Annotated in this window: 57 protein-coding genes and 1 tRNA gene; 42 read left to right on the top strand and 16 right to left on the bottom strand. The window is 55.8% G+C overall.

The features are described from left to right. Positions 1-340 precede the first annotated feature (340 nt). Complete coding sequence (alaC, locus tag ACOTW6_RS12140; RefSeq protein WP_017383460.1) at positions 341-1,576, top strand: alanine transaminase; 1,236 nt, start codon at positions 341-343, stop codon at positions 1,574-1,576. Positions 1,577-1,634: 58 nt separating this feature from the next. Here the strand turns inward: alaC and ypdK are convergent, their stop codons facing one another. Both ypdK and lpxP read right to left on the bottom strand, forming a co-directional pair. Continuing rightward, positions 1,635-1,706 carry a membrane protein YpdK gene (gene ypdK, locus ACOTW6_RS12135; RefSeq protein ID WP_099458937.1) on the bottom strand — a complete coding sequence of 24 codons (72 nt, stop codon included), beginning with the start codon at positions 1,704-1,706 and terminating at the stop codon, positions 1,635-1,637. Between the two features lie 359 nt (positions 1,707-2,065). Beyond that, positions 2,066-2,986, bottom strand: a complete 921-nt coding sequence (gene lpxP, locus ACOTW6_RS12130) for a kdo(2)-lipid IV(A) palmitoleoyltransferase (protein ID WP_086527955.1) — start codon at positions 2,984-2,986, stop codon at positions 2,066-2,068. A gap of 268 nt (positions 2,987-3,254) precedes the next feature. On the opposite strand from lpxP, the gene ACOTW6_RS12125 reads away from it, so the two are divergent. Further along, entirely contained in the window at positions 3,255-4,634 is a 1,380-nt protein-coding gene (locus ACOTW6_RS12125) for a diguanylate cyclase (protein WP_062933255.1), read from the top strand. A gap of 13 nt (positions 4,635-4,647) precedes the next feature. Here ACOTW6_RS12125 and ACOTW6_RS12120 read toward each other — a convergent pair. Together ACOTW6_RS12120 and ACOTW6_RS12115 are read right to left on the bottom strand one after the other, a co-directional pair. Beyond that, positions 4,648-4,719 (bottom strand) — tRNA-Arg (locus tag ACOTW6_RS12120). A 75-nt stretch (positions 4,720-4,794) separates the two neighbouring features. Beyond that, positions 4,795-5,724, bottom strand: a complete 930-nt coding sequence (locus ACOTW6_RS12115) for a formate/nitrite transporter family protein (protein ID WP_047053250.1) — start codon at positions 5,722-5,724, stop codon at positions 4,795-4,797. A 314-nt stretch (positions 5,725-6,038) separates the two neighbouring features. On the opposite strand from ACOTW6_RS12115, the gene mlaA reads away from it, so the two are divergent. After that, positions 6,039-6,791 (top strand): phospholipid-binding lipoprotein MlaA, encoded by a 753-nt coding sequence (mlaA, locus tag ACOTW6_RS12110; RefSeq protein ID WP_003861365.1) that lies wholly within the window; start codon positions 6,039-6,041, stop codon positions 6,789-6,791. Positions 6,792-6,835: 44 nt separating this feature from the next. On the opposite strand, the gene fadL is transcribed toward mlaA, so the two are convergent. Continuing rightward, complete coding sequence (gene fadL / locus ACOTW6_RS12105; RefSeq protein WP_003861367.1) at positions 6,836-8,119, bottom strand: long-chain fatty acid transporter FadL; 1,284 nt, start codon at positions 8,117-8,119, stop codon at positions 6,836-6,838. Positions 8,120-8,491: 372 nt separating this feature from the next. Here fadL and ACOTW6_RS12100 point away from each other — a divergent pair, with 372 nt between their 5' ends. The 4 genes from ACOTW6_RS12100 (at position 8,492) to sixA (ending at position 13,156) form a co-directional block, all read left to right on the top strand. Next, positions 8,492-8,776: a YfcZ/YiiS family protein gene (locus ACOTW6_RS12100; RefSeq protein ID WP_003861368.1), complete on the top strand. Its 285-nt coding sequence runs from the start codon at positions 8,492-8,494 to the stop codon at positions 8,774-8,776. A gap of 227 nt (positions 8,777-9,003) precedes the next feature. Next, positions 9,004-10,314: an acetyl-CoA C-acyltransferase FadI gene (gene fadI, locus ACOTW6_RS12095; RefSeq protein ID WP_062933254.1), complete on the top strand. Its 1,311-nt coding sequence runs from the start codon at positions 9,004-9,006 to the stop codon at positions 10,312-10,314. After that, a complete protein-coding gene (gene fadJ / locus ACOTW6_RS12090) occupies positions 10,314-12,461 on the top strand; it encodes a fatty acid oxidation complex subunit alpha FadJ (RefSeq protein WP_062933253.1) in 2,148 nt (715 codons plus the stop codon). The genes fadI and fadJ overlap by 1 nt, the downstream gene beginning before the upstream one ends. Positions 12,462-12,670: 209 nt before the next feature. Beyond that, on the top strand, positions 12,671-13,156 hold the full coding sequence (gene sixA / locus ACOTW6_RS12085) for a phosphohistidine phosphatase SixA (RefSeq protein ID WP_003861375.1): 486 nt from the start codon (positions 12,671-12,673) through the stop codon (positions 13,154-13,156). A 46-nt stretch (positions 13,157-13,202) separates the two neighbouring features. Here the strand turns inward: sixA and smrB are convergent, their stop codons facing one another. After that, positions 13,203-13,754 (bottom strand): endonuclease SmrB, encoded by a 552-nt coding sequence (gene smrB / locus ACOTW6_RS12080; RefSeq protein WP_015572246.1) that lies wholly within the window; start codon positions 13,752-13,754, stop codon positions 13,203-13,205. Between the two features lie 145 nt (positions 13,755-13,899). Here smrB and prmB point away from each other — a divergent pair, with 145 nt between their 5' ends. From prmB to ACOTW6_RS12050, 6 genes are read left to right on the top strand one after another with little or no spacing between them, the layout of a single operon-like run. After that, on the top strand, positions 13,900-14,832 hold the full coding sequence (gene prmB / locus ACOTW6_RS12075) for a 50S ribosomal protein L3 N(5)-glutamine methyltransferase (protein ID WP_003861381.1): 933 nt from the start codon (positions 13,900-13,902) through the stop codon (positions 14,830-14,832). 60 nt (positions 14,833-14,892) lie between these two features. Further along, entirely contained in the window at positions 14,893-15,978 is a 1,086-nt protein-coding gene (gene aroC, locus ACOTW6_RS12070) for a chorismate synthase (protein ID WP_023306656.1), read from the top strand. 2 nt (positions 15,979-15,980) lie between these two features. Beyond that, entirely contained in the window at positions 15,981-16,805 is an 825-nt protein-coding gene (mepA, locus tag ACOTW6_RS12065; RefSeq protein WP_003861385.1) for a penicillin-insensitive murein endopeptidase, read from the top strand. Further along, positions 16,805-17,614 (top strand): sulfite exporter TauE/SafE family protein, encoded by an 810-nt coding sequence (locus ACOTW6_RS12060; protein ID WP_062933252.1) that lies wholly within the window; start codon positions 16,805-16,807, stop codon positions 17,612-17,614. The genes mepA and ACOTW6_RS12060 overlap by 1 nt, the downstream gene beginning before the upstream one ends. Continuing rightward, positions 17,614-18,159: an elongation factor P hydroxylase gene (locus ACOTW6_RS12055; RefSeq protein ID WP_047729277.1), complete on the top strand. Its 546-nt coding sequence runs from the start codon at positions 17,614-17,616 to the stop codon at positions 18,157-18,159. The genes ACOTW6_RS12060 and ACOTW6_RS12055 overlap by 1 nt, the downstream gene beginning before the upstream one ends. 13 nt (positions 18,160-18,172) lie before the next feature. Beyond that, positions 18,173-18,448 carry a YfcL family protein gene (locus ACOTW6_RS12050; RefSeq protein ID WP_006811417.1) on the top strand — a complete coding sequence of 92 codons (276 nt, stop codon included), beginning with the start codon at positions 18,173-18,175 and terminating at the stop codon, positions 18,446-18,448. Positions 18,449-18,513: 65 nt separating this feature from the next. Here the strand turns inward: ACOTW6_RS12050 and mnmC are convergent, their stop codons facing one another. Beyond that, entirely contained in the window at positions 18,514-20,511 is a 1,998-nt protein-coding gene (gene mnmC / locus ACOTW6_RS12045; protein WP_213789184.1) for a bifunctional tRNA (5-methylaminomethyl-2-thiouridine)(34)-methyltransferase MnmD/FAD-dependent 5-carboxymethylaminomethyl-2-thiouridine(34) oxidoreductase MnmC, read from the bottom strand. Between the two features lie 158 nt (positions 20,512-20,669). Here mnmC and fabB point away from each other — a divergent pair, with 158 nt between their 5' ends. Together fabB and ACOTW6_RS12035 are read left to right on the top strand one after the other, a co-directional pair. Further along, positions 20,670-21,887, top strand: a complete 1,218-nt coding sequence (fabB, locus tag ACOTW6_RS12040; protein ID WP_003861395.1) for a beta-ketoacyl-ACP synthase I — start codon at positions 20,670-20,672, stop codon at positions 21,885-21,887. A gap of 68 nt (positions 21,888-21,955) precedes the next feature. Continuing rightward, positions 21,956-23,134 (top strand): MFS transporter, encoded by a 1,179-nt coding sequence (locus ACOTW6_RS12035; protein ID WP_121478738.1) that lies wholly within the window; start codon positions 21,956-21,958, stop codon positions 23,132-23,134. Positions 23,135-23,221: 87 nt separating this feature from the next. Here the strand turns inward: ACOTW6_RS12035 and flk are convergent, their stop codons facing one another. Then, positions 23,222-24,226, bottom strand: a complete 1,005-nt coding sequence (gene flk, locus ACOTW6_RS12030; RefSeq protein ID WP_062933249.1) for a flagella biosynthesis regulator Flk — start codon at positions 24,224-24,226, stop codon at positions 23,222-23,224. A 111-nt stretch (positions 24,227-24,337) separates the two neighbouring features. Between flk and pdxB the strand changes: the two genes are divergently transcribed. The 15 genes from pdxB (at position 24,338) to hisP (ending at position 38,433) form a co-directional block, all read left to right on the top strand. After that, entirely contained in the window at positions 24,338-25,474 is a 1,137-nt protein-coding gene (gene pdxB, locus ACOTW6_RS12025; protein WP_062933248.1) for a 4-phosphoerythronate dehydrogenase PdxB, read from the top strand. Positions 25,475-25,541: 67 nt separating this feature from the next. Next, entirely contained in the window at positions 25,542-26,555 is a 1,014-nt protein-coding gene (locus ACOTW6_RS12020) for an aspartate-semialdehyde dehydrogenase (protein WP_023304157.1), read from the top strand. Then, positions 26,555-27,367 (top strand): tRNA pseudouridine(38-40) synthase TruA, encoded by an 813-nt coding sequence (gene truA, locus ACOTW6_RS12015; protein ID WP_001286071.1) that lies wholly within the window; start codon positions 26,555-26,557, stop codon positions 27,365-27,367. The genes ACOTW6_RS12020 and truA overlap by 1 nt, the downstream gene beginning before the upstream one ends. A gap of 28 nt (positions 27,368-27,395) precedes the next feature. Next, positions 27,396-28,055 carry a DedA family protein gene (locus ACOTW6_RS12010; RefSeq protein WP_003861406.1) on the top strand — a complete coding sequence of 220 codons (660 nt, stop codon included), beginning with the start codon at positions 27,396-27,398 and terminating at the stop codon, positions 28,053-28,055. 154 nt (positions 28,056-28,209) lie between these two features. Further along, positions 28,210-29,115, top strand: a complete 906-nt coding sequence (gene accD, locus ACOTW6_RS12005; RefSeq protein ID WP_047053266.1) for an acetyl-CoA carboxylase, carboxyltransferase subunit beta — start codon at positions 28,210-28,212, stop codon at positions 29,113-29,115. Positions 29,116-29,185: 70 nt separating this feature from the next. Further along, positions 29,186-30,454 carry a bifunctional tetrahydrofolate synthase/dihydrofolate synthase gene (gene folC / locus ACOTW6_RS12000; protein WP_017383445.1) on the top strand — a complete coding sequence of 423 codons (1,269 nt, stop codon included), beginning with the start codon at positions 29,186-29,188 and terminating at the stop codon, positions 30,452-30,454. Then, positions 30,444-31,130, top strand: a complete 687-nt coding sequence (gene dedD / locus ACOTW6_RS11995) for a cell division protein DedD (protein ID WP_023300639.1) — start codon at positions 30,444-30,446, stop codon at positions 31,128-31,130. Before folC ends, dedD begins: the two co-directional genes overlap by 11 nt. A gap of 254 nt (positions 31,131-31,384) precedes the next feature. Continuing rightward, the gene (gene cvpA / locus ACOTW6_RS11990; RefSeq protein WP_000262116.1) at positions 31,385-31,873 is read left to right on the top strand and encodes a colicin V production protein; all 489 of its coding nucleotides are present in this window, start codon (positions 31,385-31,387) and stop codon (positions 31,871-31,873) included. A gap of 33 nt (positions 31,874-31,906) precedes the next feature. Continuing rightward, positions 31,907-33,424 (top strand): amidophosphoribosyltransferase, encoded by a 1,518-nt coding sequence (gene purF / locus ACOTW6_RS11985; RefSeq protein ID WP_008502595.1) that lies wholly within the window; start codon positions 31,907-31,909, stop codon positions 33,422-33,424. Positions 33,425-33,513: 89 nt separating this feature from the next. Then, complete coding sequence (locus tag ACOTW6_RS11980) at positions 33,514-34,083, top strand: UbiX family flavin prenyltransferase (RefSeq protein WP_015572254.1); 570 nt, start codon at positions 33,514-33,516, stop codon at positions 34,081-34,083. Positions 34,084-34,373: 290 nt separating this feature from the next. Next, positions 34,374-35,156, top strand: coding sequence for a lysine/arginine/ornithine ABC transporter substrate-binding protein ArgT (gene argT / locus ACOTW6_RS11975; RefSeq protein WP_015572255.1), 783 nt, complete (start codon positions 34,374-34,376; stop codon positions 35,154-35,156). A gap of 226 nt (positions 35,157-35,382) precedes the next feature. Next, the gene (gene hisJ / locus ACOTW6_RS11970) at positions 35,383-36,165 is read left to right on the top strand and encodes a histidine ABC transporter substrate-binding protein HisJ (RefSeq protein ID WP_047732655.1); all 783 of its coding nucleotides are present in this window, start codon (positions 35,383-35,385) and stop codon (positions 36,163-36,165) included. An 88-nt stretch (positions 36,166-36,253) separates the two neighbouring features. Beyond that, the gene (locus tag ACOTW6_RS11965; RefSeq protein WP_015572256.1) at positions 36,254-36,940 is read left to right on the top strand and encodes a histidine ABC transporter permease HisQ; all 687 of its coding nucleotides are present in this window, start codon (positions 36,254-36,256) and stop codon (positions 36,938-36,940) included. Beyond that, positions 36,937-37,650 carry an ABC transporter permease gene (locus ACOTW6_RS11960; protein ID WP_003861424.1) on the top strand — a complete coding sequence of 238 codons (714 nt, stop codon included), beginning with the start codon at positions 36,937-36,939 and terminating at the stop codon, positions 37,648-37,650. The genes ACOTW6_RS11965 and ACOTW6_RS11960 overlap by 4 nt, the downstream gene beginning before the upstream one ends. 9 nt (positions 37,651-37,659) lie before the next feature. After that, a complete protein-coding gene (hisP, locus tag ACOTW6_RS11955) occupies positions 37,660-38,433 on the top strand; it encodes a histidine ABC transporter ATP-binding protein HisP (RefSeq protein ID WP_003861426.1) in 774 nt (257 codons plus the stop codon). A 140-nt stretch (positions 38,434-38,573) separates the two neighbouring features. On the opposite strand, the gene ACOTW6_RS11950 is transcribed toward hisP, so the two are convergent. From ACOTW6_RS11950 to yfcG, 4 genes are all read right to left on the bottom strand, one after another. Continuing rightward, positions 38,574-39,074: a GNAT family N-acetyltransferase gene (locus tag ACOTW6_RS11950; protein WP_121478740.1), complete on the bottom strand. Its 501-nt coding sequence runs from the start codon at positions 39,072-39,074 to the stop codon at positions 38,574-38,576. 44 nt (positions 39,075-39,118) lie between these two features. Beyond that, the gene (locus ACOTW6_RS11945; protein WP_121478741.1) at positions 39,119-40,012 is read right to left on the bottom strand and encodes a TIGR01777 family oxidoreductase; all 894 of its coding nucleotides are present in this window, start codon (positions 40,010-40,012) and stop codon (positions 39,119-39,121) included. Positions 40,013-40,025: 13 nt separating this feature from the next. Next, positions 40,026-40,394 (bottom strand): dihydroneopterin triphosphate 2'-epimerase, encoded by a 369-nt coding sequence (gene folX, locus ACOTW6_RS11940; protein WP_003861432.1) that lies wholly within the window; start codon positions 40,392-40,394, stop codon positions 40,026-40,028. Between the two features lie 75 nt (positions 40,395-40,469). Further along, complete coding sequence (gene yfcG, locus ACOTW6_RS11935; protein WP_003861434.1) at positions 40,470-41,099, bottom strand: GSH-dependent disulfide bond oxidoreductase; 630 nt, start codon at positions 41,097-41,099, stop codon at positions 40,470-40,472. A gap of 140 nt (positions 41,100-41,239) precedes the next feature. On the opposite strand from yfcG, the gene yfcF reads away from it, so the two are divergent. From yfcF to yfcD, 3 genes are read left to right on the top strand one after another with little or no spacing between them, the layout of a single operon-like run. Continuing rightward, positions 41,240-41,884: a glutathione transferase gene (gene yfcF, locus ACOTW6_RS11930; RefSeq protein WP_040117904.1), complete on the top strand. Its 645-nt coding sequence runs from the start codon at positions 41,240-41,242 to the stop codon at positions 41,882-41,884. Between the two features lie 56 nt (positions 41,885-41,940). Next, positions 41,941-42,492 carry a phosphodiesterase gene (gene yfcE / locus ACOTW6_RS11925; RefSeq protein WP_047734978.1) on the top strand — a complete coding sequence of 184 codons (552 nt, stop codon included), beginning with the start codon at positions 41,941-41,943 and terminating at the stop codon, positions 42,490-42,492. Positions 42,493-42,547: 55 nt separating this feature from the next. Then, complete coding sequence (yfcD, locus tag ACOTW6_RS11920; RefSeq protein ID WP_006811396.1) at positions 42,548-43,114, top strand: NUDIX hydrolase YfcD; 567 nt, start codon at positions 42,548-42,550, stop codon at positions 43,112-43,114. A 3-nt stretch (positions 43,115-43,117) separates the two neighbouring features. Here the strand turns inward: yfcD and ACOTW6_RS11915 are convergent, their stop codons facing one another. Then, positions 43,118-44,137 carry a LacI family DNA-binding transcriptional regulator gene (locus tag ACOTW6_RS11915; protein WP_017383439.1) on the bottom strand — a complete coding sequence of 340 codons (1,020 nt, stop codon included), beginning with the start codon at positions 44,135-44,137 and terminating at the stop codon, positions 43,118-43,120. 236 nt (positions 44,138-44,373) lie between these two features. Between ACOTW6_RS11915 and ACOTW6_RS11910 the strand changes: the two genes are divergently transcribed. From ACOTW6_RS11910 to ACOTW6_RS11890, 5 genes are all read left to right on the top strand, one after another. Continuing rightward, positions 44,374-44,817 carry a PTS sugar transporter subunit IIA gene (locus ACOTW6_RS11910; protein WP_022651541.1) on the top strand — a complete coding sequence of 148 codons (444 nt, stop codon included), beginning with the start codon at positions 44,374-44,376 and terminating at the stop codon, positions 44,815-44,817. Between the two features lie 79 nt (positions 44,818-44,896). Next, a complete protein-coding gene (locus ACOTW6_RS11905) occupies positions 44,897-45,169 on the top strand; it encodes a PTS sugar transporter subunit IIB (RefSeq protein ID WP_003861447.1) in 273 nt (90 codons plus the stop codon). Between the two features lie 21 nt (positions 45,170-45,190). Next, entirely contained in the window at positions 45,191-46,582 is a 1,392-nt protein-coding gene (locus ACOTW6_RS11900) for a PTS ascorbate transporter subunit IIC (protein ID WP_017383437.1), read from the top strand. After that, on the top strand, positions 46,579-47,409 hold the full coding sequence (locus tag ACOTW6_RS11895; protein ID WP_045308694.1) for a transketolase: 831 nt from the start codon (positions 46,579-46,581) through the stop codon (positions 47,407-47,409). The genes ACOTW6_RS11900 and ACOTW6_RS11895 overlap by 4 nt, the downstream gene beginning before the upstream one ends. Then, positions 47,402-48,355 carry a transketolase family protein gene (locus ACOTW6_RS11890; RefSeq protein WP_003861452.1) on the top strand — a complete coding sequence of 318 codons (954 nt, stop codon included), beginning with the start codon at positions 47,402-47,404 and terminating at the stop codon, positions 48,353-48,355. Before ACOTW6_RS11895 ends, ACOTW6_RS11890 begins: the two co-directional genes overlap by 8 nt. A gap of 114 nt (positions 48,356-48,469) precedes the next feature. Here ACOTW6_RS11890 and pta read toward each other — a convergent pair whose 3' ends face one another. Next, positions 48,470-50,611, bottom strand: a complete 2,142-nt coding sequence (gene pta, locus ACOTW6_RS11885) for a phosphate acetyltransferase (protein ID WP_047636877.1) — start codon at positions 50,609-50,611, stop codon at positions 48,470-48,472. A gap of 75 nt (positions 50,612-50,686) precedes the next feature. Beyond that, positions 50,687-51,889 (bottom strand): acetate kinase, encoded by a 1,203-nt coding sequence (gene ackA / locus ACOTW6_RS11880; RefSeq protein ID WP_015572267.1) that lies wholly within the window; start codon positions 51,887-51,889, stop codon positions 50,687-50,689. 337 nt (positions 51,890-52,226) lie between these two features. On the opposite strand from ackA, the gene yfbV reads away from it, so the two are divergent. The 4 genes from yfbV (at position 52,227) to ACOTW6_RS11860 (ending at position 55,848) form a co-directional block, all read left to right on the top strand. Next, entirely contained in the window at positions 52,227-52,682 is a 456-nt protein-coding gene (yfbV, locus tag ACOTW6_RS11875; protein WP_003861459.1) for a terminus macrodomain insulation protein YfbV, read from the top strand. A 92-nt stretch (positions 52,683-52,774) separates the two neighbouring features. Further along, complete coding sequence (locus tag ACOTW6_RS11870; RefSeq protein WP_008502874.1) at positions 52,775-53,269, top strand: YfbU family protein; 495 nt, start codon at positions 52,775-52,777, stop codon at positions 53,267-53,269. 11 nt (positions 53,270-53,280) lie between these two features. Continuing rightward, positions 53,281-53,940: a sugar phosphatase gene (locus ACOTW6_RS11865; protein ID WP_003861463.1), complete on the top strand. Its 660-nt coding sequence runs from the start codon at positions 53,281-53,283 to the stop codon at positions 53,938-53,940. A 75-nt stretch (positions 53,941-54,015) separates the two neighbouring features. Beyond that, the gene (locus ACOTW6_RS11860; protein ID WP_045350222.1) at positions 54,016-55,848 is read left to right on the top strand and encodes an SLC13 family permease; all 1,833 of its coding nucleotides are present in this window, start codon (positions 54,016-54,018) and stop codon (positions 55,846-55,848) included. Between the two features lie 80 nt (positions 55,849-55,928). Here ACOTW6_RS11860 and yfbR read toward each other — a convergent pair whose 3' ends face one another. Then, positions 55,929-56,528, bottom strand: coding sequence for a 5'-deoxynucleotidase (gene yfbR, locus ACOTW6_RS11855; RefSeq protein ID WP_047053290.1), 600 nt, complete (start codon positions 56,526-56,528; stop codon positions 55,929-55,931). Positions 56,529-56,712 lie beyond the last annotated feature (184 nt).

The following is a 56,712-nucleotide window of genomic DNA, read 5'->3' as shown; positions in this document are numbered from 1 at the left end:
GCCTGATGACCAGCTATCCATCAGATTTATCAAATGAGGAAAAACCATAATTCTCAAAGGGGATTGCTGGCTTTTGACTGAAAGCCGGTGCTTTTCCGTTTGGGGAGAAACGTCAGGTAACGATACTGAAAACATTGTGTTAAATCGTAGCGCTTAAAACTGCCTGTTCACGATAAGAGTTCCGCTTTTCACTGCAATCGCATTCCCGTTTTAGCGCAAAATATTGTTTTGCCGTTCTCCTCTCGACAGCGTCTTTTTCTTCAGGTTATTTTCTAAGCACGCCACACAGGTGGCAGCGTCGCTCGGACGGTCCGGGCGCTAACGTGACTCTGAGGAATCTATGGCTGAATTCAGTCCTGAACGCCGTTTTACGCGTATCGATCGTCTCCCCCCTTATGTTTTCAATATCACTGCTGAACTGAAAATGGCTGCGCGTCGGCGCGGCGAAGACATTATCGATTTTAGTATGGGTAACCCTGACGGCCCAACGCCGCCGCACATTGTGGAGAAACTCTGCACGGTTGCCCAGCGTCCCGATACCCATGGGTATTCCACCTCACGCGGCATTCCACGCTTACGTCGGGCGATCTCCCGCTGGTATCAGGATCGTTATCAGGTCGATATCGATCCTGAAAGTGAAGCGATTGTGACCATTGGCTCCAAAGAGGGGCTGGCCCACCTGATGCTGGCGACGCTGGATCACGGCGATACCGTACTGGTGCCGAATCCGAGCTACCCGATTCACATCTATGGGGCGGTGATTGCCGGCGCGCAGGTGCGTTCTGTCCCGCTGGTGGAAGGTGTCGACTTCTTTAACGAGCTGGAACGGGCGATTCGTGAAAGCTATCCGAAGCCGAAAATGATGATCCTCGGTTTCCCGTCAAACCCAACGGCACAATGCGTTGAACTCGAATTCTTCGAGAAAGTGGTCGCGCTGGCCAAGCGTTACGATGTGCTGGTGGTACACGATCTCGCCTACGCCGATATCGTTTATGATGGCTGGAAAGCGCCGTCAATTATGCAGGTGCCGGGTGCCCGTGATGTGGCGGTTGAGTTTTTCACCCTGTCGAAAAGCTACAACATGGCGGGCTGGCGAATTGGTTTTATGGTGGGAAACAAAACGCTGGTGAGCGCTCTGGCGCGTATTAAAAGCTACCATGACTATGGCACCTTCACGCCGTTACAGGTCGCGGCTATCGCGGCGCTGGAAGGGGATCAGCAGTGCGTGCTCGATATTGCCGCTCAGTACAAACGCCGCCGTGATGTGCTGGTAAAAGGGCTTCATGAAGCAGGCTGGATGGTGGAAATGCCTAAAGCCTCCATGTACGTCTGGGCGAAAATCCCCGAGCCGTATGCGGCGATGGGTTCTCTTGAATTTGCCAAAAAACTGCTTCAGGACGCCAAGGTTTGCGTCTCTCCAGGCATTGGCTTTGGTGACTACGGTGACACGCACGTGCGTTTCGCGCTGATTGAAAACAGCGACCGTATCCGTCAGGCAGTGCGGGGCATTAAAAGCATGTTCCGCGCGGATGGCCTGCTTGCAGCGAAGAGTGTTGCGGAACAACCCGAGTCGTAACGGACACCAAAAAAAACAGGCGCCAACGGCGCCTGTTTTTTTGACTGCATTTTCTTAACTAGATCATCAGAGCAAACGTTCCGGCCCAAACTAAAACAATAACCGAAATGCCCATAAAGAAATATTTCACGTTTCATCGCTCCGCGTATCTTCCGGTACGCATTAAAAAAACAGAGTCCAACTGAGTATAGAGAGTTGAAATCATGCGAAAGGGGAAATCGGAATTATCCCGTGACGTCGCTAACTTCAGCTCTGAATTCTGTGCTTTCCTGTCGCCAGACGGCGCTAATGTACGCCTAAATTTCAGGAGTGACAAGAGGCATTTTTTTAAATAATTTCCTACACTTACGGGTGTCGTGGAACGGAGACAGTTTGATTTCGGTACGCAATAAATGCCTGTTGAGCGACGGTCGAAAAAAGCCGTTACGCACTGCGATTACAGGTGTTTGAAAAGGTTAGTTTCTTAGCGAAACTAACCTTCGAAAGGGGTCAGATATAGAGTGAGGCTTCGCCCAGGGGACGGGTTTTAAAGCGGCGGTGCATCCACAGATACTGCTCAGGCGCACGCATAATCTCAAACTCAATCACCTTATTGATAAAGGTCGCGGCTTCACTCTCATCTTCGGGATAGTTTGCCATCTCTGGAGAGATATGCAGACGATAGCCTGACTTATCCGCTTTTCTGACCATGGTCACTGTTAACATCGCGGCGCCTGAGAGACGTGAAATCACAAAAGTACCGTTCGTCGTAGCGACATCTTTAACCGCAAAGAAAGGGGCAAAGCTGCTCCCTTTAGGACCGTAGTCCTGATCCGGGGCAAACCAGACGGCTTCCCCTTTTTTGAGGGCGCCAACCATACCGCGCAAATTGTTACGGCTGATCATCGCCTTATTTGAACGCATGCGGCCCCGCGTTTGTACCCATTCCATCAGCGCGCTGTTATGCGGGCGATAGGTTGCCATCATCGGCTGACAAAGGCCCATAACGCGGCCGCCCAGCTCAAGCGACATAAAATGCACACCCACAACCATCACGCCGCGGTTTTGCATCTGGGCACGTTTCAGGTTATCCAGGCCTTCCACGTCAAACCATTTACGGACACGCTCGTCTGGCCAGAACCAGGCCATACCGGTTTCAAGCAGCGCCATACCGATAGATTTAAAGTTTTCCGCAATCAGCGTTTCGCGCTGCTGCGCATTGTAATGCGGAAAGCAAAGTTCGAGATTTTTTCGGGCAATGGACTCACGACGCTTAAGGAAGTGACGCGATGCGCTGCCGAGCTTCGAACCCAGGAAACGGATCACGGGATAAGGAAGTTGAACCAGCAGCCAAAGAACGCCAAGGCCAAACCACGTAAACCAGTAGCGCGGGTGCAGAAACGCCCGCTGAAATTTGGATTGAGACAAAATAGTGGAACCTATGTGAAGCCTGTGAAGGTAGCGCAGACTTCGCGATACCATGTGCCATTAAGACCGTAGGACGAGGTCATGGTTGCAGGCTTTACCGTTCTTTACGACGTTGCCTGGCCATTGCTGACTTGGGTGGGCGGCATAATGTAGCACCGTTATACATTATGAGCTATCACTCGTTTTTGTTTAAAAAAGCGGCAATTGCGGAGTGGTTTGATTTTGCTATTGTTAAATCTGCGTTCCCGCATGACTCCTGAAGGTGCAGACGATGGAAACCTACCTGCAAACGGTGAAAGAAGAGTGGGTGAAGCTGATTAATGAAACCGATCCCGATGTGCATCGGCTTGCGACTGAGCTTGCGAGGGACAATGCAACGCCCCTGGTAGCTGAATTTTATCGGGTTGTACTGGCAGATCCGTCGGTCGCGGAATTCCTGACCACCGAACAGGTGGAAAGGCAGCTTCAGGAGGCACTTCGTCGCTGGCTTATTGATGTACTCTCATGCCGGGTGGAGCAGGTTGAAGAGCAGATGCGGGCGCAACAGCGCGCTGCGGATGTTCATGCCCGTATTGGTATTTCGGTTGATTTAGTTGAAATGGGCTTCCGCGTTCTGAAAAAGCTGCTGTTGCCTGTCATTACTACCAGCGCCCATTCGCCTGAGGTGAAGCTGCATATTTATCACTACGCGATAAACAGTATCGATCTGGCCATGGAAGTGATGTCGCGGGCCTATGTCTTTAGCGAGAACAATGCGGCGAAAGAGGACGAAAATTACCGCATCTTTTCCTTAATGGAGAACGCAGAAGAGGAGAAGGAGCGACAGACCGCGGCGTTGCTGTCATGGGAAATGGTGCTTCTGTATAAGATCACGCTTAATTCCAGTATCGGCAACAGTCTGCCGCTGGGGCAGTCTGAATTTGGACTGTGGTTTAGCCATAAAGGTCGGCACTACTTCAGCGGGATCGCTGAGGCTGGACATATCTCTCGTCTGATTCAGGAATTCGATGACCTTTTTAACGAGATCCGTCTTTCAGGGCAGGGTCTGAGTGATAAAGCGCAGCGGGATAAATTCTTGCAGCGAATGCGTAATACGCTCTCGCAAATCATCACGCTTTTGCGCGAACTGTTTGACGAAGTGTCGCGACACGAGGTGGGGGTTGATGTCCTGACCCGTCTGTTGAACCGCCGTTTCCTGCCAACCATCTTCAAACGCGAAATCCTGCACGCTACCCGGGCGGGAACAACGCTCTCGACGCTGCTGATTGATGTCGACAAATTTAAACAAATCAACGATACCTGGGGGCACAACACCGGGGACGAGATCTTGCGAAAAGTCTCCGGCGCGTTCTACGACAACGTGCGAACCTGTGATTACGTTTTTCGCTACGGCGGCGATGAATTTCTGATTGTGCTAACGGAAATCTCAGAGGTGGACACGCTGCGAATCGCCGAGCGTATCCGCAGGCGGGTGGAAAAAATCAAGGTCAACTCCCCAACCGGCGATATTATCCCGCTCTCCCTCTCGATAGGCGTGGCGATGTTCAACGGACATCCCGATTACGAGCGATTGATTCAGGCAGCGGATGAAGCTTTATACGGCGCGAAACGACGTGGCCGGAACTGCGTGGAGCTTTGGAAGGGGGCGTAAGGAAAGACGGAAGTGTCCCCTGCAGGAATCGAACCTGCAACTAGCCCTTAGGAGGGGCTCGTTATATCCATTTAACTAAGGGGACGAAGCGGCAAGAGTATAGCGTTATTTACACTTTTCGTTAAGCGCATTGCCGCCTGACTGGTCAAAGAGTCACCGTTCACGCCGATTTTTCGGCAGTTTTATCCTTTTTTTCCTGAGCCTTAAGCTCGGCCTTACGCTTGTTGGACATGTCGTTACGGATTTGCGCATGGCTCAGCAGCGCAAAGATAAAGGTCCCGCCACAAATGTTGCCTGCGAGGGTAGGCAGGGCGAACGGCCAGAAAAAGTCGCTCCAGTGGAGTGTGCCGTTAAATACCAGATAAAGGATCTCAACGGTTCCGACAACAATGTGCGTGGTATCGGCGAGTGCGATAAGCCAGGTCATCAGGATAATTACCACGATCTTCGCGCTACCCGCTGAGGGGAACATCCAGACCATCGTGGCGATGATCCAGCCGGAAATTATGGCATTAGAGAACATTTCAACCGGCGTGTTTTTCATCACATCCATGCCAATCTTCACAAATGCGTCGCGGGTCGGTTCATCAAATATTGGCATATACTCGAACGCCCAGGCGGCTATGCCCGTACCGATCAGGTTCCCCAGCAGCACGACGCTCCACAGGCGCATCAGTAAACCGAAATTACCGAGGGTCGGATTTTGCATGACGGGCAGTACGGCAGTGACGGTGTTCTCCGTAAAAAGCTGCTGTCGCGCCATAATGACAATAATAAAGCCGAACGTGTAGCCTAAATTTTCCAGCAAAAACCCGCCCGGTACGCCTTCCAGCTGAACGTGAAATATCCCTTTGGCGAGCAGAGAGGCGCCCATCGACAGACCGGCTGCAATGGCTGACCACAGCAGGGCCATCGCGTCGCGCTCCATCTCTTTTTCCCCGTCCTGGCGAATATGCTCATGAATAGCCATGGCGCGTGACGGCAGGCGATCTTCATCGACTTCTATCTCTTCTCCCCGGTCTTTCTCCTCACTTTCAATCTCAAGCTCCTCTTTGCTTTCGCCAATTTTGTCTTCGCTAATGTCTTTCATAACAGCTCCTTCGGGGTAATTGCTCATTTAAGCGTAGCGGCTTTTAGCGCCTTGCCCGTGGGGATGCTCTTAAATTGCTGTAAATGGCAATAAAGGTGAGACATCTCTTTCAAAGCCAATATAAAATTGCCAGCGAAACGAATTCTGAAAGACAGGCTATGCTGAAATTAGCGTGATGACGCGAGCGGGTCGTCATTGTCCTCGTAGACATCGGTAAGCGTGCTGTTACAATCACTTGCACGTTTCAGGCGGAGCATCACCGGCTCCGTCACAGATGGCATTCAACGATAGCCATATTGAACAGGGAGAAATTTATGAAGCTTCGGCTGTCGGCGCTTGCGCTGGGCGTAACAATGCTTGTGGGCTGCGCCAGCTCTGGCGAGCAAACGGGACGCTCCGATCCTCTCGAAGGATTTAACCGTTCAATGTACAGCTTTAACTATAATGTGCTGGATCCATATCTGGTTCGTCCGGTTGCCGTGGCATGGCGTGACTACGTTCCGCAGCCGGCGCGTAACGGGCTGAGCAACTTTACCAGTAACCTGGAAGAGCCAGCGGTTATGGTGAACTACTTCCTCCAGGGCGACCCGTATCAGGGGATGGTGCATTTCACCCGCTTCTTCCTGAACTCCCTGCTGGGTATGGGCGGCTTAATTGATGTCGCAGGCATGGCGAACCCGAAATTACAGCGTGAACAGCCGCACCGTTTCGGCAGCACGCTGGGGCACTATGGCGTAGGTTATGGTCCGTATGTGCACCTGCCATTCTACGGCAGCTTTACCGTGCGTGATGATGGCGGTGACATGGTGGATACGCTGTATCCGGTGCTGTCATGGCTCACCTGGCCGCTGTCGATTGGTAAATGGACCGTGGAAGGAATTGAAACACGTGCGCAACTGCTGGACTCTGACGGTCTGCTGCGCCAGTCTTCCGATCCGTACATCATGGTGCGCGAGGCCTACTTCCAGAACCATGACTTTATTGCCAACGGCGGTAAGCTGAAGCCGGAAGATAATCCGAACGCGAAAGCCATCGAGAACGAATTAAAAGATATCGATTCGGAATAAATAAAAAAGGTGAGCGATGCTCACCTTTTTTAATTGTGTTGGGATTAGAACGCGTAGTTGAAGTTGGTACCAAACAGCCAGGCTTTACCTTCAGAGGTAAACTCGTACGGGCCTTCCTGGAAGGTCACTTTCTGTCCATGCATGTACGACACGCCCGCGTCGATAGAAGCATTCTCGTTGAACGCATAGGTTGCACCCGCACTCACCCAGAAACGGTCCTGATCCGGAATGGAGATAGAACGCTTATCAGCCGGTACCGGGCTGTCATCAAATGCCACGCCGGTACGGAACGTCCAGTTGTCATCCATATAATAGGTCGTACCGAGCGCGATACGGTAAGCATCGTGGAAGCTTTCGTCTTTATAGAACAGCGTCTGGCCGTTGCTGCCGGTAGCTTTCAGCTCCTGGAACTGGCTCCAGCTGGTATACGCGAGGCTGTAGTGAATGGCCCACTGCGGCGCAACGCGGTTATAACCTGACACTTCCCACATTTCAGGCAGATGCAGCGACAGCGAACCCGGTACGGTTTGATTCGAGGTACCCCATGGAATGGTGGTGCCCGCGCCTGGGACCATACCGTTGACTGGGCTCAGGATGCCGCTTTTGTAATCGCCATCGAAATCAATTTTCACTTCTGAGCGATAGGTCAGACCCCAGCGGTTGTTTTTATCCAGTTCATACAGGATACCGGCGTTCCAGCCGTAGCCCCATTCATCACCTTTCAGGCTGGCAATTTTATTACTGTTTTTCGGCAGCGCAGCAGTTTGCTCCCCGGAGTAACGCTCGATTTTTGCATCGGCGTAGACAGCATCAAAGCCCAGACCAAAGCTCCAGTTATCGTTCAGACGATATGCGCCGCTCAGGTTAAGGTTCAGGGTCGTCAGGTCGGTTTTACCGCCGTATTCCCCGGCCGGATAGTTGTTATTGAACTCCGTTGCCAGGCCATAGTTAGAGGTGACAGAGGCACCCCAACCAAACTGTTCATTAATTGGCGCAACAAAGTGCAGGTTAGGCACCCACGCGGTCGGCGCAATGTTATCCGCCTTCAGATCTGCGCCGGTGAACTGAGATTTGCCAGAAATGTTGACATCAGGATCGATGTAAACCGCACCGGCAGAGAAGGTAGGGCGATCAAACATCATGATCAGCGCCGGGTTACGGCTCGCGTTGCCTGCGTCATCGGCAATCGCACCTTCCCCGGAATACGCACGGCCAAGGCCAGAGGAAGAAAATTCGTTTAACTGGAAGCCCGCTGACCAGGCGGACGTTGAGACGATTGCCACTGCAACTGCTAAAGCAGTTTGTTTGAACAGGGTTTTCTGGCTCATGACCATAACCTCATTGAGTTATTTTTATTCAATAATTGTTACATACCGTAACAGGAGCGCGAAGTGTAGGGTCTGAGGTATGACTTACAAATCAGACCAGTGGCGAGAGTATAGGTCTGACCAGCTGGGATGTTGCAAGTTTGTTTATTAATATTTTCAGATATGTTTCTTGAAACGAGATCTGGTTGGCAAAATTGTGACCAGTGCGATTCCTCTGAAAAGGGGATTTTTGTTTTAGATCATTTTTTAGTGTGATATTGCTCACTTATCCGAATTTGCGCCATTAACGGCTGGAGGGGGCTCGTCCGGGGGCGTAAAATAGACGCATCGTGTTTATCTCGCGCCCTGCGCGAATACAGAGGAAATTGAGCTATGAGTAAATGCAGTGCTGATGAAACCCCGGTTTGCTGCTGTATGGATGTTGGCACCATTATGGACAACACCGATTGCACCGCCTCTTACAGCCGCGTATTCCCTAACCGCGCTGAAGCGGAAGAGACGCTGGCCGCGCTGAGCCAGCGCGCGCGTGAAGTCGAATCCGATCCGTGTGAAATCAAATCCACCTTCACGGAAGTGGAAGGCGGCGTGCAGCTGGATATCGACTTTGTGTTCGCCTGCGAAGCAGAAACGCTGATCTTCCAGCTGGGCCTGCGTTAATACTTTCGCACGGGCCTACGACCGTGTAGGCCGGGTAAGGCAACGCCGCCACCCGGCGACAAACCGCACAAATGCCTCTGCCATGCAGGGGCATTTTCTTTTTCTTCTCTGTGCCTTAGCTCGCAATTTTTCGCTTCCCCGATTGGCTCAATGTAAAAAAATAGTTAAGACTATTATCAGGTCAGACCACTTAATGTGCGCGCAAAATTTTTTTACAGGGGAGTATTATGAGTCAGGCATTACCGCTTATCACCCGACAGGGTGACCGCATTGCCATTGTCAGCGGGTTACGTACGCCGTTTGCGCGTCAGGCAACCGCGTTTCACGGTATACCGGCTGTCGATCTGGGAAAAATGGTGGTGGGGGAGATGCTGGCTCGCAGCGAGATCCCGCCAGAGGTTATTGAGCAACTGGTTTTCGGCCAGGTGGTGCAAATGCCGGAAGCGCCCAATATCGCGCGTGAAATCGTGCTGGGCACCGGCATGAATGTTCATACCGACGCCTACAGCGTCAGCCGCGCCTGCGCCACCAGTTTCCAGGCGGTGGCAAACGTGGCGGAAAGCCTGATGGCGGGGACCATTCGCGCGGGGATCGCCGGCGGCGCGGATTCCTCCTCCGTGCTGCCCATCGGCGTCAGCAAACAGCTGGCCCGCATCCTCGTGGATGCCAACAAAGCTCGCACTACCGGTGCAAAGCTCAAACTCTTCTCGCGTTTACGCCTGCGTGACCTCATGCCCGTGCCACCTGCCGTTGCTGAATACTCCACCGGCCTGCGCATGGGCGACACTGCCGAGCAGATGGCAAAAACCTACGGTATTACCCGCGAACAGCAGGATGCACTGGCGCATCGCTCGCATCAGCTGGCAGCGAAAGCCTGGTCGGAGGGCAAACTGACCAACGAAGTGATGACCGCCTATGTGCCGCCTTACCGCGAACCGCTCGCGGAAGATAACAACATTCGTGGCACCTCGACGCTGGCGGATTATGCGAAGCTGCGCCCGGCCTTTGACCGTAAACACGGTACGGTAACCGCAGCTAACAGTACGCCGCTGACGGACGGTGCCGCCGCCGTGATCCTGATGACCGAATCCCGGGCAAAAGAGCTTGGCATCACACCGCTGGGCTATTTGCGTAGCTACGCCTTTACCGCCATTGATGTCTGGCAGGACATGCTGCTCGGACCGGCATGGTCCACGCCGCTGGCGCTGGATCGCGCAGGGCTGACGCTCTCCGATCTCACGCTGATTGATATGCATGAAGCCTTTGCCGCGCAAACGCTGGCAAACGTGCAGCTTATGGCGAGCGAACGTTTTGCCCGCGACGTGCTGGGCCGCGCACATGCCACAGGCGAAGTGGATCAGAGTAAATTCAACGTGCTGGGTGGCTCCATTGCCTACGGTCATCCGTTTGCGGCGACCGGCGCGAGAATGATAACCCAGACGTTGCACGAGCTGCGTCGTCGCGGCGGCGGTTTTGGTCTCGTTACCGCCTGTGCGGCGGGCGGCCTGGGTGCAGCAATGGTTATGGAGGCTGAATAATGGAAACGACATCTGCATTTAACCTGGCTGTCCGCCTTGATAACGTGGCCGTTATCACCATTGATGTACCCGACGAAAAGATGAACACCCTGAAGGCCGAGTTTGGCGTTCAGGTGCGTGCGATGCTCAGACAGATCCGCGAAAACAAAGCGATACGTGGCCTGGTATTTATCTCGGCAAAGCCGGATAACTTTATTGCCGGGGCCGATATCAACATGATTGCCCGGGCGAAAAGCGCTCAGGAAGCAGAAGACCTGGCGCGTCAGGGGCAGCAGGTCATGGCGGAGATCCATGCGCTGTCGATACCCGTTGTCGCTGCGATCCACGGGCCCTGCCTGGGCGGTGGGCTTGAGCTGGCGCTGGCCTGTCACAGCCGCATTTGTACCGACGATGCGAAAACGGTACTTGGGCTGCCGGAGGTACAGCTTGGATTGCTGCCCGGTTCAGGTGGCACGCAGCGCCTGCCGCGTCTGGTGGGCGTCAGTACGGCGCTGGAGATGATTTTAACCGGTAAACAGCTGCGCGCCCGTCAGGCGTTAAAGGCGGGTCTGGTTGATGAGGTCGTTCCGCACGCCATCTTGCTTGAAGCCGCCGTTGAGCGGGCGCTGAAAGGTCGTCAGGCGAAACGCCCTCTGCCGGTGCGCGAGCGTATCCTCGCCGGGCCGCTGGGGCGCACGCTGCTGTTCAATATGGTGGGTAAAAAAACCGAGCAAAAAACCAAAGGGAACTATCCGGCAGCGACGCGCATTCTTAATGTGATTGAAACCGGTTTATCGCAGGGCAGCAGCAGCGGTTATGCTGCGGAAGCAAAAGCCTTTGGCGAGCTGGCGATGACGCCGCAGTCGCAGGCGCTGCGCGGCATTTTCTTTGCCAGCACGGAGGTTAAAAAAGATCCGGGCAGTGAAGCTGAACCGGCTCCGCTGCGCGCCGTTGGCGTTCTGGGTGGTGGGCTGATGGGCGGCGGCATCGCATTTGTCACCGCCAGTAAAGGCAAATTGCCCGTACGTATCAAAGATATCAACCCTAAGGGTATCAACCACGCGTTGCAGTACAGCTGGCAGAACCTTGATCGCAAAGTGAAGCGCCGCCATATCAAGGCCAGTGAGCGCGATAAAACCCTCTCGATGATCACTGGCGCCACTGACTACAGTGGGTTTGCACACCGCGATCTGGTGATTGAAGCCGTGTTCGAAGATCTGGCCCTTAAGCAGCAGATGGTGGCGGACGTTGAACAGCATTGCGCGCCGCACACCATTTTCGCGTCAAACACCTCGTCTTTGCCAATCGGCGACATCGCGGCGAAAGCCGTGCGCCCGGAGCAGGTGATAGGGCTGCACTATTTCAGCCCTGTCGAAAAAATGCCGCTGGTGGAGGTTATCCCGCATGCCACAACCAGCCCGCAGACTATTGCCACCGTGGTGAAGCTGGCGAAAAAACAGGGCAAAACCCCGATTGTGGTCGCGGACAAAGCTGGCTTCTACGTCAACCGCATTCTGGCGCCGTACATTAACGAAGCGATGCGGTTGCTGACGGAAGGGGAGAAAATTGAGCACGTCGATGACGCCCTGGTGAAGTTTGGTTTCCCCGTCGGCCCAATCCAACTTTTGGATGAGGTGGGAATTGATACGGGGACTAAAATTATCCCTGTGCTGGAAGCGGCTTATGGCGATCGTTTTGCGCCGCCTGCAAACTTTGTTTCTGCAATTTTGAAGGACGATCGCAAAGGCAGAAAAAATGAACGCGGTTTCTATCTTTACGCCGCGAAAGGGCGTAAAAGCAAGAAACAGGTCGACCCTTCAGTTTATGCGCTTATTCCTGTCACGGGTCAGGGAAAACTGTCGGCGGTTCAGTGTGCTGAGCGCTGCGTGATGATGATGCTCAATGAAGCGGCGCGCTGCTTTGGTGAGCAGGTGATCAAAAGCGCGCGCGACGGCGATATCGGCGCCGTGTTTGGTATCGGTTTTCCGCCATTCCTTGGCGGCCCGTTCCGGTATATGGATACCCTCGGGGCGGGTGAAGTGGTTGCGATCCTGCAACGTCTGGCCTCGCAATACGGTCCACGGTTTACACCTTGTGACGAATTATTGCAGATGGCGGAACGGGGTCAGACATTCTGGCCCGCAAGGGAAACTGATTGCGTAAACTGAAGTCAAAGAAGGGTAAATCCTGAGGCGATGGGACCTGTTCTGGCGAAATTGTAAACAGAGATTGACTATACTTACGCCATTGAGGTAAAAAACAGCGTTTCATTCACCGAATGGATCAGGCACAATGCCCGGCCATCGGGTTTTCTACCTCATAGCATTAATCGCGGGTAGTTAACGCCGGTGATTCTGGTTAACAAAAGCGGTGCAATATGCAAGTTTTTATCATGCGTCACGGCGACGCGGCACTCGATGCCGCCAGTGACTCAGTACGTCCTTTAACCGTCTGTGGCTGCGACGAATCCCGTCAGATGGCGACATGGCTTAAAGGTCAAAAAGTGGACATTGAACGCGTTCTGGTGAGTCCGTTCCTGCGGGCAGAACAGACGCTGGATGTGGTAGGGGAGTGTATGAACCTGCCATCCAGCGTGGATGTTCTCCCTGAACTCACGCCGTGTGGCGATGTTGGCCTTGTCAGTGCTTACCTTCAGGCGCTGTGCAATGAAGGTGTCGCTTCCGCACTGGTCATTTCCCACCTGCCGCTGGTCGGCTATCTGGTATCTGAGCTGTGCCCGGGCGAAACGCCACCGATGTTCACAACGTCCGCCATTGCCAACGTCACCCTCGACGAAACCGGCAAAGGGGTCTTTAACTGGCAAATGAGTCCGTGCAACCTGAAGATGGCAAAAGCCATCTGACGTGACGTGCGATATGGCGGGGTGCAGCGTGCCTCCCGCCTTCCTGTCAGGGCAATTCTGGCGGCTGCCACTCCTCCACCTCAATCAATACCAGCAATGCGGCATCTCCGCCGTACTCTTTTGGCGCCTGATGAAAAGCCATCACGTGTGGATGCTGAGCCAGCCACAGCGGTGTCTGTTGCTTAAGAATATGTTTGCCGTGACCGTGCATTACGCAGGCGCAGAAAACATGTTCGCGGCGACACGCGGCAATCAACGCCCCCAGCTCCTGTTTTGCCTGCATCTGGGTTAACCCGTGCAGATCGAGGAACAGCTCCGGCGAATAATCTCCCCGGCGTAACTTTTTCAGCTCAAAATGGCTGACGTCTTCGCGCACATATTTCACCGCACCCTGAGTATTGAGCAGCGGCTGAAACTCATCTGAAAAATAGTGGCTGTTATCGGCCTGCTCCTGAAGCAACCGTTTGACCGGTACCTCACTGACTTTTTTACGCTGCGGGCGATGGACAATGGTGTCGTGCGTGATTTGACGCGTCCCGGTCATCAGCTGGCGGAAGAGAGCCTGATCCTCCTCGCTGAGCGATGTTTTCTTTTTCATTCGTCATTCTCATCTCGTATTTCCGATAGTGTACCCGACTAAACGCATTTTTTAACCTCAAGCGACACGCGTCATTGCTGATTTATCGCCGTCTTCATGGCAAACTAGCCGCCGAAAATTATGCGAGCATGCCCTGGAGGAAAGAGTGGATAAAATTTTTGTCGATGAAGCAGTAAACGAGCTGCATACCATACAGGACATGTTGCGCTGGTCGGTTAGCCGCTTCAGCGCCGCCAATATCTGGTACGGCCACGGTACGGATAACCCATGGGATGAGGCCGTTCAACTGGTGCTGCCGTCTCTCTACCTGCCGCTGGATATTCCGGAAGACATGCGTACCGCGCGCCTGACCTCCAGCGAAAAACACCGCATCGTTGAGCGCGTGATCCGTCGCGTGAACGAGCGTATTCCGGTGGCTTACCTGACCAACAAAGCCTGGTTCTGCGGCCATGAGTTCTATGTTGATGAGCGCGTGCTGGTGCCACGTTCGCCGATTGGCGAGCTGATCAACAACCACTTTGACGGCCTGATTAACCATCAGCCGCAGCACATTCTTGATATGTGCACCGGCAGCGGCTGCATCGCCATTGCCTGCGCGTACGCCTTCCCGGAAGCAGAAGTGGACGCCGTCGATATCTCCACCGACGCGCTGGCCGTCACCGAACACAACATTGAAGAGCACGGGCTGATCCATCACGTCACGCCTATCCGCTCAGACCTGTTCCGTGACCTGCCGACGCTGCAATACGACCTGATCGTCACCAATCCGCCGTACGTGGATGCCGAAGACATGTCCGATCTGCCGAACGAGTACCGTCACGAGCCGGAGCTGGGCCTGGCGTCAGGCTCTGACGGTCTGAAGCTGACCCGCCGCATCCTGGCCTGCGCGCCGGATTATCTGACCGACGACGGCGTTCTGATTTGTGAAGTGGGCAACAGCATGGTACATCTGATAGAGCAGTATCCGGATGTGCCGTTCACCTGGCTTGAGTTCGACAACGGCGGTGACGGCGTCTTTATGCTGACCAAGGCGCAGCTGCTTGATGCACGCGAATACTTCAGCATTTACAAAGATTAATCCAGCGGGCTTCGGCCCGTTTCACAACGCTCAAACACAAACAACAACATCGGAGCCGTGATGGCAGGAAACAGTATTGGACAGGTATTCCGTGTGACCACCTTTGGCGAGTCGCACGGTCTGGCACTGGGTTGTATCGTTGATGGCGTCCCGCCAGGCATCGAACTGACCGAAGCCGATTTACAGCATGACCTTGACCGTCGGCGTCCGGGTACCTCTCGCTACACCACGCAGCGTCGCGAGCCGGACCAGGTCAAAATTCTCTCCGGCGTTTTTGAAGGCCGTACCACCGGGACCAGCATTGGTCTGCTGATTGAAAACACCGATCAGCGCTCTCAGGACTACGGCGCAATTAAAGACGTTTTCCGTCCTGGTCATGCCGACTATACCTACGAACAAAAATATGGCTTTCGCGACTATCGCGGCGGCGGACGTTCTTCCGCGCGTGAGACCGCGATGCGCGTGGCGGCAGGGGCAATTGCCAAAAAATATCTCCAGCAGAAATTCGGCATCGTTATCCGCGGCTGTCTGACCCAGATGGGCGACATTCCGCTGGCAATCAAAGACTGGGATCAGGTAGAGCTTAACCCGTTCTTCTGCGCCGATGCCGACAAGCTGGACGCGCTGGACGAGCTGATGCGTGGCCTGAAAAAAGAGGGCGACTCCATTGGTGCGAAAGTCACCGTGGTGGCCGACGGTGTGCCGGCTGGCTGGGGCGAGCCGGTATTTGACCGCCTCGACGCCGATATCGCCCACGCGCTGATGAGCATCAACGCGGTGAAAGGCGTTGAAATCGGCGACGGTTTTGATGTGGTTAAGCTTCGCGGCAGCCAGAACCGCGACGAAATCACGAAGGCGGGTTTCCAGAGCAACCATGCTGGCGGCATTCTGGGCGGCATCAGCAGTGGGCAGCAAATTATTGCCAATATTGCGCTGAAGCCAACGTCCAGCATTACCGTCCCGGGCCACACGATTAACCGCTCAGGCGATGAAGTTGAGATGATCACCAAAGGGCGTCACGATCCGTGCGTGGGGATCCGCGCGGTGCCGATCGCAGAAGCGATGCTGGCGATCGTGCTGATGGATCACTTCCTGCGCCAGCGCGCGCAGAATGCGGATGTGACGACCACCATTCCACGCTGGTAATTATGAAAAAAACCGCAATCGCTCTGCTGGCGCTGCTGGCCAGTGGAGCAAGCCTGGCCGCTACGCCGTGGCAGAAAATCACCCACCCGGTAGCGGGGAGCGCGCAGTCCATTGGCGCTTTCTCCAACGGGTGTATCGTCGGCGCGCAGGAACTTCCGCTGCAATCGGATACCTATCAGGTGATGCGCACAGACCAGCGCCGTTATTTCGGCCATCCTGACCTGGTGCTTTTTATTCAGCGTCTTGGCAACCAGGTGCATAACCTGGGGCTGGGGACGATGCTGATTGGCGATATGGGGATGCCTGCCGGTGGTCGCTTCAACGGCGGTCACGCCAGCCACCAGACCGGACTGGATGTGGATATCTTCCTGCAATTGCCGAAAACGCGCTGGAGTTCAGCGCAGCTGCTGAAACCGCAGGCGCTGGATCTGGTCTCGGCCGACGGTAAACGGGTCGTCGCCTCGCGATGGTCGCCGGAAATTTCCAGCATGATTAAGCTGGCGGCAGAGGATAACGACGTCACGCGGATCTTTGTTAATCCGGCCATCAAGCAGCAGCTTTGCCTGGATGCGGGAACGGATCGCGACTGGTTGCGTAAAGTGCGCCCGTGGTTCCAGCATCGTGCCCATATGCATGTTCGCCTGCGCTGCCCGGCGAACAGCCTGGAATGTGAAGATCAGCCGCTGCCACCGCCTGGCGATGGTTGTGGTTACGAACTGCAAAGCTGGTTTGAACCGGCCAAGCCTGGAACCTCTAAGCCTGAGAAGAAGACACCGCCTCCGTTGCCGCCTTCCTGCCAGGCGCTACTGGATGAGCATGTACTTTAATGGATAATTTCGTCGATCTGTTCATGGTGTCACCGCTGCTGCTGGTGGTGCTCTTTTTTGTTGCGATGTTAGCCGGATTTATCGATGCCCTGGCGGGCGGCGGCGGGTTGCTCACCGTTCCGGCGCTGCTGGCGGCAGGCATGAGCCCTGCCCAGGCGCTTGCCACCAACAAACTCCAGGCGTGTGGCGGTTCGCTCTCCTCGTCGCTCTATTTCATTCGCCGCAAAGTGGTGAATCTCGCCGATCAGAAGCTCAATATCCTGATGACGTTTATTGGCTCAACGGCGGGCGCGCTGCTGGTCCAGCACGTACAGTCCGAGATTCTGCGCCAGATCCTGCCGCTGCTGGTTATCTGTATCGGCCTCTATTTCCTGCTGATGCCAAAGCTCGGGGAAGAAGATCGACAGCGTCGTCTTCACGGCCTGCCGTTTGCGCTGATTGCCGGTGGCTGCGTCGGTTTTTACGATGGCTTCTTTGGCCCGGGGGCAGGCTCGTTTTACGCGCTGGCATTCGTGACGCTGGCCGGGTTTAACCTCGCCAAATCCACCGCCCACGCCAAAGTCCTCAACGCGACCTCCAACGTTGGCGGTCTGCTGCTGTTTATCATTGGCGGCAAGGTTATCTGGGCAACCGGGTTTGTGATGATGGCAGGGCAGTTTTTGGGCGCGCGCGCAGGCTCGCGTCTGGTATTAAGCAAAGGACAAAAGCTGATCCGCCCGATGATTGTTGTCGTCTCGGCGGTGATGAGCGCCAAACTTCTTTATGACAGCCATGGACAGGAGATCCTCACCTGGTTGGGGATGAACTAATGAACAGTACGCATAAATATGAACAGCTGATTGAGATCTTCGATAGCTGTTTTGCTGATGATTTTAATACCCGTCTGATTAAAGGCGACGACGAACCGATCTATCTTCCAGCTGATGACGAGGTTCCGTATAACCGCATCATCTTTGCCCACGGCTTTTACGCCAGCGGTTTGCACGAGATCTCGCACTGGTGCATCGCGGGGAAAGCGCGTCGCGAGCTGGTGGACTTCGGTTACTGGTACTGCCCGGACGGGCGCGACGCCGCCACCCAGGGGCAGTTCGAAGATGTGGAGGTGAAACCTCAGGCGCTGGAATGGCTGTTCTGCGTAGCGGCGGGTTTCCCGTTCAACGTAAGTTGTGACAATCTCGAAGGCGACTTCGAGCCAGACCGTATCGTCTTCCAGCGCCGCGTTCATGCGCAGGTGATGGAATATCTTGAGAAAGGCATCCCGGCACGTCCGGCACGCCTGATCGAGGCTTTACAGAATTATTACCACACGCCGGAGATCACGGCGGAATGCTTCCCGTGGCCGGAAGATCTTTAACAGAGGAAAGAAGATGATCGCAGAATTTGAATCACGCATTCTGGCGTTAATTGATGACATGGTGGAACACGCCAGTGATGATGAGCTGTTCGCCAGCGGTTATCTGCGTGGTCACCTGACGCTGGCGGTAGCCGCGCTGGAAGCCGGGGACGATCACTCTGCCGACGCCGTTCACGCGGAAGTCACTCGCAGCCTGGAAAACGCTATTCAGGCCGGGGAACTCTCTCCGCGCGACCAGTCTTTAGTGCTGGGCATGTGGGACAATTTGTTCCAGCAGGCTAAACGCTAAGCCGCCGCCTTCTCTTCCCTCTCCCCTTTGGGGAGAGGGTCAGGGTGAGGGGATTCGACCGCACCCTACTTGACCATTTTCCCCTTCAGCAATTTCCGCACCCACAGTCGGTTTGGATTCAGCCCCGCGAGCGTAACTCTGTCCAGCGGAACCGGCTCGTCGCTCATTTGCGCGGCTAACGCTTCAGCCAGCAGCGGCGCGGAGCATAATCCCCGCGAGCCTAAGCCACCCAGCATAAACAGCTCGGGGTGAACGGGCGCACTTACCGCCGTTTCTTTGTTGTCTGCAAGATCCTGATAGACTTCAAGCGTGGCGTCATAGTCCGGCACGTTTCCCGCCATCGGCAGGTGATCGCGGGTCGCGCAGCGTACGCCGCAGCGCGCCTGACCCTCACCAACATCCACTTCTTTTGCCCACGACGCATTCGGGAAACAGTCGACCAGGCGCTGGCGGTTTTGCTGCTGATCCGCTTCGCTGTACTGCATATCTGTTTCACCGCGATGGTAGCTGGCGCCGATGCAGTGATGGCCGTTGGACGGATTTTGCGGCGTCAGGTAGCCGTCGTAACACAGCACCTGACGCAGTTTGCTCAGTTGGGGGGCGGCAGGAATATGGCTTACCTGGCCGCCGACCGGATAAACCGGCAATGACGCTGTCTGGGTAAACTGGTTGATATGATGCCCGTTGGCCAGCACAACGCTGGCATGCTGCGCCTCTTTGCCGTCAGCGAAACGCAGTTTCCAGTGCGTAGTGCGACTTAACGATTGAACCTTATGGGCATAATGCACTGTCAACCCACGCGACTGCCCGAGGGCTATCGCCGCAGAAGTCAGTTCAGCCGGACACAGCCAGCCGCCGAGTGGATACTGAATACCCCCGCAGCCGGTGTCGACGCCAGCGGTCTCTGCAACCTGCTGCGCCGTGACGGCATGGGCGATGGCCTCCGGCAGACCCAGCGACAGCATTTGTGTGATTTTCTGCTGGCTTTTCTCATCCCAGCCGAGCTGCGTCACGCCGCACCAGTCGTGGTCGAACGCAACCGGCAGGCTATCGTAAAGGCGGCGAGCAAACGTAAACGCTGCCGGGAAGAACTGGAACAGTGCCGGATCGTGTGAACTTAATAAGGGATAAAGCGCGCCCTGGCGGTTGCCTGATGCGCCCGTCGCCGGCGCCTCGTCAGCGCAGTAGAGCGTCACCTGCCAGCCACGGTGTAGCAGCGCCAGAGAGAGCAGGGCGCTGGCGATCCCCCCGCCTACAATGGCGACCTCACGCGAGGTGCTGGCGCGACGGGCAAACCAGGGGGCCTGCGCCGGGATTGCCAGATCCTGTTCCATCACCCCGACCAGCATGTCGCGTTTGCGGCCAAAGCCTTTGGTTTTCCGCATGGTAAACCCCGCCTCCTGCAACCCACGGCGGACAAAGCCCGCCGAGGTGAAGGTGGCAAGCGTCGCGCCGGGACGTGCCAGCCGCGCCATGGCGCTGAACAGGTGCGGGCTCCACATGTCCGGATTTTTGGCGGGCGCAAAACCGTCCAGGAACCAGGCGTCCACCTTCTGATTCATGGAGTCATCAAGCTTATCGGTCAGGTCATTAATGTCGCCAAGCCACAGGTCGAGCGTGACGCGTCCGTCGTCCAGAATCAGACGATGACAGCCACCGATAGCCGGAGGCCACTGGGCCTGAAGCTGTTCCGCCCAGTGGGCAAGCTCCGGCCAGCGCTGATGGGCAAGCCGCAGATCGTGCGCGGTAAGCGGAAATTTTTCGAAACTGATGAAATGTAATCTTTGTAATGTAGCCTCGGGGTGTGCAGCGCGAAACTGGTCGAACGCCTGCCAGAGGGTCAGAAAATTCAGCCCGGTGCCGAAACCGCTCTCCGCTACGACAAACAGGCTGCGCGGATGGTCAGGGAAGCGGGTGCTGAGATGATTTCCTTCGAGGAAGACATAGCGCGTCTCTTCCAGTCCGTTATCATTAGAAAAGTAGACGTCATCAAAATCTCGGGAAACAGGTGTACCCTCAGCGTTGAATTCGAGGTTGGCAGGTTGTATGGCGTTTTGTTTCACGTAAGTTACTCGTCTGACAGGCAGTGGCACGATCTTAGCGATGTGAGCCCATCGGTGCAAATTTCCACAGAAAATCGCTGATCGGACTTGTTCGGCGTACAAGTGTACGCTATTGTGCGACTCGAAACTTTTTATAGTGCGACTTACAGAGGTATTGAATGAAACGTGCAGTGATTACTGGCCTGGGCATCGTTTCCAGCATCGGTAATAACCAGCAGGAAGTCCTGGCATCTCTGCGTGAAGGACGCTCCGGGATCACTTTCTCTGAAGAGTTTAAAGATTCTGGAATGCGTAGCCACGTATGGGGTAACGTTAAACTGGACACCACCGGTTTAATTGACCGTAAAGTGGTTCGTTTCATGAACGATGCCTCTATCTACGCCTATCTTTCCATGCAGGAAGCGATCAAGGATTCTGGTCTGAGCGAAGACGTTTACCAGAACAACCCACGCGTGGGTCTGATTGCAGGCTCCGGCGGCTCCTCTAAAGCTCAGGTGTTCGGTGCTGACGCCATGCGTAGCCCGCGCGGCCTGAAAGCGGTCGGTCCATACGTTGTGACCAAAGCCATGGGTTCAGCGGTTTCCGCGTGCCTGGCAACGCCGTTCAAAATCCACGGTGTGAACTACTCCATCAGCTCTGCATGTGCGACCTCCGCACACTGTATCGGTAATGCGGTTGAGCAGATCCAGCTGGGCAAACAGGACATCGTATTTGCTGGCGGCGGCGAAGAGCTGGGCTGGGAAATGGCCTGTGAGTTCGACGCGATGGGCGCACTGTCCACCAAATACAACGAAACGCCAGACAAAGCGTCCCGTACTTATGACGCACACCGCGACGGTTTTGTTATCGCTGGCGGCGGCGGTATGGTTGTGGTTGAAGAGCTGGAACACGCGCTGGCGCGTGGCGCGCACATCTACGCTGAGATCGTGGGCTACGGCGCAACGTCTGACGGCGCTGACATGGTTGCTCCATCCGGTGAAGGCGCGGTGCGCTGCATGAAGATGGCGATGCACGGCGTTGATACCCCAATCGACTACCTGAACTCCCACGGCACCTCAACGCCGGTAGGCGACGTGAAAGAGCTGGGTGCGATCCGTGAAGTGTTCGGCGACAACAGCCCGGCTATCTCTGCAACCAAAGCCATGACCGGTCACTCTCTGGGTGCGGCGGGCGTGCAGGAAGCGATCTACTCTCTGCTGATGCTGGAAAACGGCTTTATCGCGCCAAGCATCAACATCGAAGAGATGGACGAGCAGGCGGCTGGCCTGAACATCGTGACTGAAACCACCGAACGTGAGCTGACGACCGTTATGTCCAACAGCTTCGGTTTCGGCGGCACCAACGCCACGCTGGTGATGCGTAAGCTGAAAGCGTAAGCGTTTGAAGGTATAGTAGAAGGGAGCCGCGCGGCTCCCTTTTTTTATGCCTGAACACGGAGTTATGCATGAAGGCTGTTACCCCTGAGAAGAGCGCTCCTTCCGGGAACCTTTCCCTTTTCCGCATCGCCTTTGCGGTGTTTCTGACCTATATGACCGTTGGCCTGCCGCTGCCGGTGATCCCCTTGTTTGTTCACCAGGAGCTGGGCTATGGCAACACCATGGTCGGTATTGCGGTGGGCATTCAGTTTTTAGCGACGGTATTAACCCGGGGCTACGCCGGTCGCCTGGCGGATCAGCACGGCGCAAAACGCTCGGCGTTGCAGGGCATGTTTGCCTGCGGGCTGGCGGGGGGAGCCTGGCTGCTGGCGGCGCTGTTGCCGATAGATGCAGCGTATAAATTCGCGCTGCTGGTGGCAGGGCGCCTGATCCTCGGCTTTGGCGAAAGCCAGCTGCTGACCGGCACCCTGACCTGGGGAATGGGGCTGGTGGGACCTGCGCGTTCCGGAAAAGTGATGTCCTGGAACGGGATGGCGATTTACGGCGCGCTGGCGGCAGGCGCACCGCTGGGGCTGCTGATCCACAGCCAGTTTGGTTTTGCGGCGCTGGCAGGCACTACCATGGTATTGCCGCTGCTGGCGTGGGCGTTTAACGGTTCGGTGCGTAAGGTGCCTGCCCATAAAGGCGAGCGTCCTTCGCTGTGGAGCGTGGTGGGGCAAATCTGGCAGCCGGGGCTTGGGCTGGCGCTTCAGGGGGTGGGCTTCGCGGTTATTGGTACCTTTGTCTCCCTCTATTTCATGAGCCGCGGCTGGGCGATGGCGGGCTTTACGCTGACGGCCTTTGGCGGCGCGTTTGTATTGATGCGCGTGCTGTTTGGCTGGATGCCGGATCGCTTTGGCGGCGTGAAGGTGGCCGTGGCGTCACTTGTCATTGAGACCGTGGGTCTGGTACTGCTCTGGCAGGCGCCGTCCGCATCCGTTGCGCTGCTGGGTGCGGCGTTAACCGGCTGCGGCTGCTCGCTGATCTTCCCGGCGCTTGGCGTTGAAGTGGTGAAGCGCGTGGCTCCGCAGGTGCGCGGCACGGCGCTGGGCGGCTATGCGGCGTTTCAGGATATCTCTTACGGCATCACCGGGCCGCTGGCGGGGCTGCTTGCAACGTCGTTTGGCTATCCTTCCGTATTTCTCGCCGGTGCAGTTTCTACGGTGGTGGGGATTGTGGTGACGCTGGTGGCGTTTCGCAGGTCGTAGTTTTTTGCCCGGTGGCGGCTTCGCCTTACCGGGCCTACAACCGCGCGAACCGTAGGCCGGGTAAGGCGAAGCCGCCACCCGGCAGTTTTAAGCCACCAGCCAGAAAATCGCTAGCGCAATCACCAACGCGATAAACATCAATCCCGGACGGGCAGAAAGCGTTTTGAACGTATCAACTACGGGGGCAAACAGCGGGTTGTAGATCGGCTGAATGTTTCTTACCTCCGGCACGCCGGCTTCCCGCTCGGCGCGGCGAACGAAGATCTGATTGAGCACATCCTGCACCTGCGCGGTGGTCAGCACCGTTTGCGGCGTAGCCTGCCAGCTCTGCTGAGCGTAATCCCGAATCAGATCGAACTCGTGCGGTTCCAGCGGTTGTTTCAGCGCCGCCTGTACGCTGTGCAGGGTAGGGGCACTCTGGGAGCTGAGCGTCTGACGCGCCTGGAGCCAGGTGACCAGATGGGTAAACTGTTTTGCCGGGATCATCTCGCCCGCTTTCACACCGGAAAGTTCCAGCATGGATTGCCAGATAAGCTTTGTGGGTTCGCCGGTAGCGGCAGCCAGCTTAGTGACCATCTGCTTGAGCGTATTATGCTCCGCAGGCTGCAATGGCCGTTCTGTAGACGGGCGCTGTTGCGGCTGCGGGATAGAAAGCTGATTGCTTTGCAGCAGGGTCAACACGGTTTTCAGCTGTTCCGGCGAAAGCTGGCTCAGGGCGGTATGACCGTACTGTTGACGGATAAAATCACTCACCGCCTGACGATTATTCCCCTGGCCCAACAGCTCGGTCAGCTGCGAGATAATCTGGCGGGTAGTATGTTGCTGCTGTGCGCTGGTAAGACGCTGGTTCAGGTTTTGTTCGGCGGCAGGGAAATGGCGCGACTGTAGCGGCGCATCGTTTCTGACGCCCAAATCGTGCTTAACGCCGGCCCACACCTCTGCGTTTTGCTGTGAGGTTAACGCAATAAGACGCGTGATCAGACGCTCCAGTACGGTGCGTTGCTGCGTGGAGAGCGGTTGTTCGCCTGGCGTGTTGGGCGTTACGGGGCCTTCACCCGGAGGGCGCGGAGGCGTACCTGAAATGGGCTGCATCGTCAAAAATCCTTAAAGTCAAACTCTGCGTAACCGGGCGGAGATATATGCCCGGCGGCGAGATTATGGCACACTTGGCAGGTTTACTTCCTCTCAAACAGGTACTCAAACGTGAAAATCCTCGTTGATGAAAATATGCCTTACGCCCGTGAGCTGTTCAGCCGCCTGGGTGAGGTTAAGGCTGTCCCTGGTCGCCCGATTCCGGTCAGCGAACTGGACGATGCAGACGCCCTGATGGTGCGTTCGGTGACCAAAGTAAATGAGGCGCTGCTCACCGGCAAAGGGGTTAAATTTGTCGGGACGGCAACGGCCGGGACCGATCATGTGGATGACCAGTGGCTTAAGCAGGCGGCGATTGGTTTTTCCGCGGCGCCAGGCTGTAACGCTATTGCCGTTGTGGAATATGTTTTCTCCTCGCTATTGATGCTGGCCGAGCGCGATGGTTTTGCGCTGAAAGACCGCACCGTCGGGATTGTGGGGGTGGGCAACGTGGGCGGACGTCTGCAAAAGCGTCTGGAAGCCTGGGGTATCCGCACCCTGCTGTGCGATCCGCCGCGTAAGGATAACGGCGATGACGGGGATTTCCGCTCGCTGGATGAGCTGGTCGACGAGTGCGACGTCATCACCTTCCATACGCCGCTCTTTAAAGAGGGGCCGTACAAGACTCTGCACCTGGCCGACGAAAAGCTGATCCGCCGTCTGAAGGCTGGCACTATTCTGATAAATGCCTGCCGGGGACCGGTGGTGGATAACGCGGCGCTGCTGGCATGTCTCGACGAAGGACAAGATCTTAGCGTCGTGCTCGACGTCTGGGAGCCAGAGCCGGATCTTAACGTCGCATTGCTGAATAAGGTGGACGTGGGTACCGCACATATCGCGGGTTATACCCTTGAAGGCAAAGCGCGTGGCACAACCCAGGTGTTTGAGGCTTACAGCGCCTTCATCGGCCATCCGCAGCAGGTGGCGCTGGATACGCTGCTGCCCGCCCCGGAATTTGGTCGCATTACCCTTCATGGCCCGCTGGATGAGGCAACGCTGAAAAGACTGGTGCATTTGGTGTATGATGTGCGCCGCGATGACGCGCTGCTGCGTAAAGTGGCGGGTATTTCGGGTGAGTTTGACAAGCTGCGCAAAAATTACCTTGAGCGCCGCGAGTGGTCTTCCCTGTATGTCATGTGCGATGACGCGTCAGCGGCGGGGCTGCTGCATGAACTGGGATTTAACGCCGTTCACCACCCGGCACGTTAATGTCTTCTTAATGCTCCCTGTCGGATACTCCGGCAGGGACGCTTTTTTATTTCTGGAGTAAACCACCATGTCTGAAGGCTGGAACATTGCCATTTTGGGTGCCACTGGCGCCGTGGGCGAAGCCCTGCTTGAAACCCTTGCTGAGCGTCAGTTCCCGGTGGGTGAGATTTACGCACTGGCGCGTACCGACAGCGCAGGAGAACATCTGCGTTTCGGCGGCAAATCCGTGATGGTGCAGGATGCCGCCGCGTTTGACTGGACGCAGGCTCAGCTGGCGTTTTTTGCCGCAGGGGCGGAAGCCACGGCGTCTTACATTGAAGAAGCGACCAGTTCAGGCTGTCTGGTGATCGACCTGAGCGGCCTGTTCTCCCTGGAGCCGGATGTGCCGCTGGTGGTGCCGGACGTTAACCCGTTTGTGCTGGCTGACTACCGCAACCGCAACATCATTGCAGTACCGAACAGCCTCACCAGCCAGCTGCTGACCGCGCTTAAGCCGCTGATCGACGACGGTGGCCTGTCGCGTATTTCCGTGACCAGCCTGCTGTCAGCCTCCGCTAACGGTAAAAAAGCCGTAGACGCACTGGCAGGGCAGAGCGCGAAGCTGCTGAACGGTATCCCGATCGACGAAGATGATTTCTTTGGCCGCCAGCTGGCGTTCAACATGCTGCCGCTGCTGCCGGATCGTGAAGGTTCGGTGCGGGAAGAGCGTCGTATCGTCGATGAAGCACGCAAAATTTTGCAGGATGACGGGCTGATGATCTCCGCGAATGTCGTGCAGTCTCCGGTCTTTTACGGCCACGCGCAGATGGTCGGGTTTGAAGCCCTGCGTCCGCTGGCGGCTGAAGAAGCCCGCGACGCGTTTGGCCGCGGAGAGGACATTGTCCTGTCCGAAGAGAGCGAATTCCCGACGCAGGTGGGCGACGCCACCGGCAGCGCGCATCTCTCTGTGGGCTGTGTGCGTAACGATTACGGTATGCCTGAGCAGGTGCAGTTCTGGTCCGTTGCCGACAACGTGCGTTTTGGCGGCGCGCTGATGGCGGTCAAAATCGCGGAAAAACTGGTGCAGGAGTATCTGTACTGATGTCAGATGTGGAACAAAAGCCGGTCCACAGAATTGCCCTCGGCATTGAGTACGATGGCAGTAAATACTATGGCTGGCAGCGTCAGAATGAGGTGCGCAGCGTCCAGGAGAAGCTGGAGAAAGCGCTCTCTCAGGTAGCGAATGAACCGATAAGCGTCTTCTGTGCGGGCCGCACCGATGCCGGCGTTCACGGCACGGGGCAGGTGGTGCATTTTGACACCACCGCCGTGCGCAAAGACGCGGCCTGGACGCTGGGTGTAAATGCGAATTTACCTGGTGACATTGCCGTGCGTTGGGTGAAAGCTGTGCCGGATGATTTTCACGCGCGTTTCAGCGCGACGGCGCGGCGCTACCGTTATGTCATCTACAACCAGCGCCTGCGTCCGGCGGTGTTAAGCCAGGGCGTGACGCATTTTTATGAACCGCTGGATGCAGAACGTATGCAGCGTGCGGCGCAGTGTCTGATTGGAGAAAATGATTTTACGTCGTTTCGTGCGGTGCAGTGTCAGTCCCGTACGCCGTGGCGTAACGTCATGCACATTAACGTCAGTCGTTATGGCGCGTATGTGGTGGTGGATATCAAAGCCAATGCCTTTGTACATCATATGGTGCGGAATATTGTAGGCAGCCTGATGGAAGTGGGCGCCGGACACCAGCCGGAGAGCTGGATTGCAGAACTGCTGGCAGCGAAGGACAGAACGCTTGCGGCAGCAACGGCGAAAGCGGAAGGTCTGTATCTGGTTTCGGTGGATTATCCGGACCGGTTCGACCTGCCAAAACCGCCAATGGGCCCGCTGTTTTTAGCGGACTAAACAAAGGTGCAATTAGGGCTTAGACAATATGGACGTAATACGTTTTCTGATTGATTTCATCCTGCATATTGATGTTCACCTGGCGGAGCTGGTCGCGCAGTACGGCGTCTGGGTGTACGCCATTCTGTTCCTCATTCTGTTCTGTGAAACCGGCCTTGTGGTTACGCCGTTCCTGCCGGGAGATTCACTGCTGTTCGTGGCGGGCGCGTTATCCGCACTGCCAACGAATGACCTGAATGTCCATCTGATGGTGGTCCTGATGATCATCGCCGCGATTGTTGGTGATGCGGTCAACTACACCATCGGGCGGGTGTTTGGCGAGCGGTTGTTCAGTAATCCGGACTCGAAGATTTTCCGCCGCAGTTATTTAGATAAGACCCATGCGTTCTATGAGCGCCATGGCGGTAAGACCATTATCCTTGCCCGTTTTGTGCCTATTGTGCGTACATTTGCACCGTTTGTAGCGGGAATGGGTCACATGTCCTATCGTCATTTTGCAATGTATAACGTGGTGGGCGCACTGCTGTGGGTACTGCTGTTTACCTATGCGGGCTACCTGTTTGGCGATCTGCCTGTGGTTCAGGAAAATCTTAAGTTACTGATAGTAGCGATTATTGTGCTTTCCGTGCTGCCGGGTGTGATCGAAATCATTCGTCACAAACGCGCGGCGGCAAAACAAGCGAAGTAAATGCACGCTGGCGGTTCGACCACTTTTTTATCCAAAGTTTCGGGCTGTTATGTTTTAATGTGCAACATTCATGGTCTGTTGGAGGCAAAAATGGCATTATTCGCCTCTTACAGCAAAACTGGCATACGACCAGGTTCAGGCAGAAAGGTTATCAATGAGCTGGATTGAACGAATTAAAAGCAACATTACCCCAACGCGTAAAGCGAGCATTCCTGAAGGGGTATGGACGAAGTGTGATAGCTGCGGCCAGGTTCTGTATCGCGCAGAGCTGGAACGCAATCTTGAGGTGTGTCCGAAGTGTGACCACCATATGCGTATGTCGGCGCGTAACCGCCTGCATAGCCTGCTGGACGAAGGTTCTCTGGTAGAACTGGGCAGCGAACTGGAGCCAAAAGATGTGCTTAAGTTCCGCGACTCCAAAAAATACAAAGATCGTCTGGCCTCTGCGCAGAAAGAGACCGGCGAGAAAGACGCGCTGATCGTCATGAAAGGCACCCTGCATGAGATGCCGGTGGTTGCCGCCGCGTTTGAGTTCTCCTTTATGGGCGGCTCAATGGGCTCTGTGGTTGGCGCGCGTTTCGTGCGTGCCGTTGAGCAGGCGCTGGAAGACAACTGCCCGCTGATCTGCTTCTCCGCCTCCGGTGGCGCACGTATGCAGGAAGCGCTGATGTCCCTGATGCAGATGGCGAAAACCTCTGCGGCGCTGGCGAAAATGCAGGAGCGCGGTCTGCCGTACATCTCGGTACTGACCGACCCAACCATGGGCGGCGTTTCTGCAAGCTTCGCGATGCTGGGCGACCTGAACATCGCTGAGCCAAAAGCGCTGATCGGCTTTGCCGGTCCTCGCGTTATCGAGCAAACCGTACGTGAGAAACTGCCGCCGGGCTTCCAGCGCAGTGAGTTCCTCATTGAGAAGGGCGCCATCGACATGATCGTCCGCCGTCCGGAAATGCGCCTGAAACTGGCCAGCATTCTGGCGAAGCTGATGAATCTGCCGACGCCGAACCCGGATGAACCGCGCGAAGGCGTGGTGGTACCGGATCAGGAACCCGAGGCCTGATAACTGAAAAGGGCAGGGCCGAATGGCGCTGCCCTTTTGCTTTCTAAACCGTTAATGACAACCGGGCATCATGGAAAATAAAAGCATTCCTCAAGCCACGTCGCCCCTGGCCGCGTGGCTTTCTTATCTGGAAAACCTGCACAGTAAAACTATCGACATGGGCCTTGAGCGCGTAAGCCAGGTTGCCGCGCGTCTTGACGTGCTGAAACCCGCGCCTTTCGTGTTTACCGTCGCCGGGACTAACGGTAAAGGCACTACCTGCCGCACGCTGGAATCTGTCCTGATGGCGGCGGGGTACAAGGTTGGCGTTTACAGCTCGCCGCATCTGGTGCGCTATACCGAGCGCGTGCGGGTGCAAAACACCGAGCTGGCGGAATCGGCCCATACGGCGTCGTTTGCCGCTATCGAAGCGGCGCGCGGCGAAACCTCATTAACCTATTTCGAATACGGCACCCTGTCGGCGCTGTGGCTGTTTAAGCAGGCGCAGCTGGACGTGGTGATCCTGGAAGTGGGGCTGGGTGGGCGTCTGGATGCTACCAATATGGTGGATGCGGATGTCGCCGTCGTCACCAGCATCGCGCTGGATCACACCGACTGGCTGGGCCCGGACCGCGAGAGCATTGGCCGTGAGAAGGCCGGTATTTTCCGGGCCAATAAGCCTGCCGTGGTAGGCGAACCGGACATGCCGCATACCATTGCTGAGGTAGCGAAAGAGAAGGGCGCTCGTCTGCTGCGTCGCGGCGTGGACTGGCAGTATGAGGTGCAGGACAACGGCTGGCGCTTCAGCGATGCGCAGGGCGTGCTGGAGAATCTGCCGCTGCCGCAGGTGCCACAGCCTAACGCGGCGACTGCGCTGGCAGCCCTGCGCGCCAGCGGATTAGCGGTAAGCGAGCAGGCGATCCGCGATGGCATTCAGAACGCACTGTTACCGGGACGTTTTCAGATTGTGAGTGAGTCGCCGCGTCTGATTCTGGATGTTGCACATAATCCGCATGCGGCGGCGTACCTCGCAGGACGTCTCAAATCGTTACCAAAAACCGGGCGCGTGCTGGCGGTTATCGGTATGCTTCATGATAAAGATATCGGCGGCACGCTGGCCTGCATGGAGAGTGTGGTCGATAGCTGGTATTGTGCTCCTCTGGAAGGGCCGCGCGGCGCGACTGCTGAGCAGTTGATGGAACATCTCGGCAAAGGCGAAATCTACAGCAGTGTGGTTTCGGCCTGGCGTGCCGCGATGGCGGAGGCTAAACCAGAAGATACCGTGCTGGTGTGTGGGTCATTCCACACGGTGGCACATGTCATGGAAGTGATGGACGCGGGGAGAACCGGTGGCGAGTAAGTTTCAGAACCGTTTAACAGGAACCATTGTGCTGGTCGCGCTCGGGGTGATTATTCTCCCGGGACTGCTCGACGGGCAAAAAAAGCATTACCAGGATGAATTTGCGGCCATTCCGCTGGTACCCAAACCGGGCGATCGCGATGAGCCCGATATGCTGCCAGCGGCAACGCAGGCGCTGCCTGCCCAGCCGCCAGAAGGCGCAGCGGAAGAGGTGCGCGCAGGTGATGCAGCCGCGCCGTCGCTCGATCCTTCGCGTCTGGCGACGAACAATAACATCGAGATTGATCCGGTGCCGGTAGAACAGCCTAAGCCTGTTGAGAAGCCGAAACCGGTGGAGAAGCCGCAGCCGAAACCGCAGCGGGATAAAGCGGCCGAGCAACTGGCAGCCGCCTCAGAAACGCCACCGCCGGCAAAACAGGACGCGGCCCCTACCGGAAAAGCCTATGTTGTTCAGCTCGGTGCATTGAAAAATGCAGATAAGGTCAATGAGATCGTGAGTAAACTGCGCGGCGCGGGATACCGTGTTTATACTTCACCCACCACGCCGGTACAGGGTAAAATTACCCGTATCCTCGTGGGGCCGGATGCGTCTAAAGATAAGCTCAAAGGTTCGCTTGGCGAGCTGAAGCAAATCTCCGGCCTGAGCGGTGTGGTGATGAACTACAGCGCCAACTGATAGAAATTATCCCCTCACCCTGACCCTCTCCCCAGAGGGGCGAGGGGACGGTTTGCTCCCTCTCCATTGAGGGAGAGGGCCGGGATGAGGGGGAGGCAGACGTTCACAGAAACGTCAAAGTTGCGGGGGCGTTGAGCATTTTTTCAGCGCCTTTTTTATTTACGCGTGGGAAGGAAATCCCTACGCAAACGTTTTCTTTTTCTGTTAGAATTCGCCCCGAACTGGATGACAGGGCGTTAAATCGTGGGACACATATGGTCTGGATTGATTACGCCATCATTGCGGTGATTGGTTTTTCCTGTCTGGTTAGCCTGATCCGTGGCTTTGTTCGTGAAGCGTTATCGCTGGTAACCTGGGGTTGTGCTTTCTTTGTTGCCAGTCATTACTACACTTACCTGTCTGTCTGGTTCACGGGCTTTGAAGATGAACTGGTCCGAAACGGAATCGCCATCGCGGTGCTGTTTATCGCGACGCTGATTGTCGGCGCTATCGTCAATTACGTGATAGGCCAGCTGGTCGAGAAAACCGGTCTGTCAGGAACGGACAGGGTGCTCGGGATCTGTTTCGGCGCGTTGCGAGGCGTGCTCATTGTGGCCGCGATCCTGTTCTTCCTGGATACCTTTACCGGGTTCTCCAAAAGTGAAGACTGGCAAAAATCGCAGCTCATTCCGGAGTTCAGCTTCATCATCAGATGGTTCTTTGACTATCTGCAAAGCTCGTCGAGTTTCTTGCCCAGGGCATAAACCCTGAGATGTGGCTTAACGAGGAAAAGACGAATGTGCGGTATTGTCGGTATCGCCGGTTTCATGCCGGTAAACCAGTCGATTTATGACGCGTTAACGGTGCTTCAGCACCGTGGGCAGGATGCTGCGGGTATCATCACCATTGATGCAAACAACTGCTTCCGTTTACGCAAGGCGAATGGCCTGGTAAACGATGTGTTTGAAGCCCGCCATATGCAGCGTCTGCAAGGTAATATGGGGATCGGTCACGTTCGTTATCCTACTGCTGGCAGTTCCAGCGCCTCTGAGGCTCAGCCTTTTTACGTTAACTCCCCGTATGGCATCACGCTTGCCCACAATGGCAATCTGACCAATGCCCACGAGCTGCGTAAAAAGCTGTTCGAAGAGAAACGTCGCCACATTAACACCACGTCTGATTCTGAAATCCTGCTCAATATCTTTGCCAGCGAACTGGATAACTTCCGCCATTATCCGCTGGAAGCAGACAACATTTTTGCCGCCGTTGCCGCGACTAACCGCCAGATCCGTGGCGCGTACGCTTGCGTAGCGATGATCATCGGTCACGGCATGGTGGCCTTCCGCGATCCAAACGGCATTCGCCCGCTGGTGCTCGGCAAACGAGACCTCGGCGATGGCCGTTCCGAGTACATGGTTGCCTCCGAAAGCGTGGCGCTGGACACTCTGGGCTTCGAATTCCTGCGTGATGTCGCGCCAGGCGAAGCGGTCTACATTACTGAGAAGGGCCAGCTGTTTACCCGTCAGTGCGCCGACAACCCGGTGAGCAACCCGTGCCTGTTCGAATACGTTTACTTCGCGCGTCCGGACTCATTCATCGACAAGATTTCCGTTTACAGCGCGCGCGTCAACATGGGGACGAAGCTGGGCGAGAAGATTGCCCGCGAGTGGGACGATCTCGACATCGACGTCGTGATCCCAATCCCTGAAACCTCCTGTGATATCGCGCTGGAAATTGCCCGTATTCTGGACAAGCCGTACCGTCAGGGCTTCGTAAAAAACCGCTACGTGGGCCGCACCTTTATCATGCCGGGCCAGCAGCTGCGTCGTAAGTCCGTACGTCGTAAGCTGAACGCTAACCGTGCCGAGTTCCGCGACAAGAACGTGCTGCTGGTGGACGACTCCATTGTGCGCGGCACGACGTCTGAGCAGATCATCGAGATGGCGCGTGAGGCCGGGGCGAAGAAAGTGTATCTCGCCTCCGCAGCGCCGGAAATTCGCTTCCCGAACGTGTATGGCATTGATATGCCAACCGCTAACGAGCTGATTGCTCACGGTCGTGAAGTAGACGAAATTCGGCAGATCATCGGTGCCGACGGCCTGATTTTCCAGGATCTGAACGATTTGATCGACGCGGTGCGCGCCGAGAACCCGGATATTCAGCAGTTCGAATGCTCGGTATTCAATGGGATCTACGTAACGAAAGACGTTGACCAGCAGTATCTCGACTATCTGGATTCGCTGCGTAACGACGATGCGAAAGCCGTCCAGCTGCAAAACGATCTCGAAAGCTTAGAGATGCACAACGAAGGTTGATGCGTATGCAGGTGAGGGCGCTCGCCCTCACTTGCAACTCCCCGTAAAATCCTGCACAGTCTGCCCTGAAATCAGCAAGGGCGAAAATCATGAAACGACTCATTGTAGGGATCAGCGGTGCCAGCGGCGCGATTTATGGCGTCCGGCTTTTACAGGTGCTGCGTGACGTTGCAGGCGTAGAAACCCATCTGGTGATGAGCCAGGCGGCGCGTCAGACCCTCTCTCTTGAAACCGATCTCTCCCTGCGCGACGTTCAGGCCCTGGCTGACGTTGTCCACGATGCCCGCGATATCGCCGCCAGCATCTCTTCGGGCTCGTTTAAAACGGCCGGCATGGTTATTTTGCCCTGTTCGATTAAAACCCTTTCCGGCATTGTAAACAGCTATACCGACACGCTGGTGACGCGTGCAGCGGATGTGGTGCTGAAAGAGCGTCGTCCTCTGGTGCTCTGCGTGCGGGAAACGCCGCTGCATCTGGGACATCTGCGTTTAATGACGCAGGCAGCCGAACTGGGGGCCGTGATTATGCCGCCGGTCCCCGCGTTCTATCATCGTCCGCAAACGCTGGACGATGTCATCAACCAGACCGTTAACCGCGTACTGGATCAGTTCGATATCGACCTGCCGGAAGATCTCTTTACCCGCTGGCAGGGGGCGTGAAGCTGTGCACAAACAAGGTGCATGAAAAGACAATTTGCCCTGTTTCAGGGCAAAACTGCAACCGCGATCATATCCTCGACATTTAATTCGCTTTTTCCCTTTTTCTCTTTCCGGTTCGTTCGGCAGACCTGCTATCTTTCACCATTAAGGCAGTATCGCAACGTTTTATTAACATATTTAACGTCGTAGTTTTAACCCGACGACAATGTGGCATAAGACCTGCAAGAGCAGCCTGCAACACAACACACAACATAAACCATAATAAAATCACGGTTCTTGAGGGTAAATGTATGAAGAAGACGGTTCTGGCTCTGTCTTTGCTCGTGGGCTTGAGTGCAGCAGCAAGTAGCTATGCAGCGCTTCCACAGACAGTTCGTATCGGTACAGACGCAACCTACGCGCCATTCTCCTCCAAGGATGCGAAAGGCGATTTCGTGGGGTTTGATATCGATCTGGGAAATGAGATGTGCAAACGCATGGAAGTGAAATGCACATGGGTGGGCAGTGACTTTGACGCGCTGATCCCGTCGCTGAAAGCCAAGAAAATTGATGCCATTATCTCTTCTCTCTCCATCACGGAAAAACGTCAGCAGGAGATCGCCTTCTCTGAGAAGCTCTACGCTGCCGACTCACGTCTGATTGCCGCGAAAGGCTCGCCAATCCAGCCGACCATCGACTCGCTGAAAGGCAAACATGTTGGCGTGCTTCAGGGCTCGACCCAGGAAGGTTACGCCAATGCTAACTGGCGCGAGAAGGGCGTCGATGTGGTGGCTTACCAGAACCAGGATCTGATCTACTCTGACCTGGCGGCAGGCCGTCTGGATGCCGCGTTTCAGGATGAAGTCGCCGCGAGCGAAGGCTTCCTGAAACAGCCTGCGGGTAAAGAGTACGCCTTTGCTGGCCCGTCGGTAAAAGACAAAAAATACTTTGGCGACGGTACCGGTATTGGCCTGCGTAAGGATGATACCGAGCTGAAAGCCGCCTTCGACAAAGCGTTTAATGAGCTGCGTAAAGACGGTACCTACGACAAACTGGCGAAGAAATACTTCGATTTCAACGTCTACGGTGATTAATGCCTGAATGAGATGCACTGAAGTGGTGCATCCCGGCAGGGTTATGTTCCAGTATGGTGCAATGCATGCACCATACTGGATCGCTGTGTGCATAGTTAAGCATTTAAAATGCAAAAATTCCCGTTCAAAGGCATTAATCTTTGCCTGAATGAGGGGATTAATGGCACATTAACAACACCCCGTCGTCGTAAAAATCTCGTATTAAGACAGTTTGTTGAGGACAGATATGAAAAAACTGGTGTTGTCACTTTCTATGGTACTGGCTTTTTCCAGCGCCACCGCGGCATTCGCAGCAATTCCGCAGAAAATTCGTATTGGAACTGACCCAACCTATGCACCTTTCGAATCGAAGAATGCGAAGGGGGAACTGGTCGGTTTTGACATCGATCTGGCTAACGAGCTGTGCAAACGCATTAAAGCGCAATGTACCTACGTTGAAAACCCGCTGGATGCGCTGATCCCGTCCCTGAAAGCGAAGAAAATTGACGTGATCATGTCCTCCCTGTCCATCACAGAGAAACGTCAGCAGGAGATTGCCTTTACGGACAAACTCTACGCGGCAGATTCCCGTCTGGTGGTGGCGAAATCCTCTGACATTCAGCCAACCCTTGAATCTCTGAAAGGCAAACGCGTGGGCGTGTTGCAGGGTACGACGCAGGAAACCTACGGCAACGAGCACTGGGCGCCAAAGGGGATTGAAATTGTCTCTTACCAGGGCCAGGAAAACATCTACGCAGACCTCACGGCAGGCCGTATTGACGCGGCATTCCAGGATGAAGTGGCGGCAAGCGAAGGCTTCCTGAAACAGCCTGTGGGTAAAGATTACAAGTTCGGCGGTCCGTCCATTAAGGACGAAAAACTCTTTGGCGTCGGTACCGGTATGGGACTGCGTAAAGAAGACAACGAACTGCGTGAAGCCCTGAACAAAGCGTTCGCCGAGATGCGCGCGGACGGCACCTATGACAAGCTGGCTAAAAAGTACTTCGATTTTAACGTTTACGGCGGCTAATCGCCCCGTCTGATAACGTGCGGCCCCTCCCGTTGCGGGAGGGGAAAAGACACGGTTCCACCACTCACGAGACGACAGGGCACGCGGTATGCTGTACGGATTTTCTGGCGTTATTTTACAGGGCGCGCTTGTCACCCTTGAGCTGGCTATCAGCTCCGTGGTGCTGGCGGTGCTGATAGGCCTGGCGGGCGCGGGGGCAAAATTATCCGCCAACAGACCGCTGGCGCTGATATTTGAAGGCTATACCACGCTGATTCGCGGCGTGCCTGACCTGGTGCTGATGCTGCTGATCTTTTACGGCCTGCAAATCGCACTTAACGGCGTGACGGATGCCATCGGCATGGAGCAGATCGATATCGACCCGATGGTGGCCGGTATTATTACCCTTGGTTTTATCTACGGTGCCTATTTCACTGAGACTTTCCGCGGCGCTTACATGGCCGTGCCGAAAGGGCATATTGAAGCGGCGACCGCCTACGGTTTTACCTCCTCACAAACGTTTCGCCGGATCATGTTCCCGGCCATGATGCGCTACGCGCTGCCGGGCATCGGTAACAACTGGCAGGTTATTCTCAAGGCTACGGCGCTGGTCTCCCTGCTGGGTCTGGAAGATGTGGTGAAGGCCACGCAGCTGGCGGGTAAAAGCACCTGGGAACCGTTCTATTTTGCGGTGGTTTGCGGCGTAATTTATCTGGTCTTTACGACCGTCTCCAATGGTGTGCTGCTTCTGCTCGAACGTCGCTACTCCGTGGGTGTGAAGAGGGCTGACCTGTGATTGAGATTATTCAGGAGTACTGGAAATCCCTGCTGTGGACGGATGGCTACCGCTTTACTGGCGTGGCGATCACGCTGTGGCTGCTGATCTCCTCGGTGGTAATGGGCGGCATTCTGGCGGTGTTTCTCGCCATTGGCCGCGTGTCGAACAATAAATTTATCCAGTTCCCGATCTGGCTGTTCACCTACGTGTTTCGCGGTACGCCGCTGTACGTGCAGCTGCTGGTGTTCTATTCCGGGATGTACACGCTGGAGATCGTGAAAGGCACCGAGATGCTGAACGCGTTCTTCCGCAGCGGTCTGAACTGTACGGTGCTGGCGCTGACCCTCAATACTTGCGCCTATACCACCGAGATCTTCGCCGGGGCCATCCGGTCTGTGCCGCACGGTGAGATCGAGGCGGCGCGCGCGTACGGCTTCTCGTCCGTGAAGCTCTACCGCTGTATTATTCTGCCTTCGGCGCTGCGTATTGCGCTGCCGGCCTACAGCAACGAAGTGATTTTAATGCTGCATTCGACGGCACTGGCGTTTACCGCCACGGTACCGGATCTGTTAAAGATTGCCCGCGATATTAACTCTGCCACCTACCAGCCGTTTACGGCGTTTGGCATTGCGGCAGTGCTCTATTTGATCATTTCTTACGTCCTGATCAGCCTGTTCCGTAAGGCTGAAAAACGCTGGTTGCAGCATATAAAACCGTCGACGCACTGAGAATTTATGATGGCTGAGAACAAATTAAACGTAATTGATTTGCACAAGCGCTACGGCGAACATGAAGTGCTGAAAGGGGTGTCGCTGGAGGCTAACGCGGGCGACGTGATCAGTATTATCGGCTCATCAGGTTCGGGTAAAAGTACCTTCCTGCGCTGCATCAACTTCCTCGAAAAGCCGAGCGAAGGATCGATTGTGGTAAGCGGACAGAACATTAATATGGTCCGTGATAAAGACGGCCAGCTTAAAGTGGCGGATAAAAACCAGCTGCGCCTGCTGCGCACACGCCTGACGATGGTGTTCCAGCACTTCAACCTCTGGAGCCACATGACGGTGCTGGAGAACGTGATGGAAGCGCCGGTTCAGGTGCTCGGCTTAAGCAAGCAGGAAGCCCGCGAGCGTGCGGTCAAATACCTGGCGAAAGTGGGTATCGACGAGCGGCAGCAGATCAAATATCCGGTGCACCTGTCAGGGGGGCAGCAGCAGCGTGTTTCCATCGCCCGTGCGCTGGCGATGGAGCCGGAAGTGTTGCTGTTTGACGAACCGACTTCCGCGCTGGATCCTGAACTCGTTGGCGAAGTGCTGCGCATCATGCAAAAGCTGGCGGAAGAGGGCAAAACGATGGTGGTGGTGACGCACGAGATGGGCTTCGCCCGTAACGTTTCTAACCACGTTATCTTCCTGCATCAGGGCAAGATAGAAGAGCAGGGGCATCCGGACGAGGTGCTGGCGAACCCGCAAAGCCCGCGTTTGCAGCAGTTCCTGAAAGGCTCGTTGAAGTAGGTTTGGCCTTTCTCCCTCTCCCTGTGGGAGAGGGTCGGGGTGAGGGCATCAGGCCGCAGAGCCGCCCAATTGCCCGGTGGCGCTTCGCTTACCGGGCCTACAAACCCCGTAGGCCGGGCAAACGCAGTGCCGCCCGGCATTCAACACTCCAGCCGATACACCCAGTCGTCGTACCGTACGCCGTTAATCTCGTACGCCTTTTCCAGCACCTGCGTGCGCACAAAACCCGCTTTCTCAAGGACCCGCACCGACCCGACGTTATCCGCCAGCACGTACGCGTTTATCGCCTTCACGCCCGTCTGGTTAAATGCATACTCACACACCGCGCGCAGCGCCTCGCTGGCAATGCCTTTTCCCTGCGCGGCAGGCACAACCGTGTAGCCAATATCCGCCTCTTCACGGTTCGCCGGGCTGATTTGCAGGCCGATATCACCCAGCGGCGTATTATCATCCTGGAAACGGATCACAAAGACATGCTCCGCCATCAGGCGCGCGGCAAATACGCGGCGGGTCTCTTTTTCCGGCGTGATAGCGGCCATATAGCGCATGATGGCGGGGTCTTCGCGCAGAGTGCGGAAGAACGCCCAGTCAGAAGGTTCGAAAGGGGTGAGGTGAAGCCGGGTTGTGGTGATGGTTGCCATAGTTACGCCATATCATCCAGACATGGCGTATAACTCTAACATATTCACTGCACCACATCCCCCAGCGCCTCTTCCAGGTCATACCAGCGGAACGTAAACCCGGCCGCTTCCAGCCGTTTTGGCAGCGCGCGCTGCCCGCCCAGCACCAGCACCGAAGACTCACCCATCAGCAGACGAATCGCCGTCGCAGGCACGCGCAGCACCGTCGGGCGATGCAGGGCATGGCCCAGGGCGTGAGCAAACTGTTCATTACGTACGGGGTAAGGAGACACCATGTTAAACGGCCCGCGCAGGTCGTTATCCAGAAGCCAGAGAATGCCGTTGACCATATCGTCGATATGGATCCACGCCAGATACTGACGACCGTTGCCGATGGGCCCGCCAAGCCCCATTTTAAACGGCGGCAGCATTTTACCGAGAATACCGCCCTTCGGCGCAAGCACCACGCCGGTGCGCAGCAGGCAGACGCGGGTACGATCGCTCTGCGCCGCGCAGGCGATGCGCTCCCACTGGGCGCAGAGTTTATGGGTAAACTCGTTGTGCGGCGGCTCCTCTTCGGTCACCACCACTTCACCGAGATCGCCATAGTAGCCTGTAGCAGAGCCGGAAATCAGCACCGACGGCGGCGTCTCGCTGTTGCGAATCAGCTCAACCAGCCTTTCGGTCATGTTCCAGCGGCTGCTGCATAAACGCTGTTTTTGCTCCTCGGTCCAGCGTTTATCGGCGATAGGTTCGCCAGCAAGGTTGATGACGGCGTCAAAGCCGTTCAGATCCTGCCGTTCAGCCAGGCCTTTCCAGATCTCAACGCCGGCGCCCAGCACCTGGCGCGCTTTCTCCGGGCTGCGCGTGACCACGGTAATGTCATGATGCAACGCCTGTAAGCGTGGAATGAGATGGCGACCAATCAGGCCCGTACCGCCGGTGAGCAGGATCTTCATACAACCTCCAGGTTTACGCCTGGCGCTGCCAGCTTAACGTCATGGAGACGGAGTCGGCGTAGCGCAGGGCGTGAAGTTTATCGATCTCCACTTCAGCATAAGTGACCCAGTGGTGTTCGCGTGCGATGTCGAGCACATCCTGAGTTAATTTTTCCAGTAGCGCAAAACGGTTGTTCTCAACGTACTGGATGATGCTTTTGGTGATCGTGCGATAGTTCAGCGCGTCATTGATGTCTTCGCTGGCGCGCGCCTTGTCTGCCGGGTAGTGGATCACTACATTCACCACGATATCCTGGCGATTCGCGATTTCCTCCTCTTTGATACCAATGAACGTGCGTAAGCGTAAGTTTTTTATGCGAATAATAGCGTCATGCTGGGACATTGCAGGTCTTCTCCGTGTCAGTATTTTCACCTCATCATACATGAGGAGAACACCTGCACCCAACGGGGCGCAGGCTCAAATCTGATGGATTTTTTGCATGGCGCGTTCGGTGGCCGGGCGGGTCCGGATGCGCTCAAACCAGTTGTTCACCGCCGGATAAGTGGCCAGATCGATCCGGTGGCGTTCATGGGTGTTGATCCACGGCCAGCAGGCGATATCTGCGATGCTGTAATGCTCACCTCCCAGCCACGGTGATTTTTCCAGCCGACGGTTCAGGACCCCGTACAGGCGCTGGGTTTCGACCTGATATCGCTCAATGGCGTAAGGGATCGTCTGCGGCGCATAGGCGGTAAAGTGATGATTCTGCCCCAGCATTGGCCCCAGGCCGCTCGACTGCCAGAATAACCATTGCAGCGTGTGATGACGCTCGCGCAACTCACCGCTCAGGAGCTTGCCGGTTTTCTCTGCCAGATAGAGCAAAATCTCTCCAGACTCAAACAGGCTTAACGGTTTGCCGCCGTCAGAGGGCAGGTTATCAATGATGGCCGGAATTTTATTGTTGGGCGATATGGCCAGAAAAACGGGGCGGAACTGGTCGCCTTTACTGATATCAACGCGAATGATCCGGTAGTCCACTTCGGCTTCTTCAAGAAAAAGGGTGATCTTATGGCCATTAGGGGTGGGGGCATAATAGAGATCTATCATTCTCAACTCCTGTCAGTGCGAATAGTGTTGCCATGAAAAATCAGTATAGGTGCTTGTTGTAAATCGTGAGTTTTCATCAAGTGACAGCGAGGCAAAGAGATTATATGTTGAGTGAAAACCGATCAGCCGATGAGGATGTTATGAGTCAGCCTGTAATAACGTTGTGGTCCGATGCGAACTTTTTTTCTCCTTATGTCATGAGCGTTTATGTGGCGCTGGCAGAAAAGGGGCTTACTTTTAGTCTGAAAACCGTTGACCTGGACAGCGGCGAACATCTGAAGCCTCAGTGGCAGGGCTACGCGCTCACCCGCCGTGTCCCTGTGCTGGAGATTGACGGTTTTGAGTTGAGTGAATCCTCGGCGATTGACGAGTACCTTGAGGACCGCTTTGCCCCGCCAGAGTGGGAACGCATCTATCCTCACGATCTGCAAAAGCGCGCCCGCGCCCGCCAGATCCAGGCGTGGCTGCGTAGCGACCTGGTGCCGATTCGCACAGAACGCTCCACGGACGTGGTGTTCGCTGGCGTCAAAAAGCCCGCCCTCAGCGAGGCGGGCTTATCCAGCGCCCGGAAGCTGATTGAAACCGCGTCATCGCTGCTGGCGCAGGGTAACCCCAACCTGTTTGGCGAGTGGTGTATTGCCGACACCGATCTGGCGCTGATGCTCAATCGCCTGATCCTCAACGGCGATGACGTCCCACAGCTGCTGGTGGATTACGCCACATTCCAGTGGCAACGCGCGTCGGTACAGCGCTACCTGGCACTCTCTGCTAAGCGCGCGGGCTGATAAGACGGGGCGCTTGAGGTATGATAGGGGCAGTCTGAATTCCCGAGGAGTAACTGATGAAACTGATGTTTGCGTCGGATATTCATGGATCGCTGCCCGCGACCGAACGCGTGCTTTCTCTGTTCGCCCAAAGCGGGGCGCAATGGCTGGTGATCCTGGGCGACGTGTTAAACCACGGCCCACGCAATGCGTTGCCGGAAGGCTATGCTCCCGCGCAGGTGGCGGAAAAACTTAATCATTTTGCCTCGCGCATTATCGCCGTTCGCGGCAACTGCGACAGCGAAGTTGACCAGATGCTGCTGCATTTTCCCATCACCGCTCCCTGGCAACAGGTGTTGATGGAAAACAGCCGTTTGTTCCTGACCCACGGGCACCTGTTCGGCCCCAATAACCTGCCGTCACTCGCCGCTGGCGATGTCCTGGTTTATGGTCATACTCATATTCCGGTGGCGGAAAAACGCGGGGCGTTTTATCACTTTAACCCCGGGTCTGTTAGCATTCCTAAAGGCGGCAACCCGGCAAGCTACGGCATGTATGAAGACGGGACATTAAGCGTTATCGCACTTAATGATCAGCAAGTTATTGCGCAGATAGCGATTAATCCGTAAGTTACACCACAACTGCAAACGCGCCGAAAGAGCGCTTAGACGAGAAGGTTTCCCGATGGTGGAGCAGAATCATTTGGCAAGTACTGAGTGGGTTGACATTGTCAGCGAAGAGAATGAAGTGATCGCGCAGGCCAGCCGCGAACAAATGCGTGCGGAGCGTCTGCGTCACCGCGCGACGTACATCGTTGTTCATGACGGCATGGGCAAGATTCTGGTCCAGCGTCGCACCGACACCAAAGATTTTCTTCCTGGTATGCTGGATGCCACAGCGGGTGGCGTTGTGCAGGCCGATGAAGTATTGCTGGATTCCGCGCGTCGTGAAGCGGAAGAAGAGTTAGGTATCGCTGGCGTGCCGTTTGCCGAGCACGGGCAGTTTTATTTCGAAGATGAGCATTGTCGCGTCTGGGGCGGGCTGTTCAGCTGCGTTTCCCACGGGCCTTTCGCCTTGCAGGAAGAGGAAGTGAGCGAAGTGTGCTGGATGACGCCGGAAGAGATCACCGCGCGTTGCGACGAGTTCACGCCGGATTCCCTTAAAGCACTGGCGCTGTGGATGACCCGCAACGCCAAAAACGAATCCGCTAAACCGGAAAATAAGGCGGAAAAAGAGGAAGAGGCTGAGTAAGCCTTAACAGCTTTCCCGCAGACACAGGCTGGACGCGATGGGTTTATGGTCGCGCCAGTCTCCGTCATTCAGACGTTCCAGTAACGCTTTCCCGGCTTCAATCCCAATCTTGCGATGCGGTACTGCCATCGTCGTCAGCGGCGGCTGACAGACGCGGCTGACGTCGCTGTCGCCAAAGCCCACGACCGCTAAATCGTCCGGCACTTTGATGCGCCGACGCTGGCACTCATACAGCGCGCCGCAGGCCAGTTCATCTGACACGCACACCAGCGCATCCAGCTCCGGCCACGCCAGCAGGAACTCTGGCAATTGTGCCGCACCGGTGGAGAAGTTCGGCGGCATGGCGGCATTAATCACTCTGTTTGGCGACAGGTGGTGGCGCAGCATCGCCTTGTACCAGCCCTGCAAGTGCTGCTGAAAAATCCACTGCTCCTGGTTAGCGCACAGCAGGCCGATATTCTGGTAGCCACGCTGAATCACCATCTCGGTAAGTTCATACATGGCGGCGACGTTATCAATCCCGATATTCATATCAATCGGATCGGCACGCATTGCACCCATTTCCATCACCGGGATAGAGGCGTTTTTCAGCCAGTGTCGCACAGTATCGGAGTGCTCAACGCTGAGCAGTATCGCCGCGGCGATATTCGAGGCCAGCAGCGTTTCAAGCAGTTTCTCTTCCTGTTCAAGACGATGCTGAGATTCCGCCAGCATGATCTGATATCCGGCTGGCTGGAGCACCTGCTGTAGCCCGGCGAACATCTCGGAACAGCCAGCTTCGGAAAGATTGGGAACAACCATCGCAATCGTCCATGACGACGCCGATGCCAGTGCGCTGGCGGCAAGATTGGGCATATAACCCAGCTCCTGCACCGCGGCTTCAATTTTTTCACGCAGTTTATCGGAAACCTGTTCGGGCGTGCGGAGGGCACGGGAAACAGTCATCGTGCCTACGCCGGCAAGCTGTGCGACATCCGCGAGCGTTACTTTTCCGGTACTGCGCCGTTTTCGGGTTAAAGACATACATCTTCCTGCTGACAGGACGCGATTCAGTTTCATCCTTCATTTTACGTGACAGGCAGTATACGCCTTAAATCCCTTTTTTTGCTGTGATTTCGCACCATGATAGCAATTTGATAGCGCTATCACAGTTCTGCATGTTAGTCGTTGGTAGCGCTATCTTTGTGATCGCGATCGCAGTCATTGATTGATGGGTTGAATAGAGTTTGCCCATGTCTGGTCTTTAGCGGGAGTGAAAAATGCTCAAAAAGTGGATATATGATACAACCATCATCCTACAGGATAGCGTTGAAAGCTGGCCCCAGGCGCTGGAACTGTGCGCGAAACCGCTGCTGGATTTGCAGGTTATCGCGCCGGAATATGTCACGGCTATCATCGAGCAGCACCACACGTTAGGTCCCTACTATGTGCTGGCTCCAGGGCTGGCAATGCCACATGCGCGACCGGAAGAAGGAGCGAAAGGACTTGGCCTGTCATTATTAAAACTGAAACAGGGCGTCTCTTTTGGTGCCGGTGAGTTTGACCCCGTCGATGTGATTGTGATGCTGGCGGCGCCGGACAAGCATAGCCATATCGAAATGATCTCGGCCTTAGCGGAATTATTTTCCAGCGACGAAGATATGGCTGAATTACATCGGGCGAACACGCTGGAGGAGATAAAAACCATCATCGATCGCTTCTGATTTAATAATTTAATCCGATTCATCTCAACATTACGCGTCAGCGTGATGGGGCGTACTCTACTCAAAAAAGGGGATAACAATGAAAATCATGGCTATTTGCGGCTCCGGCCTGGGCAGCAGTTTTATGGTCGAAATGAATATTAAAAAGGTGCTCAAAAAACTGGAAATTGAGGCCGAGGTTGAACACTCCGATCTCTCCTCGGCCACGCCGGGCGCGGCGGACCTGTTTGTAATGGCGAAAGACATTGCCGCCAGCGCCAGCGTGCCGGAAAGCCAGCTGGTGGTGATCAACAATATCATCGATATCAACGAACTCGAAGCGCAGCTGCGCGCCTGGTTCGAAAGACAATAATCCTGATAAGGCGAGGTGGATATGTTTATCCTTGAAACGCTGAATTTCGTTGTTGATATTTTAAAAGTCCCTTCAGTACTGGTCGGGTTAATTGCCCTGATTGGTCTGGTGGCGCAGAAAAAAGCCTTTTCGGATGTGGTAAAAGGCACAATTAAAACCATTCTCGGCTTTATTGTATTGGGCGGCGGCGCAACCGTGCTGGTGGGCTCTTTAAATCCGCTCGGCGGTATGTTTGAGCACGCCTTTAATATTCAGGGCATTATTCCCAACAATGAAGCTATTGTGTCGATTGCCCTGGAAAAATATGGCGCTTCCACCGCGCTCATTATGGCCTTCGGGATGGTGGCGAATATTATTGTTGCGCGCTTTACCCGCCTGAAATACATCTTCCTGACCGGGCATCACACCTTCTACATGGCATGCATGATTGGCGTGATCCTGACGGTTGCAGGTTTCGAGGGGGTCGGGCTGGTCTTTACCGGTTCGTTGATCCTCGGCCTGATTATGGCCTTCTTCCCGGCGATTGCGCAGCGCTATATGAAGCGTATTACCGGCAACGATGAGATCGCCTTCGGTCATTTCGGCACGCTGGGCTACGTGCTGTCCGGCTGGATTGGCAGCAAGGTTGGCAAAGGCTCGCGCTCCACCGAAGAGATGAACCTGCCGAAGAACCTTAGCTTCCTGCGTGACAGTTCAATCTCCATCTCCCTGACCATGATGATTATCTACCTGATCATGGCGGTGAGCGCCGGACGTGAGTACGTGGAGGCCACCTTCAGCGGCGGCCAGAACTACCTGGTGTACGCCATCATTATGGCCATCACCTTCGCGGCAGGCGTGTTCATCATCTTGCAGGGCGTGCGCCTGATTCTGGCGGAAATCGTCCCGGCCTTTACCGGCTTCTCGGAAAAACTGGTGCCCAATGCGCGGCCTGCGCTGGACTGCCCGGTGGTTTACCCGTATGCGCCAAACGCGGTACTGATTGGCTTCCTGTTTAGCTTCCTCGGCGGGATTGTGGGCTTGTTCATCTGCGGTCAGTTTAGCTGGGTGCTGATCCTCCCGGGCGTCGTGCCGCACTTCTTCACCGGCGCAACGGCAGGCGTGTTTGGTAACGCCACCGGCGGACGTCGCGGGGCGATGATTGGCGCGTTTGCTAACGGCCTGCTGATCACCTTCCTCCCGGTCCTGCTGCTGCCTGTTCTGGGCGCAATTGGCTTTGCGAATACGACCTTCTCGGACGCTGATTTTGGTGCGGTCGGGATTGTGCTGGGCAACCTGGCACGCTTCCTGTCGCCGCTTGCCATCACCGGACTGGTTGTTGTGTTGTTCGCGCTGCTGGTGGCCTACAACGTCTTCGCTAAAAACAAACCTGCCAGCGGTAACGCGCAGGAAAACCCCGGAGCCAAATCATGAATGAGAATGAAATAACCGAACTGGCGCGTCAGATCCGCCTTGAGACGCTGAAATCCCTTACGCAGCTGGGTTTTGGTCACTACGGCGGCAGCATGTCAGTCGTTGAAACGCTGGCCGTTCTGTACGGCGCGGTAATGAAAATTGACCCGGCCGATCCGGACTGGCCAGAGCGCGATTACTTTGTGCTGTCGAAAGGCCATGCGGGGCCGGCGCTGTACAGCACGCTGGCGATTAAGGGCTACTTCCCAATTGAAGAGCTGAGTACGCTGAACCAGAACGGGACGCGTCTGCCAAGTCACCCGGATCGCCTGAAAACACGCGGCGTGGATGCCACCACCGGATCACTGGGGCAGGGGATCTCCATCGCTGGCGGCATGGCGCTGTCGCACAAGCTGGCAGGAAGGCCAAACCGGGTGTTTTGCATCGTTGGCGACGGAGAACTGAATGAAGGACAGTGCTGGGAAGCCTTCCAGTTTATCGCTCACCATCGACTGAACAATCTGACGGTATTCGTGGACTGGAACAAACAGCAGCTCGACGGCGAGCTGGACGAAATCATCAGCGCCTTCGACCTGGAAGGCAAATTCCGCGCCTTTGGTTTTGACGTGGTGACGGTGAAAGGGGATGACATTCCGGCGCTGCTGGAGGTGACCGCGCCGATCCCTGCGGCCGATGCGCGTCCGCGGGTGGTGATCCTCGACAGCATCAAAGGGCAGGGGGTGCCATACCTGGAACAGCTCAGCAACTCGCACCACCTGCGATTAACCGAGGAGAGCAAAGCGGCGCTCAACGAGACGATTCGCCAACTGGAGGCTTCACATGATTAAGGTTGCACCGACAGGACAGAAAGATGCCGTTGAGATGCGTAAGGTCTACGCGGGTTTTGTGGCAAAACAGATTGAGGCCGGGAGCGAGATCATTGCGCTCGAAGCGGATCTGATGAGTTCGATGGCGATGGACGGCGTAGCGCGTGATTATCCACAGCACGTCATCAACTGCGGCATTATGGAGGCCAACGTGATTGGGACGGCCGCCGGGCTGTCGCTCACCGGACGTAAGCCGTTCGTCCATACCTTTACCGCTTTTGCCAGCCGTCGCTGCTTCGACCAGCTGTTTATGTCCCTGGACTACCAGCGCAATAACGTGAAGGTTATTGCCTCGGATGCGGGCGTGACGGCCTGCCACAACGGCGGGACGCATATGTCGTTCGAGGACATGGGCATCGTGCGCGGTCTGGCGCATTCAGTCGTGCTGGAGGTGACCGATGCGGTGATGTTCGAAGATGTGCTGCGTCAGCTTATCGACCTGGAAGGCTTTTACTGGGTGCGGACCATCCGTAAACAGGCCCCGAGCGTGTATGCCCCGGGGTCAACCTTCACCATCGGCAAGGGCAACGTGCTGCGCGAGGGAACCGATATTACCCTGATTGCTAACGGCATTATGGTGGCGGAAGCGCTGGAGGCGGCGCGCCAGCTGGAGCAGGAGGGGGTAAGCGCAGCGGTCATCGACATGTTTACCCTGAAGCCCATCGATCGGATGCTGGTGAAAAACTATGCCGAGAAAACCGGGCGTATTGTGACCTGCGAAAACCACAGCATTCACAACGGGCTGGGGTCGGCGGTGGCGGAAGTGCTGGTGGAAACCTGTCCGGTGCCCCTGCGTCGGGTGGGGGTGAAGGAACGGTATGGTCAGGTGGGTACGCAGGACTTCTTGCAAAAGGAGTATGGCCTGACGGCACATGACATTGTGTCGGCGGCGCGAGAGTTGCTGTAATAAAAAAGGCGACCATTTGTGGTCGCCTTTTTGTTGCCCGGTGGCGCTCGCGCTTACCGGGCCTACGGTCCTGTAGGCCGGATAAGCGAAGCGCCATCCGGCAAGACCTTACAATTACTGCTGCTGGGAAGACTGAATCGCCGTCAGCGCGATGGTGTAGACGATATCGTCAACCAGCGCACCACGGGACAGGTCGTTCACAGGTTTGCGCATGCCTTGCAGCATTGGCCCGATGGAGATCAGGTCTGCTGAACGCTGTACCGCTTTATAGGTGGTGTTACCGGTGTTCAGATCCGGGAAGATGAACACGGTAGCGCGACCTGCAACCGGCGAGTTCGGCGCTTTGGATTTCGCCACGTCAGCCATTACCGCGGCATCGTACTGGAGCGGGCCGTCGATCATCAGATCCGGACGTTTTTCCTGTGCAATGCGGGTTGCTTCACGGACTTTCTCTACGTCACTACCTGCACCAGAGGTGCCGGTGGAGTAGGAGAGCATCGCGACGCGTGGTTCGATACCAAAGGCAATCGCGGAGTCCGCAGACTGGATAGCGATTTCTGCCAGCTGCTCTGCGGTTGGGTCCGGGTTGATCGCGCAGTCGCCGTAAACGTAAACCTGTTCAGGCAGCAGCATGAAGAACACGGAGGAGACCAGAGAGCTGCCCGGTGCGGTTTTGATCAGCTGCAACGGTGGGCGGATGGTGTTCGCGGTGGTGTGAACCGCACCGGAAACCAGACCGTCAACTTCGTCCTGCTCCAGCATCAGCGTACCCAGCACCACGTTGTCTTCCAGCTGCTCGCGCGCAACGGCTTCGGTCATGCCTTTGTTCTTACGCAGCTCAACCAGACGGGCAACGTAGCTTTCACGGACCACGTCAGGATCAACGATTTCGATGCCCGCGCCCAGCTCAACGCCCTGAGACGCCGCAACGCGGTTGATCTCATCCGGGTTACCCAGCAGCACACAGGTCGCGATACCGCGCTCTGCACAGATGGCCGCCGCTTTAACGGTACGTGGTTCGTCGCCTTCTGGCAGAACCACGCGTTTGCCCGCTTTACGCGCCAGCTCGGTCAGCTGGTAACGGAAGGCTGGAGGAGACAGACGACGGCTGCGCTCGGAAGTCGCCGTCAGGGATTCGATCCAGTCTGCGTTGATGTAGCCCGCAACGTATTCCTGAACTTTCTCGATACGCTCGTGGTCATCAACCGGCACTTCGAGGTTGAAGCTTTGCAGGCTCAGGGAGGTCTGCCAGGTGTTGGTGTTCACCATGAAGACTGGCAGGCCAGTGGCGAACGCACGTTCGCACAGCTTGCTGATACGCGCGTCCATTTCGTAGCCGCCGGTCAGCAGAATGGCACCGATTTCCACGCCGTTCATCGCCGCCAGGCAGGCAGCGACCAGCACGTCCGGACGGTCTGCGGAGGTCACCAGCAGGGAACCTGCGCGGAAGTGCTCCAGCATGTGCGGAATGCTGCGCGCACAGAAGGTCACGGACTTCACGCGGCGGGTGTTGATATCGCCTTCGTTGATCACGGTGGCGTTCAGGTGACGCGCCATATCGATTGCACGGGTGGCAATCAGATCGAAGCTCCATGGCACCGCGCCCAGAACAGGCAGCGGGCTGGAATCCTGCAACTTAGCCGGGTCAACTTTGATGACTTTTGCTTTGGAAGAGTCGTCAAAAATTTCGGACAGGTCAGGACGCGTACGGCCCTGCTCATCTACTGGCGCGTTCAGCTTGTTAACAATCACGCCGGTGATGCTGGTGTTTTTCGCACCGCCAAAGCTGCTGCGCGTCAGTTCGATACGCTCTTTCAGCTGCTCTGGGGTATCCGTGCCCTGAGACATCACGAAAACGATCTCTGCGTTCAGGGTTTTCGCGATTTCAAAGTTCAGAGACTGGGCAAACTGGTGTTTACGGGTCGGGACCAGGCCTTCAACCAGCACCACTTCCGCGTCCTGCGCGTTTGCGTGGTAGTTGGCAATGATCTCTTCCATCAGCACGTCTTTCTGGTTGCTGGAGAGCAGAGATTCAACGTGGCTCATCTTCAGCGGTTCAGCCGCTGGCAGATTGGAGTTCTTGCGCACGATGGTGGTGGTCTGGTCTGGCGCATCGCCACCGGCACGTGGCTGGGCGATAGGCTTAAAGACGCTCAGACGAACGCCTTTGCGTTCCATAGCGCGGATCACGCCGAGGCTGACGCTGGTCAGGCCGACGCTGGTTCCGGTAGGGATCAGCATAATAGTACGGGACACGGTTTATCCTCTTTCGTTACCGCCGCGTTGGGCGGGTTACAAAACAGCACCGCCAGCATTGCTGGCGGTGTGGAATCAGGCAGTCAGGCGGTGCGCGTCTTGCGCGATGACCAGCTCTTCGTTAGTTGGGATAACGATAGCAGGGCGGGTGCCTTCTTTGTTGATGAAGCCAGACTTGCCGAAGCGGGCAGCCAGGTTACGCTCATGATCAACTTCGAAGCCCAGAACGCCCAGTTTGCCCAGGGACAGTTCACGTACCATTGCCGCGTTCTCACCGATGCCGCCGGTGAAGATAACAGCATCCAGACGGCCTTCCATCAGCGCGGTGTAAGAACCGATGTACTTCGCCAGACGGTGGCAATAAACGTCCATTGCACGTTTAGCGTCAGCTTTTTCTGCGTAGTTGTCTTCAACGTAACGGCAGTCGCTGGTGACCTCGGTCAGGCCCAGCAGGCCAGACTCTTTGGTCAGCATTTTGTTGATGTCGTCAACGCTCATGCCCAGGGTGTCGTGCAGGTGGAAGATGATCGCCGGGTCGATATCACCGGAACGGGTACCCATCACCAGACCTTCCAGCGGGGTCAGACCCATAGAGGTGTCAACACACTTACCGTTGCGGATAGCGGAAACAGAACCACCGTTGCCCAGATGGCAGGTGATAATGTTGACTTCTTCAACCGGCTTGTTCAGCACTTTTGCGGCTTCCTGAGTCACATAGAAGTGGCTGGTGCCGTGAGCGCCGTAACGACGGACGCCGTGCTCTTTGTACAGGCTGTATGGCAGGGCATAGAGGTAAGACTCTTCCGGCATGGTCTGATGGAACGCGGTATCAAACACGGCCACGTTTTTGTCTTTCAGACTCGGGAAGGATTTCAGTGCTTCAGCGATACCGATCAGGTGAGCCGGGTTATGCAGCGGTGCGAAAGACGCAGAGTCTTTGATACCCTGAATCACGGAGTCGTCGATTACCACGGAACTGGTGTATTTTTCGCCGCCATGGACGATACGGTGACCAATTGCGGTCAGCTGAGCAGACAGTTCTGGTTTTTGTGCCAGAATAGTGTTAACGATAAAGTTCAGCGCTTCACTGTGAGCGGCGCCTGCACCTAAAGCCGCTTCTTGTTTGCTGCCGTCCATCTTCCACTTGATACGTGCTTCAGGCAGATGGAAACATTCGGCCAAACCAGAGAGGTACTCGTCACCGTTGAGCGCATCGATGATGGCGAATTTCAGTGAGGAGCTACCGCAGTTCAGAACCAGTACTAACTTACTCGACATGGAAGTACCTATTATTGATACGTGGCTAAAAAAACGTCAGTGAGTCTAAAAGCGTAACGCATGCTGACCCAGACATTTATGATTAACATCATGCCAAACGAACATTCTGGCAGGATGGAAGAAATACCTATGATTTTAAGCCATTTTGAACATTTTTCAGACAATGGCATAATATGCGATAATTTGACGAGTTAACGCTTATCGTCTACGGCCCTATCAGGCTGGCACAGGATACCCGATACGGGGTAGCGATGACAAAATATTTTGAACGTTGTCATAGCCTGTTGTGGTTTTGCACGAAAATTTTAATTTTTATATGTGAAGTTGAGGTACAGCCATGTCGACACCCGAAATCCCGTCCGTGAACTTTTTTAGTCTGTTTCGTCGGGGACAGCATTACGCAAAGACATGGCCGATGGAAAAGCGCCTCGCGCCCATGTTTATTGAAAATCGCACTATTCGCGCCACGCGCTATGCGATTCGCTTTATGCCCCCGATTGCCGTTTTTACCCTGTGCTGGCAGATAGCGTTAGGTGGACAGCTTGGCCCTGCCGTCGCGACGGCGCTCTTTGCGTTAAGCCTGCCGATGCAGGGGCTATGGTGGTTAGGGAAACGTTCCGTCACGCCACTTCCGCCTTCTATTTTACACTGGTTTTATGAAGTGCGTGGAAAGCTGGAGGAGGCGGGCCAGGCGCTGGCACCGGTTGAAGGCAAGCCGGACTATCAGGCGCTGGCGGATACCCTCAAGCGTGCGTTTAAACAGCTTGATAAAACATTCCTCGATGACTTGTGATTGATCATCGAAACGACGACCAAAAGAAGGCACAGTAACAATCAGTTACCGTGTCTTTTTTTTACAGTGCAATGCGCTACAGGAGTCGAAAGATGGAAATGACCCATGCTCAACGTCTGATTTTGTCTAACCAGTACAAGATGATGACTATGCTTGATCCCGATAACGCTGCGCGCTACAGCCGCCTGCAAACCATTGTCGAACGTGGTTTTGGCTTGCAGATGCGCGAACTGGATCGCGAATTTGGCGAACTGAAAGAGGAAACCTGCCGTATCGTTATCGACATCATGGAGATGTACCATGCGCTGCATGTGTCCTGGACCAATCTGAAGGACCAGCAGTCCATTGACGAGCGCCGCGTGACGTTCCTGGGCTTTGATGCCGCGACGGAAGCGCGCTATCTGAGCTATGTGCGCTTTATGGTGAATACCGAAGGGCGCTACACCCATTTTGATGCGGGTACGCACGGCTTCAACGCCCAGACCCCGATGTGGGATAAGTATCAACGTATGCTGAGCGCGTGGCACGCCTGTCCGCGTCAGTACCATTTAAGCAGCAACGAAATTCAACAAATCATTAATGCCTGACGGAGGTGCGTGTGCAGTGTAAAGGTTTTCTGTTTGATCTGGACGGTACGCTGGTGGATTCGCTGCCGGTGGTGGAGCGCTCGTGGTGCCACTGGGCCGACCGGCACGGCATCGACCATCAGGACGTACTGAATTTCATCCATGGTAAACAGGCCATTACCTCATTGCGGCACTTCCTGGCGGGACGTTCTGAGGAAGAGATTCAGGCGGAGTTCCGCTATCTTGAGCAGATAGAAGCTACCGATACCGAGGGCATCACCGCGCTGCCCGGTGCGCGTGAACTGCTTGAGCACCTGAATGAAGCGCAGATCCCGTGGGCTATCGTCACCTCCGGATCGGTTCCCGTCGCGCATGCCCGTCATAAGGCGGCAGGTTTACCGACGCCGGACGTCTTCATTACCGCTGAGCGCGTGAAGCGCGGCAAGCCTGAACCGGATGCGTTCCTGCTCGGCGCAGAACTGCTTGGCCTGGCGCCAGCGGAGTGCGTGGTGGTGGAAGACGCGGCGGCAGGCGTGCTGGCCGGGCTGAACGCCGGAAGCCACGTCATTGCCGTTAACGTCCCGGCGGGTTCCCCCCGGCTGGAGGAGGCGGATTTCGTGCTTAACACCCTGACCGCCATCGACGTCTCGAAGGCGTCAGACGGAGTTGTAACCGTCTCGCTAAAAATGTAATCCCATGATATAGCCCCGCATTACCGGGGCTTTTTTATGGCAGAATTGCTTCTCCTCCACTGACAAGGACATGTTGTGAACGGTGAACTGATTTGGGTCCTGAGCCTGCTGTTAATCGCCATCATTCTTTTTGCCACGGGCAAGGTGCGCATGGATGCCGTCGCCCTGTTTGTGATTGTCGCATTCGTTCTGAGCGGTACCCTTTCCCTGCCGGAAGCCTTTTCCGGGTTTAGCGATCCCAACGTTATTTTGATTGCCGCCCTGTTTATTATTGGCGACGGCCTGGTACGCACCGGCGTGGCGACGATGATGGGGTCGTGGCTGGTTAAGGTGGCGGGCAGCAGCGAAACCAAAATGCTGATTTACCTGATGCTGACGGTCGCCGGGCTGGGCGCGTTTATGAGCTCTACGGGCGTCGTGGCCATCTTTATTCCGGTCGTGCTGAGCGTCTGCATGAGAATGCAGATCTCCCCGTCGCGGCTGATGATGCCGTTGAGCTTCGCCGGACTCATCAGCGGCATGATGACGCTGGTCGCAACGCCGCCGAACCTCGTCGTGAACAGCGAACTGATCCGTGAGGGGCTTGAGGGGTTTAGCTTTTTCAGCGTTACGCCGATCGGGCTGGTGGTACTGGTGATGGGCATTATCTATATGTTATTGACCCGTTTCGCGCTGAAAGGGGAGAAGCAGGATAAAGCCAAAGAGGGCTGGAAGCGACGCTCTTTCCGCGATCTGATTAAAGAGTACCGTCTGACCGGGCGTGCCCGACGTCTGGCTATCCGCCCGGGATCGCCTATGGTGGGGCAGCGGCTGGATGACCTTAAGCTACGCGAACGCTATGGCGCGAACGTCATCGGGGTTGAGCGCTGGCGTCGTTTTCGTCGGGTGATCGTTAACGTGAACGGGGTGTCCGAGTTTCGCGCGCGTGACGTCCTGCTGATTGATATGTCCACCGCGGACGTGGATCTGCGGGAGTTTTGTAGCGAGCAGTTGCTGGAGCCGATGGTGCTGCGCGGCGAGTATTTCTCCGACCAGGCGCTGGATGTGGGAATGGCCGAGGTGTCGCTGATCCCGGAATCGGAGTTATTGGGCAAAACCGTGCGTGAAATCGGCTTTCGTACCCGCTATGGCCTCAACGTGGTGGGCCTGAAGCGCGATGGCGTAGCCCTTGAAGGGGCGGTGGTGGATGAGCCGATCCTGCTGGGGGATATCTTCCTCGTGGTCGGCAACTGGAAACTGATTAGCCAGCTCGGGCAGAAAGGCCGCGATTTTGTGGTGCTGAATATGCCGATAGAAGAGAGTGATGCATCACCGGCGCACAGCCAGGCGCCCCATGCGATTTTTTGCCTGGTATTGATGGTTGCCCTGATGCTGACGGACGAAATCCCTAACCCGGTGGCGGCGATAATCGCCTGTCTGTTAATGGGCAAATTCCGCTGTATCGACGCCGAAAGCGCTTACAAAGCGATTCACTGGCCGAGCATCATTCTCATCGTCGGGATGATGCCCTTCGCCCTGGCGCTACAGAAAACCGGCGGGGTGGATTTGATCGTGAAAGGCTTGATGGACGCGGGCGGGGGGTATGGTCCGTACCTGATGATGGTTTGCCTGTTCGTCATGTGCGCCACCATTGGTTTGTTCATCTCCAATACCGCAACGGCGGTGCTGATGGCGCCCATTGCGCTGGCGATGGCAAAATCGATGGGTGTTTCGCCGTATCCGTTTGCGATGATGGTTGCGATGGCGGCGTCCGCGGCATTTATGACGCCGGTCTCTTCCCCGGTCAATACGCTGGTGCTGGGGCCCGGGAATTATAGGTTCAGTGATTTCGTGAAGCTGGGTGTGCCATTCACCGTGCTGGTGATGGTGGTGTGCGTGGTATTGATACCGGTCCTGTTTCCCTTCTGAGCATTTTGCCGGGTGGCGGCTACGCCTTACCCGGCCTACAACCCCGTAGGCCCTGCAAGCGCAGCGCCGCTGGGCGAAAATCAGAGTGGCGAATCCTGGCTAATCTCATCCAGCGACAAATGGAAGCTCGGCACAAACACCTGCATAAAGTAATCCATCTCTTCGCTGCGACGAGATTCCAGCGTTTTCTCCAGACGCGTTTTTGCCAGTAAAAATTCGTTATTCCCGGCGGACAGCTCTTCCAGACACTTCAGGTAGGCGCACAGCGCATCGGCCTGCTTAACCAGGGATTTCTCCTCTTCCGTATACTGATGCTCGTCGATCAGCGGCCCGAAGATATCGCGCAGCTCTTCAGGCACCATGTCGATCAGCTTCTGCTGGGCAATCTTCTCAATGGCCTTATATTCCTGGGCAATCTGCGAGTTGAAATATTTCACCGGCGTAGGCAGATCCCCGGTCAGCACTTCCGATGCATCGTGGTACATCGCCAGCAGGGCGATACGTTCGGCATTCACCTGCCCGTTGAATTTGCGATTTTTAATCGCGGCCAGCGCGTGCGCGACCATGGCAACCTGCAAACTGTGCTCAGACACATTTTCAGTACGCACATTGCGCATCAGCGGCCAGCGGTTGATGAGCTTCAGGCGGGAGAGGTGGGCAAAGAAATGACTCTGACTCATAGGTTACCTTATGTCTTCACTGCGACAGACTTCATTGTGCGGGGAGGGGAGGGAAGATGCAAATTTGCGGATATTGCAGGCCGGGTAAGCGCAGTGTATGACCGGATACATAGGTGACAGATCAGACCGGGAACATAGGTAACACTTTTCAGTCTATCCGGAGCACACTCTGGGTTTTTCGGTC

The organism is Enterobacter cloacae complex sp. IR5403 (assembly GCF_049238705.1).
GTDB classification, from domain to species: domain Bacteria; phylum Pseudomonadota; class Gammaproteobacteria; order Enterobacterales; family Enterobacteriaceae; genus Enterobacter; species Enterobacter hormaechei_C.
The sequence above is the reverse complement of the archived record's forward strand: the minus strand, read 5'-3'. Positions and strand labels throughout refer to the sequence as shown.

Coding starts and splice junctions, on each gene's coding strand:
- alaC (WP_017383460.1), top strand. CDS start 341: ATGGCTGAATTCAGTCCTGAACGCCGTTTTACGCGTATCGATCGTCTC.
- ACOTW6_RS12125 (WP_062933255.1), top strand. CDS start 3,255: ATGGAAACCTACCTGCAAACGGTGAAAGAAGAGTGGGTGAAGCTGATT.
- ACOTW6_RS12115 (WP_047053250.1), bottom strand. CDS start 5,724: ATGAAAGACATTAGCGAAGACAAAATTGGCGAAAGCAAAGAGGAGCTT.
- mlaA (WP_003861365.1), top strand. CDS start 6,039: ATGAAGCTTCGGCTGTCGGCGCTTGCGCTGGGCGTAACAATGCTTGTG.
- fadL (WP_003861367.1), bottom strand. CDS start 8,119: ATGAGCCAGAAAACCCTGTTCAAACAAACTGCTTTAGCAGTTGCAGTG.
- ACOTW6_RS12100 (WP_003861368.1), top strand. CDS start 8,492: ATGAGTAAATGCAGTGCTGATGAAACCCCGGTTTGCTGCTGTATGGAT.
- fadI (WP_062933254.1), top strand. CDS start 9,004: ATGAGTCAGGCATTACCGCTTATCACCCGACAGGGTGACCGCATTGCC.
- fadJ (WP_062933253.1), top strand. CDS start 10,314: ATGGAAACGACATCTGCATTTAACCTGGCTGTCCGCCTTGATAACGTG.
- sixA (WP_003861375.1), top strand. CDS start 12,671: ATGCAAGTTTTTATCATGCGTCACGGCGACGCGGCACTCGATGCCGCC.
- smrB (WP_015572246.1), bottom strand. CDS start 13,754: ATGAAAAAGAAAACATCGCTCAGCGAGGAGGATCAGGCTCTCTTCCGC.
- aroC (WP_023306656.1), top strand. CDS start 14,893: ATGGCAGGAAACAGTATTGGACAGGTATTCCGTGTGACCACCTTTGGC.
- mepA (WP_003861385.1), top strand. CDS start 15,981: ATGAAAAAAACCGCAATCGCTCTGCTGGCGCTGCTGGCCAGTGGAGCA.
- ACOTW6_RS12060 (WP_062933252.1), top strand. CDS start 16,805: ATGGATAATTTCGTCGATCTGTTCATGGTGTCACCGCTGCTGCTGGTG.
- ACOTW6_RS12055 (WP_047729277.1), top strand. CDS start 17,614: ATGAACAGTACGCATAAATATGAACAGCTGATTGAGATCTTCGATAGC.
- ACOTW6_RS12050 (WP_006811417.1), top strand. CDS start 18,173: ATGATCGCAGAATTTGAATCACGCATTCTGGCGTTAATTGATGACATG.
- fabB (WP_003861395.1), top strand. CDS start 20,670: ATGAAACGTGCAGTGATTACTGGCCTGGGCATCGTTTCCAGCATCGGT.
- ACOTW6_RS12035 (WP_121478738.1), top strand. CDS start 21,956: ATGAAGGCTGTTACCCCTGAGAAGAGCGCTCCTTCCGGGAACCTTTCC.
- flk (WP_062933249.1), bottom strand. CDS start 24,226: ATGCAGCCCATTTCAGGTACGCCTCCGCGCCCTCCGGGTGAAGGCCCC.
- ACOTW6_RS12020 (WP_023304157.1), top strand. CDS start 25,542: ATGTCTGAAGGCTGGAACATTGCCATTTTGGGTGCCACTGGCGCCGTG.
- truA (WP_001286071.1), top strand. CDS start 26,555: ATGTCAGATGTGGAACAAAAGCCGGTCCACAGAATTGCCCTCGGCATT.
- ACOTW6_RS12010 (WP_003861406.1), top strand. CDS start 27,396: ATGGACGTAATACGTTTTCTGATTGATTTCATCCTGCATATTGATGTT.
- accD (WP_047053266.1), top strand. CDS start 28,210: ATGAGCTGGATTGAACGAATTAAAAGCAACATTACCCCAACGCGTAAA.
- folC (WP_017383445.1), top strand. CDS start 29,186: ATGGAAAATAAAAGCATTCCTCAAGCCACGTCGCCCCTGGCCGCGTGG.
- cvpA (WP_000262116.1), top strand. CDS start 31,385: ATGGTCTGGATTGATTACGCCATCATTGCGGTGATTGGTTTTTCCTGT.
- purF (WP_008502595.1), top strand. CDS start 31,907: ATGTGCGGTATTGTCGGTATCGCCGGTTTCATGCCGGTAAACCAGTCG.
- ACOTW6_RS11980 (WP_015572254.1), top strand. CDS start 33,514: ATGAAACGACTCATTGTAGGGATCAGCGGTGCCAGCGGCGCGATTTAT.
- argT (WP_015572255.1), top strand. CDS start 34,374: ATGAAGAAGACGGTTCTGGCTCTGTCTTTGCTCGTGGGCTTGAGTGCA.
- hisJ (WP_047732655.1), top strand. CDS start 35,383: ATGAAAAAACTGGTGTTGTCACTTTCTATGGTACTGGCTTTTTCCAGC.
- ACOTW6_RS11965 (WP_015572256.1), top strand. CDS start 36,254: ATGCTGTACGGATTTTCTGGCGTTATTTTACAGGGCGCGCTTGTCACC.
- hisP (WP_003861426.1), top strand. CDS start 37,660: ATGGCTGAGAACAAATTAAACGTAATTGATTTGCACAAGCGCTACGGC.
- ACOTW6_RS11950 (WP_121478740.1), bottom strand. CDS start 39,074: ATGGCAACCATCACCACAACCCGGCTTCACCTCACCCCTTTCGAACCT.
- ACOTW6_RS11945 (WP_121478741.1), bottom strand. CDS start 40,012: ATGAAGATCCTGCTCACCGGCGGTACGGGCCTGATTGGTCGCCATCTC.
- folX (WP_003861432.1), bottom strand. CDS start 40,394: ATGTCCCAGCATGACGCTATTATTCGCATAAAAAACTTACGCTTACGC.
- yfcG (WP_003861434.1), bottom strand. CDS start 41,099: ATGATAGATCTCTATTATGCCCCCACCCCTAATGGCCATAAGATCACC.
- yfcF (WP_040117904.1), top strand. CDS start 41,240: ATGAGTCAGCCTGTAATAACGTTGTGGTCCGATGCGAACTTTTTTTCT.
- yfcE (WP_047734978.1), top strand. CDS start 41,941: ATGAAACTGATGTTTGCGTCGGATATTCATGGATCGCTGCCCGCGACC.
- yfcD (WP_006811396.1), top strand. CDS start 42,548: ATGGTGGAGCAGAATCATTTGGCAAGTACTGAGTGGGTTGACATTGTC.
- ACOTW6_RS11915 (WP_017383439.1), bottom strand. CDS start 44,137: ATGTCTTTAACCCGAAAACGGCGCAGTACCGGAAAAGTAACGCTCGCG.
- ACOTW6_RS11910 (WP_022651541.1), top strand. CDS start 44,374: ATGCTCAAAAAGTGGATATATGATACAACCATCATCCTACAGGATAGC.
- ACOTW6_RS11905 (WP_003861447.1), top strand. CDS start 44,897: ATGAAAATCATGGCTATTTGCGGCTCCGGCCTGGGCAGCAGTTTTATG.
- ACOTW6_RS11900 (WP_017383437.1), top strand. CDS start 45,191: ATGTTTATCCTTGAAACGCTGAATTTCGTTGTTGATATTTTAAAAGTC.
- ACOTW6_RS11895 (WP_045308694.1), top strand. CDS start 46,579: ATGAATGAGAATGAAATAACCGAACTGGCGCGTCAGATCCGCCTTGAG.
- ACOTW6_RS11890 (WP_003861452.1), top strand. CDS start 47,402: ATGATTAAGGTTGCACCGACAGGACAGAAAGATGCCGTTGAGATGCGT.
- ackA (WP_015572267.1), bottom strand. CDS start 51,889: ATGTCGAGTAAGTTAGTACTGGTTCTGAACTGCGGTAGCTCCTCACTG.
- yfbV (WP_003861459.1), top strand. CDS start 52,227: ATGTCGACACCCGAAATCCCGTCCGTGAACTTTTTTAGTCTGTTTCGT.
- ACOTW6_RS11870 (WP_008502874.1), top strand. CDS start 52,775: ATGGAAATGACCCATGCTCAACGTCTGATTTTGTCTAACCAGTACAAG.
- yfbR (WP_047053290.1), bottom strand. CDS start 56,528: ATGAGTCAGAGTCATTTCTTTGCCCACCTCTCCCGCCTGAAGCTCATC.